The following is a 54,983-nucleotide window of genomic DNA, read 5'->3' as shown; positions in this document are numbered from 1 at the left end:
CAGCATGAACCTGCAAGGCCAGGAGCGGCGTTTCGATGTCGCTTACAGCGACCTTGCACGCTTTGCCTACGCCGCACCCGCTGACAAGCTCATGCAGGGGCGTGGAGAGTTGCTGTTGGGCACGGGTGACGCCCAATTGCCGGCCGGCCAGGGCTTGCGCGTACGCGGGCGCCTGGAGTCGCTGGACCTGGCGCCCTGGCAGGAACAGGCGGCCCGCCTTGCCGGCGACGACCCAGGTGGCAGCGCACGACAGAACCTGCAAAGTGTCGACCTGAGCATCGGCCAGCTGAAAGCCTTCGGCATGGACCTGAACCAGGCCGTGGTGCGCATGGCCCGTGGCAGTGCGGCCTGGGACCTGCGCCTGGACAGCAAGGAAGTGATTGGCAACGCCCGTGTGCCGGATGCCAAGGGTGCACCCATGGTCGTGCGTATGCAGACCCTGCGTCTGCCCGCTGCCGACCCTGCCCAGGCTCAGGCCGAAGAGGGCCCGGACCCGTTGGCTTCGTTCGACCCGCGCAAGGTACCGGCGCTGGACTTGAGCATCGACAAGCTCTACCGCGGCGACGACCTGTTCGGCAGCGCGGCGATCAAATTGCGACCGACAGCGCGGGGCGTGACCGCCAGCGATATCGACCTCGACTTCAAAGGGCTGCGCATCGACGGTGGTGGCGGCTGGGAGGGCCAGCAGGGCAGCACCAGCAGCTGGTACAAAGGGCGGCTGGACGGCAAGAACCTGGCAGATGTGCTCAAGGCCTGGGGCTTCGCCCCGACTGTGACCAGCCGTGACTTCCGCCTGGATGTGGACGGCCGCTGGCCGGGCTCGCCTGCTGCGGTGGGCCTGAAGCGCTTCTCTGGCAGCATGGACGCGGCGCTGCGCACCGGCCAGTTCGTCGAAGTCGAAGGCAGTGCACAGGCACTGCGCGTGTTCGGCCTGCTCAACTTCAACTCCATTGGCCGGCGCCTGCGCCTGGACTTCTCCGACCTGTTCGAAAAGGGCCTGGCCTATGACCGGGTCAAAGGCCTGCTGGTGGCCAGTGATGGTGTCTATGTAACCCGCGAGCCGATCAGTGTCACTGGCCCGTCGAGTAACTTCGAGCTGGAGGGCACCCTGGACATGGTGCGCGACCGGGTCGATGCCAACCTGCAGGTGAGCCTGCCGGTGACCAACAACCTGCCGCTGGCTGCACTGATTATTGGCGCGCCGGCCGTGGGCGGCGCGCTGTTCCTGGTCGACCGTTTGATCGGTGACCGCGTGTCGCGTTTTGCCAGCGTGCACTACCGTGTCGAAGGGCCGTGGAAAGAGCCTAGAATCACATTTGTGAAACCTTTCGAGAAATCCCGCTAGGAGTGCCCATGAAGGCAGCGGTAATCCAGATGGTCAGCCAGGATGATGTGCTGGCCAACCTGCAGCGTGCCGGTGCCCTGTTGGAGCAGGCTGCATCGGGCGGCGCACGGCTGGCGGTACTGCCGGAAAACTTCGCCGCCATGGGCCGCAAGGACGCTGCAGCCATCGGCCGCGCCGAAGCATTGGGCGAAGGGCCGATCCTGCCATGGTTGAAACGCACCGCCCGCGACCTCAAGTTATGGATTGTCGCCGGTACCTTGCCCTTGCCTCCAGTCGGCCAGCCCGAGGCCAAATCCCATGCCTGCTCGCTGCTGATCGACGAACACGGCGAGGTGGCGGCGCGCTATGACAAGCTGCACCTGTTCGACGTGGACGTTGCCGACAACCGCGGTCGGTACCGTGAGTCGGACGACTACGCCCATGGCGCCCAGGTGGTGGTGGCCGACACGCCGGTTGGGCGGCTGGGGCTGAGCGTGTGCTACGACTTGCGCTTCCCTGAGCTGTACAGCGCACTGCGCGCTGCCGGCGCGGAACTGATCACTGCCCCAGCGGCCTTCACTGCCGTGACAGGTGCGGCACATTGGGAGGTGCTGGTACGCGCCCGCGCAATCGAAACCCAGTGCTACCTGCTGGCTGCGGCGCAGGGCGGCACCCACCCAGGCCCTCGGGAAACCCATGGCCATGCGGCGATCGTCGACCCTTGGGGGCGCATCGTCGCAGAACAGGCGCAAGGCGAAGCGGTACTGCTTGCCGAGCGCGACATTGAAGAACAAGCGTCCATCCGGGCGCGCATGCCGGTGGTATCGCACCGGCGCTTTTTCTCGCAGGGCGCGTTGCGGCCTGCGCACACCTCGGAGTGACTATGAGCCAGATGTTATCCACCGTCAGTGAGCAGCTCCTGGCCCCAGGCGGCTTGACCCTGGACAGCCTGCAGAGCGTGCTGGGTGAGTTGGCCGGCCCCGGCATCGACGCCGCCGACCTGTATTTCCAGGGTCAGATCTCGGAAACCTGGGCGCTGGAAGACGGCATCGTCAAAGAGGGCAGCTTCAACCTGGACCAAGGCGTGGGCGTACGTGCCCAGTCCGGTGAAAAGACCGGCTTCGCCTACAGCAATGCGATCAACCTCGAGGCATTGACCTCGGCGGCGCGCGCCGCCCGTTCGATTTCACGTGCCGGGCAGAACGGCACGGTCCAGGCCTTCCGCAGCCAGGAAGTGACCGCCCTGTATGCCGCAGACAACCCGCTGGATGTACTCAGCCGTGCCGAAAAGGTCGAGCTGCTCAAGCGTGTCGATGTCGCCACCCGCGCCCTTGACCCGCGTATCCAGCAGGTCAGCGTGAGCATGGCCGGGGTCTGGGAACGCATCCTCATCGCTGCGGCCGATGGCAGCCTGGCCGCCGACGTGCGCCCGCTGGTGCGCTTCAACGTCAGCGTCATCGTCGAGCAGAACGGCCGTCGCGAGCGCGGCGGGCAGGGCGGTGGCGGGCGTACCGACTACCGCTTCTTCACCGAGGAGCGGGTGATGGGCTATGCCCGCGAGGCCTTGCGCCAGGCGCTGGTAAACCTGGAGGCGATCCCGGCACCGGCCGGCACCTTGCCGGTGGTACTGGGCTCGGGCTGGTCGGGCGTGTTGCTGCACGAGGCGGTCGGCCATGGCCTGGAAGGCGACTTCAACCGCAAGGGCAGTTCGGCGTTCAGTGGCCGCATTGGCGAGAAGGTGGCATCGAGCCTGTGCACCATCGTTGACGATGGCACGCTCGAAGGCCGCCGTGGCTCGCTGAGCGTGGATGACGAAGGCACCCCGACCGAATGCACCACGCTGATCGAGAACGGTGTGCTCAAGGGCTACATGCAGGACAAGCTCAACGCACGCCTGATGGGCATGGCGGTGACCGGCAACGGCCGCCGTGAATCCTACGCGCACCTGCCGATGCCGCGCATGACCAACACCTACATGCGTGCAGGCGAAAGCGACCCGCAGGAAATCATCGCGTCGGTGAAGAAAGGTATCTATTGCGCCAACCTGGGCGGTGGCCAGGTGGATATCACCAGCGGCAAGTTCGTGTTCTCGACCAGTGAGGCCTACCTGATCGAAGACGGCAAGATTACTGCCCCAGTGAAGGGCGCGACCCTGATCGGCAATGGGCCGGAGGCGATGAGCCGGGTGTCGATGGTCGGTAACGACCTGGCGCTGGACAGCGGGGTAGGGACGTGCGGCAAGGACGGGCAGTCGGTGCCGGTGGGGGTAGGGCAGCCTACTTTGAAGCTGGACGCGATTACCGTGGGCGGTACCGGGGCTTGATTACTTCGGGGACCGATGTGGGAGCGGGCTTGTCCCGCGAACACCGGCGAAGCCGGTGCCAGCGAGCACCGCGTCGTCTGCTTCGCGGGACAAGCCCGCTCCCACAGGTCCCCTCAGCAGGCTTCAGCGCAAACCGCGCTGCATCTCGTCGAGGTCGCGGATGTACTTGAACACCTTGCGCGCAGCAGCAGGCGGCTTGTTCCGCGCTTTTTCGTGCTGGGCATGTCGGATCAGCGAGCGCAGTTGCTGGCGATCGGTATCGGGGTATTCGTTGACGAAACGCTCGAGGTCTTCGTCATTACCGTCGATGAGCCGGTCGCGCCAGCGTTCCAGGCCGTGGAAACGCTCGTTGTACTGGCGAGTCGAGCTGTCCATCTGCTCAAGCAAGGCGTGGATGGCATCCAGGTCCTGCACGCGCATCAGCTTGCCGACAAACGACATGTGGCGTTTGCGGGCACCGTGAGCGGTGTGCTTGCTGGCCTCGGCCAGGGCCTTGCGCAGCTCGTCGGTCAACGGCAGGCGGGCCAAGGTGTCGGCTTTGAGCGTGGTAAGGCGCTCGCCGAGTTCAACCAGCTCATGCAGTTCGCGCTTGATCTGGGTTTTGCTTTTTTCGCCGTCGTAGGCGTCGTTTGAATCAACCATGGTGGCAGTCCGCTAGAAATCGCCGCCATGATAACCAGTCGGGGGCCGCTTGTCCGGCCCGGTCGTAGAATGACCCCTGGCCGAACGCAGAATTTTAGTGGAGAGAACCATGAGTGCAGTCCAGAGCGTAGGCCCGAAAGACCTGCCAGCATTGCAGGAGCAGGTCGAGGCGATCATTGCCGAGGCGCGCCGCCAGGGTGCCAGCGCCTGCGAAGTGGCGGTGTCGCTGGAGCAGGGCCTGTCCACCACGGTACGCCAGCGCGAGGTCGAAACGGTCGAGTTCAACCGCGACCAGGGCTTTGGTATCACCCTTTATGTTGGCCAGCGCAAAGGCTCGGCCAGCACCTCGGCCAGTGGCCCGGACGCCATCCGCGAGACCGTTGCCGCAGCCCTGGCCATTGCCAGGCATACCTCCGAGGACGACTGTTCAGGCCTGGCCGACGCGGCGCTGATGGCCCGCGAAATCCCGGATCTCGACCTCTACCACGACTGGGCTCTCGAGCCCGAAAAGGCCATCGAGATGGCCCTGGCCTGCGAGGCCGCGGCGTTCGATGAAGACCCGCGCATCCTCAACGCCGATGGCACCACACTCAATACCCACCAGGGCTGCCGTGTGTATGGCAACAGCCATGGCTTCATCGGGAGTTACGCCTCGACCCGGCACAGCCTGAGCTGCGTGATGATCGCTGAAGGCGACGGGCAGATGCAGCGCGACTACTGGTACGACGTGAACCGCCAGGGCAACCTGCTGGCCGACCCGCGCAGCATCGGCGTGCGCGCTGCCCAGCGCGCCGCCAGCCGTTTGGGCGCGCGCCCGGTGCCGACCTGCGAGGTGCCGGTGCTGTTCTCCGCCGAGCTGGCCGGTGGCCTGTTCGGCAGCTTCCTCTCGGCCATTTCCGGCGGCAATCTTTACCGCAAGTCTTCGTTCCTTGAAGGGAGCATTGGCCAGCGCCTGTTCCCCACCTGGCTGACCCTTGACGAACGCCCCCATATTCCACGGGCACTGGGCAGCGCGGCATTCGACGGTGATGGCCTGGCGACCTATGCCAAGCCGTTCGTCGACAAGGGCGAGCTGGTGTCGTACCTGCTGGGCACCTATTCCGGGCGCAAGCTGGGCTTGCCCAGCACGGCCAACTCCGGTGGCGTGCACAACCTGTTCGTCACTCACGGTGTCGAAGATCAGGCCGCGTTGATCCGCCGTATGGGGCGCGGGCTGCTGGTAACCGAGTTGATGGGGCATGGGCTGAACATGGTGACGGGGGATTACTCCCGTGGTGCGGCAGGCTTCTGGGTCGAAAATGGCGAGATCCAGCATGCGGTGCAGGAAGTGACCATTGCCGGCAATATGAAGGATATGTTTCAGCAAATCGTGGCGATTGGCAGCGATCTTGAAACCCGTAGCAATATCCATACGGGCTCGGTGCTGATCGAGCGGATGACTGTTGCTGGGAGCTGATCTTTAGCCTGTACCGGCCTATTCGCGGGCTTGCCCGCTCCCACATGTAACTGCGCAAGCTTAGGCCTGTGCGGTCACTGTGGGAGCGGGCGAGCCCGCGAAGAGGCAGGTACAGGCGCTACAAAATTTTCAATCCCACAGAAGACCCGGCCCCTGCGCCGGGTTTTTTTTCATCACCTTTTTCTTGAAGTGATTCTGTTTATCACTTAATAATGAATATCATTATCCAGTAACCCGGCGATGATGTTCATGAAACCCGTCCTCCGCGAACTGCCCTACCTGGAAAACTGGCGCTGGCTCAGCCGGCGCATCCGCTGTGCGCTCGAGCCCGACGAGCCGCGCCTGATCGAGCATTACCTGGCCGAAGGCCGCTATCTGGTGTGCTGCACCGAGACCTCGTCATGGACGGTGGCACTGACCTCTTTCCGCCTGCTGCTGGATACCGCCTGCGACCGCATGCTGCCCTGGCATTGGCGCTGCCTGTGCCTGGACCAGGCCTGGCGCCCGCTGCTGGACCTTCGCAACCTCGACCGCCAGGAACAGAACCAGCGCTGGCAGCCCTATGCCCTGCAGTTGGCCAATTGCCGTCTGCTGCCGTCGATTTCTCCCGATGAACTGATGCAAGGATTTGATGATGAGTGATACCCGTATCGAGCGTGACAGCATGGGTGAACTGCAGGTGCCGGCCCAGGCCCTGTACGGCGCCCAGACCCAACGCGCGGTCGACAACTTCCCGGTCAGTGGCCTGCGCATGCCAGCCCAGTTCATTCGTGCCTTGTTGCTGGCCAAAGCTGCTGCCGCCAAAGCCAACGTCGAGCTGGAGCAACTGTCTGCGGCGCAGGGCCAGGCCATCGTCAAGGCTGTCGAGCAACTGCTGGCGGAGGACTTCATCCAGCACTTCCCGGTGGATGTGTTCCAGACCGGCTCCGGCACCAGTTCGAACATGAACGCCAACGAGGTGATTGCCACCCTGGCCAGCCGCGTGCTGGGTGACGCTGTCAACGCCAACGACCACGTCAACTGTGGCCAGAGCAGCAACGACATCATCCCCACCACCATCCATGTCAGTGCTGCGCTGGCCTTGCACGAGCAGTTGCTGCCGGCCCTGAGCCACCTGGTACAGGTGATCGAGACCAAGTCGGCGCAAGTGCATCAGTATGTGAAAACGGGCCGCACCCACTTGATGGACGCCATGCCGGTGCGCATGAGCCAGGTGCTGGATGGTTGGGCAGCGCAGATCAACGCCGCCAAGGGGCACATCGAAGCGACCCTGCCGAGCCTGCAGGCGCTGGCCCAGGGTGGCACCGCCGTGGGTACCGGCATCAACGCCCATCCGCAGTTCGCTGCCGGTTTTGCCCGGCAGCTCAGCGGCCTGACCCAGGTCGAGTTCACCCCCGGGCACAACCTGTTCGCCCTGATCGGCTCGCAGGACACCGCCGTGGCGCTGTCCGGCCAGCTCAAGACCACCGCGGTGGCACTGATGAAGATCGCCAACGACCTGCGCTGGATGAACTCCGGCCCACTGGCCGGCCTGGGCGAAATCGAGCTGCAAGGCTTGCAGCCGGGTTCTTCGATCATGCCAGGCAAGGTCAACCCGGTGATCCCGGAGGCCACGGCCATGGTTGCCGCCCAGGTGATCGGTAACGACGCGACCATCGCTGTCGCTGGCCAGTCCGGCAACTTCGAGCTGAACGTGATGCTGCCTGTGATCGCCCGCAACCTGCTGGAGAGCATCGAGCTGATGGCCAACGTCAGCCGCCTGCTGGCCGACAAGGCCATCGCCAGCTTCAAGGTCAACGAGGCCAAGCTCAAGGAAGCCCTGGCGCGCAACCCGATCCTGGTCACTGCGCTGAACCCGATCATCGGTTACCTCAAGGCCGCCGAAATCGCCAAGACCGCCTACAAGCAGGGTCGCCCGGTCATCGATGTGGCGCTGGAGCACACCGACCTGTCGCGTGACCAGCTTGAAGCGCTGCTGGACCCGGAAAAACTCACCGCCGGCGGAATCTGACCCTGCGTCACCGCCCAGGAGACAACCCATGCAGCACTGGAAACGCACCACGGAAACCGCCAACCGCCTGTTCGAACAAGGCGAGCTGGTCGACGCCCGGGAACATTACCTGCAAGCCCTGGCGCTGGCCCAGGTGTTGTTCGAGCGCTGGCATGACGTCGACGAAGCGGTGGCCGTGTTCGTCATCGCCCACCACAACCTGGCCGACCTGCACCTGCGCCTGAATCAGCCGCACGAGAGCGCCGACTACCTGTGCGCCGCCCACCAGCGGCTGCTGCAGGCCAGCCAGGAGGCGCGCTTGCCCCAGGCGCTGCGTGACGCAGCCCTGCGCCACAGTGGGCGAACCTACACCGAACTGCTGAGTTTCATCGCCGAGTACGGCCAGTACCCGCGAACCGAGCGCCTGCTCAACCGCCACAATGCCGGGGCCAGCGAACTCGCTGCCCAGCCGGACGTGGCGCCCAGAACCCATGCCTACGGAATTCACTGACATGCCCCATACCTTGCCTGCTTTGCCTTACGCCTACGATGCGCTGGAGCCGCACATCGACGCCCAGACCATGGAGATCCACCACAGCAAGCACCATCAGACCTACGTCAACGGCCTCAATGCGGCCATCGAAGGCACCGAGTGGGCCGAATGGCCGGTGGAAAAACTGGTCGGTGCGGTCAAGCAACTGCCGGAAAACCTGCGCGGTGCGGTAACCAACCATGGTGGTGGCCACGCCAACCACAGCCTGTTCTGGACTGTGATGTCGCCGCAGGGCGGCGGCGAGCCTAAGGGCCAGCTGGCACAGGCCATCTCCTCGCAACTGGGCGGTTTCGACGCCTTCAAGGACGCTTTCACCAAAGCGGCGCTGACCCGCTTCGGCAGCGGCTGGGCCTGGCTCAGCGTGACCCCGCAGAAAACCCTGGTGGTGGAAAGCAGCGGTAACCAGGACAGCCCGCTGATGCACGGCAATACGCCGATCCTCGGCCTGGACGTTTGGGAGCATGCCTACTACCTGAAGTACCAGAACCGTCGTCCGGAATACATCGGTGCTTTCTACAACGTCATTGACTGGGCGGAAGTGGAACGTCGTTACGTTGAAGCCCTGAAGTGAGTCGGACCGGTATGCGCTCTGAGGTGATGTCTGTCAGCAGTGTGCGCCTGTTTCGCCTGGCGCTTGGGACTTTGCTTTTGCTGGCGGGCACCGCGCTGCTGGTAGCGCGCGGCCTGGCCTGGCTGGACCTGGAGCCACGCATGTTGCGCGCCCTGGAGGGCGGCGCATTGTGCGCACTGGGGACGGCGTTGGGGGCGGTACCGGTACTGGTCATTCGCAACATGCCGGTGGCGCTGGCCGACACACTGCTGGGCTTCGGCGCCGGCGTGATGCTGGCAGCCACCGCGTTTTCCCTGATCATTCCGGGGTTGGATGCGGCTCAGTCCATCGGTTTCAGCCCTTGGGGCGCGGGTGGCCTGATCAGCTTTGGCTTGCTGTTCGGGGCGCTGTGCCTGTTTCTGGTTGACCTCAAGGTGTCTGGTGCCTCACCAGAAGCGCTGGTCGGCACCGATAACCAGCCGGTCATTGCTGCACGCATCTGGCTGTTTGTCATCGCCATCATCGCGCACAACATTCCCGAAGGCATGGCCATTGGCGTGTCGGCCGGTGGCGGCATGCCCGACGCCGACAGCCTGGCCATGGGCATTGCGTTGCAGGATGTGCCAGAGGGGCTGGTGATTGCGCTGGTGCTGGCCGGGGCGGGCATGTCGCGCTTCAGAGCCTTCCTGATTGGCGCAGCGTCAGGCCTGGTCGAGCCGGTGGCGGCAGTGATCTGCGCCTGGCTTGTGAACATTGCCGAACTGCTGCTGCCGCTGGGCCTGGCCTGCGCGGCGGGGGCAATGCTGCTGGTGGTGACCCAGGAAATCATCCCCGAATCGCGCAGCAACGGCCATCATCGCCTGGCCAGCCTGGGGCTGTGTATTGGCTTCTGCCTGATGATGGTGATGGATACCGCGATGTCGTGAGCAAGCTTGGGGTGCGCTTGCTCCTTGCAGGCGCCCTTCAGGTGATGATGACTTCAACTCGCCCTTCGCGACGGGAGCGGGGGGCTGGCTTGACCACAATCTGGATATCACGCCCCAGTCGCGCCAGGCAATCGATCATCTTGGTCTCACTGATGCCGCGAAACTTGCCTCGCATCATCTCGGATACCTTGGGTTGAGGTAACCCAAGTACCGCTGCGGCCTGCACCTGAGTGAGATGACGAGCCTGGATGATGCTGCAGATCTTGCTGGCAAGCTGTGCCTTTACCAGCATCTCATTGGCGTCGGCACTGTTGAGGTCGGCATAGACGTTCCCGCTGCCTGCTTCTATCTCAGTCATTTGTTTCTCCTCTTGAGTGTGCCTCCGCCAGCTTCAGGCGAGACCTGATCAAGGCGATGTCGTGACTGGAAGTCTTGATGCCGGAGGTGGACTTCTTCTGAAAGCAATGCAGGACATAAACTGCCGAGCCAAAGCTGACGGTGTAGACAGCTCGGTAGGTGTTCCGGTTGTGGTCCTCCATGATTTCCAGCACACCCGCACCTGAGAATCCCTTGAGGCACTTGGTTTGCTGGTGTTTGCCGCCTTCCTGCGCCAGGTGCAGTGCAAAGCCGAAGATGTCCTGTACATCCTCAGGAAGTGCCTGAAGGTCCTTCTTGCTGCTGCCGACCCAGTACAGTGCCCTGATTCGTTTTAATGCATCCATTGCATGGCCTCAATTTATACCCATATAGGTATAATGACAACCACGGCCAATTGCATCCTGATAATTGGCAGGAGATGTTGCGGGTGGGTTATTCGCCTTCGTCGAAGAAGTTGTTGATCAGCTCGACCAGCGCATCCATGGCGTCGTTGTCCTGCTCGCCTTCGGTGTGCAGGTGCACCTGGGTGCCTTTGCCGGCTGCCAGCATCATCACCGCCATGATGCTCTTGCCATCCACCAGCTTGTCCGGCGCACGGCCAACCCGCACCTGGCAGGGGAAGCGGCCTGCCACGCCGACGAACTTGGCTGCCGCCCGGGCATGCAGGCCCAGCTTGTTGATGATGGTGATTTCGCGGGCGGGCATCGTGGGGCGGATCCTTGGGCTAGAGGTCGCGGTGGCGGACCTGGACGTTTTTCAGTGATTGCTGCAGCAGCTGGCCAAGGCGTTCGGTGATGTAGACCGAGCGGTGGTGGCCGCCGGTGCAGCCGATGGCAATGGTGACGTAGGCGCGGTTGCTGGCGGCGAAGCGGGGCAGCCACTTGAGCAGGTAGCTGGAAATGTCGCTGAACATGTCTTCGACATCCGGCTGGGCGGCCAGATAGTCGATTACCGGTTGGTCGAGGCCGGAGTGCTCGCGCAGCTCGGGCTTCCAGTAAGGGTTGGGCAGGCAGCGCACATCGAACACCAGGTCGGCATCGACCGGCATGCCACGCTTGAAACCGAACGATTCGACCAAGAATGCGGTGCCAGGCTCGGGTTGGTTGAGCAGGCGCAGCTTGATCGAATCACGCAGCTGATACAGGTTCAGGTTGGTGGTGTCGATCTTCAGGTCGGCCAGGTCGGCGATCGGGCCCAGAAGCTCGTTCTCGACGCGGATCGCTTCGGCCAGCGAGCGGTTGGCATTGGTCAGTGGGTGGCGTCGGCGGGTTTCCGAGAAGCGCTTGAGCAGCATGTCTTCGTCGGCATCCAGGAACAGCACATCGCACTGGATGTTCCGCGCGCGGGCTTCTTCGAGCAATTCGGGGAAGCGCGTCAGGTGGCTGGGCAGGTTGCGCGCGTCGATCGACACGGCCACTTTCGGTTGCAGCAGTTCGGTGTTGATCAGCGCTTCTTCCGCCAGCTGCGGCAGCAGCCCGGCGGGCAGGTTGTCAATGCAGTAGAAACCGTTGTCTTCCAGGACATCGAGGGCGGTGCTCTTGCCGGAGCCGGAGCGGCCGCTGACAATGATCAGGCGCATGTTCAGTGCTCGTTCTGTACGTCCAGGACAACCTGGAACAGGGCCTCGTTACTGCTGGCGGCACGCAAGCGATCACGAACCTCCTTGCGATCGAGCATGCTGGCAATCTGGCGCAGCAGTTCCAGATGGGCATCGGTAGCGGCTTCAGGCACCAGCAGGACAAACAGCAGGTCCACGGGCGCGCCATCGATGGCGTCGTAATCGATTGGGGCTTCCAGGTGCAGCAACGCACTGACGGGTGCGGAACAGCCTTCAAGCCGGCAGTGCGGGATGGCGATGCCATTGCCGAAACCGGTCGAGCCGAGTTTTTCCCGGGCGACCAGTTTTTCGAAGACGTCTTGCATCTCCAGTTCTGGCACTTGGTCGGCGATGACGGTGGCGACCTTTTCCAGGGCGCGCTTCTTACTGCCGCCCGGCACGTTCACGAGTGAACGGCCGGGGGTCAGGATGGTTTCAAGTCGGATCATGGATGAGGGGGATCAGCGGGCAGCTGCACCTTGCAGCAGGCTTTGCTGTTTTTCCTTGTGTTTTTTCAGTTGGCGGTCGAGCTTGTCGGCCAAGGCGTCGATTGCTGCATACATGTCTTGGTCTTCGGCATTGGCAACCACTTCGCCGCCAGGAATCTGCAGGGTCGCTTCGACCTTCTGCTGCAGCTTCTCGACTTTCATGATGACCTGCACGTTGGTGATCTTGTCGAAGTGACTGGCTACACGTTTGAGCTTCTGCTCCACATAATCGCGCAGCGGAGGGGTGACTTCTACATGCTGTCCACTGATATTGACTTGCATACAGCTTCTCCTTTGTTGCCCGTGCATAAAGAGGCAGGTCTCGCACCTGCCCCACAAACGCTGTGGCTCATCTCAGGGGCTACATCAGTCGCTTGCGCTCGCTCGACGGTGCGATGCCGAGGGACTCGCGGTACTTGGCGACGGTGCGACGGGCTACCTGGATGCCTTGTGCCTCCAGTAAACCAGCGATCTTGCTGTCACTCAATGGCTTTTTCTGATTTTCCGCCGCAACCAGTTTCTTGATGATCGCGCGAATCGCCGTGGACGAGCATTCTCCGCCTTCGGAGGTGCTGACGTGGCTGGAGAAAAAGTATTTCAATTCGTAGATGCCACGCGGGGTGTGCATGTACTTTTGCGTGGTAACCCGCGAAATGGTCGACTCGTGCATGCCCACCGCTTCGGCAATGTCATGCAGCACCAGCGGCTTCATCGCTTCGTCGCCGTGGTCGAGGAAGCCGCGCTGGTGCTCGACGATCTGCGTGGCAACCTTCATCAGGGTTTCGTTGCGGCTTTGCAGGCTCTTGATGAACCAGCGCGCTTCCTGCAACTGGTTGCGCATGAAGGTGTTGTCGGCGCTGGTGTCGGCGCGGCGCACGAAACCGGCGTATTGCGGGTTCACCCGCAGGCGCGGTATGGCTTCCTGGTTCAGCTCCACCAGCCAGCGGTCGGTGTCTTTGCGCACGATGACGTCGGGCACCACGTACTCGGGCTCGCTGGACTCGATCTGTGAACCAGGGCGCGGGTTGAGGCTTTGTACCAGTTCGATGACCTGGCGAAGCTCGTCTTCCTTGATTTTCATGCGCCGCATCAGCTGGCTGTAGTCGCGGCTGCCGAGCAGGTCGATGAAATCGGTGACCAGGCGCTTGGCTTCGGTCATCCACGGGGTGTTCGCAGGTAGCTGGCGCAGTTGCAGCAGCAGGCATTCGCCCAGATTACGGGCGCCGACACCCGCCGGTTCGAACTGCTGGATGCGGTGCAGCACCGCTTCGACTTCGTCCAGCTCGATATCCAGCTCCGGGTCGAAACCGGCGCAGATTTCTTCGAGGGTGTCTTCCAGGTAGCCCTGGCCGTTGATGCTGTCGATGAGGGTAACGGCGATCAGGCGGTCGGTGTCGGACATCGGCGCCAGGTTCAGTTGCCACAGCAGGTGGCTTTGCAGGCTTTCGCCGGCCGATGTGCGGGTGGTGAAGTCCCACTCGTCGTCATCGTTGCTCGGCAGGCTGCTGGCGCTGGTCTGGTAGATGTCTTCCCAGGCGGTATCGACCGGAAGCTCGTTGGGAATGCGCTCGCTCCATTCACCGTCTTCCAGGTTGTCGGCACTGATGGTGCTTTCCTGGAAGCTGTTGTCCTGGGCTTCGGCTGTCGGCTTGTTCTCGGCGTTGTCCGCCATCGGGTCGCTGTTGTCGAAGTCCTCGCCGTCTTCCTGACGTTCGAGCATCGGGTTCGACTCCAGCGCTTCCTGGATTTCCTGTTGGAGGTCCAGGGTGGAAAGCTGGAGCAGGCGGATGGCCTGTTGCAACTGCGGTGTCATCGTCAGTTGCTGGCCCATTTTTAGGACGAGCGATGGTTTCATGGCAGGGGCTTGTACCTTGTTCGCCGGCGCGCATGCGCCATCCACTACACGAGGGCGCCGGGGCGCCAGATCAAGCAAGTTTTATGCCTTAAATTGTAGCGTTTGCCTAGAGCACCGTAACAACTTTACCCGCGGTTGTGCGGCTATTTTCCGGTGCCCCAGGCGCGTGCCGGGGTCAGAGGCGGAACTCGTGGCCCAGGTACACCTCTTTGACCAGGTCGTTGGCCAGGATGGTTTCGGCGTCGCCTTCGGCGATCAGTCGGCCATCGTTGACGATATAGGCGGTTTCGCAGATATCCAGGGTCTCGCGCACGTTGTGGTCGGTGATCAGCACACCGATGCCCTTGGCCTTGAGGTGGTGGATGATCTGCTTGATGTCGCCGACCGAGATCGGGTCGACACCGGCGAATGGTTCGTCCAGCAGGATGAACTTGGGTGCGGTCGCCAGGGCACGGGCAATCTCGACGCGACGGCGTTCACCACCAGAGAGGCTCATGCCGAGGTTGTCGCGGATGTGGCTGATGTGGAACTCCTGCAGCAGGCTTTCCAGCTCCTTGCGCCGGCCGTCGCGGTCGATGTCCTTGCGGGTCTCGAGGATGGCCATGATGTTGTCGGCCACCGACAGCTTGCGGAAGATCGAGGCTTCCTGCGGCAGATAGCCGATGCCAGCACGGGCGCGGCCGTGCATGGGCTGGTGGCTGACATCGAGGTTATCGATGAGCACGCGCCCCTGCTCGGCCTGGACCAGCCCGACAATCATGTAGAAGCACGTGGTCTTGCCGGCGCCATTGGGGCCGAGCAGGCCGACGATCTGCCCACTGTCGATCGACAGGCTGACATCACGTACGACCTGCCGCCCCTTGTAGCTCTTGGCCAGGTGCTGGGCTTTGAGGGTTGCCATTTACTCGGCCTTCTTCTTGGGCTGGATCACCATGTCGATACGCTGACGCGGTGTCGACACGTTGCCACCACGACCGGCGGTCGCCACCTGGGTCTGGGTGTTGTAGACGATCTTCTCGCCTTCGGTGGTGTTGCCTTCGTTCTCGACCTTGGCGCGGTCGGTGAGGATCACCAGGTCTTTCAGCGCCTGATACTGGATGGTCACGCCCCAGCCTTTCATCTTGTCTGGTTTGGCAGCGCTTTGCTGCTGCTCGAAGTAGGCCAGGTTGCCCACCGAGGTCACCACATCGATGTCGCCGGAAGCGGAGCGGGTGATGGTCACGGTGTTGCCTTTGATCATCATCGAACCCTGGGTAATGACCACGTCGCCGGTATAGGTGGCTACGCCTTGCTTGTCATCCAGGTGGGCCTGGTCGGCCTGGATGCGGATCGGCTGATCACGGTCATTCGGCAGTGCGAAGGCGCTCGCGCTTCCCAGTGCTGCGCTCAGGCTGAGCAAAAGGGGGAGGGTTTTAACGAGCCTCATACTGTCCTCTTACGTTAGAGAGCAGGTCCATCCTGCTTTCTTTCAAATACGCTTTCATTCCTTTGCCCGTAGTTGTGCCACCGGCGCCGTCGATTCTAACGGCTTGCTCGGTCTGCGCATATTGCTTCTGCGGGAACACGGTCATGCGTGAGCTGGTAATGATGGTTTCACGCTGCTTTTCATCGGTTCGCGCAATCCTGACCTTGTCGATCAGCTCGACTTCGGTGCCGTCCGGGTTGACCTCGGCGCGGATGCTCTGCACGTGCCACGGGTATTCGGTGCCGCGGTACATGTGCAGGTCCGGGGTCGTCACCAAAGTGATTTCGCTGGCCTTGACGTGCTCGACCTTGTCGGCAGTCATTTCGTACTGCAGCTTGCCATCAGGCAAAAACTGCACGCTGTGGGCGTTGATCGCATAATAGTCGATGGCGCTTTCGTCGACCTGGGCTACCGGCTTGTCGAGGAAGCTTTCCGGGCTGACATTCCAGTAGCCGACCGCCGCCAGCAGGGCGGCGATCACTGCTAGCAGCGCAATATTGCGGGCTTTCTTGCTGAACATGGGCAGCCTTAGAGGTAGTTGGCGTTGGCAGCGTCCAGGGTGCCCTGGGCCTGCATGATCAGTTCGCAGAATTCACGGGCTGCGCCTTCGCCGCCGCGTGCCTGGGTCACGCCGTGGGCGTGCTGGCGAACAAACGGAGCGGCGTTGGCCACCGCCATGCCCAATGCTACCCGGCGAATGACCGGCAGGTCGGGCAGGTCGTCGCCCAGGTAGGCCACTTGATCATAGCTTAGGCCCAGTTCGGCGAGCAGGCCGTCAAGCACGACCAATTTGTCCTCGCGCCCCTGGTACAGGTGCGGGATACCGAGGTTTTGCGCCCGGCGTTCGACCACAGGGGTTTTGCGGCCGCTGATGATCGCAGTGGTCACGCCCGAGGCCATGAGCATCTTGATGCCCTGGCCGTCGAGGGTGCTGAAGGCCTTGAACTCGCTGCCGTCCTCGAGGAAGTACAGGCGCCCGTCGGTGAGCACGCCGTCCACATCGAACACTGCCAGCTTGATTGCTTTGCCGCGTTGCATGAGGTCCTGGTTCATTCCATCGCTCCTTACATTACACCGGCGCGCAGCAGGTCGTGCATGTTCAGGGCGCCGGTCGGGCGGTCCTCGCGGTCCACCACCACCAGTGCGCCGATCTTGTGGTCTTCCATGATCTTCAGGGCTTCGGCAGCGAGCATTTCGGCGCGGGCCGTCTTGCCGTGCACGGTCATCACGTCGTCGATCAGGGTGGTGTGTACGTCGATGTTGCGGTCCAGGCTGCGGCGCAGGTCGCCGTCGGTGAAGATCCCGGCCAGCGTGCCGTCGGCTTCGACGATCACGGTCATGCCCAGACCTTTGCGGGACATTTCAAGCAGCGCCTCCTTGAGCAGGGTGCCGCGGGCTACCTGGGGCAGCTCGTCGCCGCTGTGCATCACGTTCTCGACCTTGAGCAACAGGCGGCGGCCCAGTGCACCACCCGGGTGCGAGAAGGCAAAGTCTTCGGCGGTGAAGCCGCGGGCTTCGAGCAGGGCGATGGCCAGGCAGTCGCCCAACACCAGTGAGGCGGTGGTGGAAGAGGTGGGTGCCAGGTTGAGTGGGCAGGCCTCTTGCTCGACGCGGGCGTCGAGGTTGACCTCGGCGGCCTGGGCCAGGGGCGAATCGGGGTTGCCGGTCAGGCTGACCAGCTTGATGCCCAGGCGTTTGATCAGGGGCAGCAGGGTGACGATTTCGGCGGTGCTGCCGGAGTTCGACAGGGCAAGGATGACATCATCGCGGGTGATCATGCCCATGTCGCCATGGCTGGCTTCGGCCGGGTGCACGAAAAACGCCGGCGTACCGGTGCTGGCCAGGGTGGCGGCGATCTTGTTGCCGATATGCCCGGACTTGCCCATGCCGACCACGACCACCCGGCCTTTGCTGGCCAGAATCAGTTCGCAGGCTTTGACGAAATTGTCGTCGATGCGCGCCAACAGGGCCTGTACGGCCTCGAGTTCCAGGCGCAGGGTGCGTTGGGCGGATTGGATCAGCTCGCTGGATTGGCTCATGTCGAGAAAGCAATGCCTGATGAAAAGGCAGCGATTATACGCGCAATGACGAAAACCCTCACCCCTTCGATTGCTGTAGCGAATGTCATCAAAGCCTGTCACTGGGCTGAACGACTGCTTGCCTGGCCTTGGGGCGGCGGCGTCAGCGGTGCTATAGTTCGCCGCTATTCGGCCTGCCAGGGGCGCTTGTGCCTTCCTGATGGAGGCTGGCGTCCACTAGGACGAGGCTGCACTAGCAAGGAGTCTAGATGAGTGTGGATAGCGCCTACGCGGTCGAGTTGAAGGGGGTTACCTTCAAACGCGGTTCGCGCAGCATTTTCAGCAACGTCGACATTCGCATCCCGCGCGGCAAGGTCACCGGCATCATGGGGCCATCGGGTTGCGGCAAGACCACGTTGCTCCGCCTGATGGGCGCGCAGCTGCGCCCCTCCAGCGGTGAGGTATGGGTTGCCGGGCAGAACCTGCCGACCCTGTCGCGCAGCGACCTGTTCGATGCCCGCAAGCAGATGGGTGTGCTGTTCCAGAGTGGTGCGCTGTTCACCGACCTTGATGTGTTCGAGAACGTCGCGTTCCCGCTGCGCGTGCACACCCAGCTGTCGGAAGAAATGATCCGCGACATCGTGCTGATGAAGCTGCAGGCCGTGGGCCTGCGCGGTGCCATCGACCTCATGCCCGACGAGCTGTCCGGTGGCATGAAACGCCGTGTGGCCCTGGCCCGGGCAATTGCCCTGGACCCGCAGATCCTCATGTACGACGAACCGTTCGTCGGCCAGGACCCCATTGCCATGGGCGTACTGGTGCGCCTGATCCGCCTGCTCAACGATGCCTTGGGCATCACCAGCATCGTCGTCTCCCACGACCTGGCGGAAACCGCCAGCATCGCCGACTACATCTATGTGGTAGGCGACGGCCAGGTGCTGGGGCAGGGCACGCCCGACGAGCTGATGGGCTCCGACAACCCACGTATTCGCCAGTTCATGAAGGGCGACCCGGATGGCCCGGTACCCTTCCACTTCCCTGCGCCTGACTACCGCGCCGACCTGCTGGGAGCGCGTTGATGCGCAGAAAATCCTTACTCGAACGTGTCCGCCTGCTGGGCCGTTCGGCCATCGACGTGCTGGCCGTGCTCGGGCGTTCCTGCCTGTTCCTGTTCCATGCACTGGTCGGCCGTGGCGGCATCGGCGGCGGCTTCCAGTTGCTGACCAAGCAGCTGTACTCGGTAGGCGTGCTGTCGCTGGCAATCGTTGTCGTGTCCGGTGTGTTCATCGGCATGGTGCTGGCGCTGCAGGGCTACAGCATCCTGACCAAGTACGGTTCGGAGCAGGCGGTGGGGCAGATGGTCGCCCTGACCCTGCTGCGCGAGCTTGGCCCGGTGGTGACGGCGTTGCTGTTTGCCGGCCGTGCAGGTTCTGCGCTGACCGCCGAAATCGGCAACATGAAGTCCACCGAGCAGCTGTCGAGCCTGGAAATGATCGGCGTCGACCCGCTCAAGTACATCGTCGCGCCGCGCCTGTGGGCCGGCTTCATCTCGCTGCCGCTGCTGGCGCTGATCTTCAGCGTGGTCGGCATCTGGGGTGGCTCGTGGGTGGCCGTGGACTGGCTGGGCGTCTACGAGGGCTCGTTCTGGGCCAACATGCAGAACAGTGTTTCTTTCACTGACGACGTGCTCAACGGGCTGGTCAAGAGCCTGGTGTTCGCCTTCGTCACAACCTGGATCGCCGTATTCCAGGGGTACGACTGTGAGCCCACCTCAGAAGGGATCAGCCGTGCCACCACCAAGACCGTGGTCTATGCCTCGTTGGCAGTGCTGGGTCTGGACTTTATTCTGACCGCCTTGATGTTTGGAGATTTCTGATGCAAAACCGCACCCTGGAAATCGGTGTCGGCCTGTTCCTCCTGGCCGGGATCCTGGCGCTGCTGCTGCTGGCCCTGCGTGTCAGCGGGCTGTCGGCCAGCCCGAGCAGCGATACCTATAAAGTTTATGCCTACTTCGACAATATCGCCGGTTTGACGGTCAGAGCTAAAGTGACCATGGCCGGTGTGACCATCGGCAAGGTCACCGCCATCGATCTGGACCGCGATTCCTACACCGGTCGGGTGACGTTGCAGCTGGACAAGACGGTAGACAATCTGCCGACCGACTCCACTGCCTCGATCCTGACCGCCGGTTTGCTTGGCGAGAAGTACATCGGCATCAGCGTGGGCGGTGAAGACCAGGTGCTCAAGGATGGCGCGACCATCCACGACACCCAGTCGGCACTGGTGCTGGAAGATCTGATTGGCAAGTTCCTGCTCAACTCCGTTGGCAAGGAACCGAAAGAAGCGCAACCGGCTAATTAAGGAGTTTCCATGATTTCGATCCTGCGACGTGGCCTGCTGGTCCTGCTGGCGGCTTTCCCCCTGCTGGTCGTGGCCGCGCAAACGCCCCACGATGTGATTCAGGGCACCACCACCGAACTGTTGGGCGACCTCAAGGCCAACAAGGAACAGTACAAGTCCAACCCTGGTGCCTTCTACGATGCACTCAACCGCATCCTCGGCCCGGTGGTGGACGCCGACGGCATTTCCCGCAGCATCATGACGGTCAAGTACTCGCGCAAGGCCACGCCTGAGCAGATGCAGCGCTTCCAGGAAAACTTCAAGCGCAGCCTGATGCAGTTCTATGGCAACGCGCTGCTCGAATACAACAACCAGGGCATCATCGTCGACCCGGCCAAGGCCGATGACGGCAAGCGCGCCACTGTCGGCATGAAGGTCACCGGCAACAACGGTGCCGTTTACCCGGTGCAGTACACCCTGGAAAACATTGCCGGCGAGTGGAAGGTGCGTAACGTCATCGTCAACGGCATCAACATCGGCAAGCTGTTCCGTGACCAGTTCGCCGATGCCATGCAGCGCAACGGCAACAACCTGGACAAGACCATCGACGGCTGGGCCGGCGAAGTGGCCAAGGCCAAGCAAACCGCTGACAGCTCGCCTGACAAGGAAGTGAAATGAGTGATGCCGGTGTGAGCATGGCCGAACCAGGCGTGCTGCGCCTGGCTGGCGTGCTGGATTACCGCAGCGGGCCGGGCTTGCGCAAGCAAGGCAAGGCATTGATCGAAGCCTCTCGCGAGCCCCGCCTGGTGCTGGATTGCTCGGCTGTCGAGAAGTCGTCCAGTGTCGGCCTGTCGCTGTTGCTGGCGTTCATTCGCGATGGCCAAGCCGCCGGCAAGGCCTTCGAGGTGCGCGGCATGCCCGACGACATGCGGGAAATCGCCGAGGTCTATGACCTCGATGAAGTGCTGGCGAGCTGATGGCTCGTCACTGATTGAGGCCCCTCGGTCAGCGCACGCCCTTGTTGGGCTTCGCAGGCGAGGGGCTTTTTTGTATGATGGCCGACCCGTGCGCATCGGGCGCCGATTGAGGTTGAGCATGCAGGCCCTAGAAGTTAAAAGCTTCCTTGAAGAAAAATTGCCGGGATCCCTGGTTGAAGTTGAAGGCGAAGGCTGCAACTTCCAGTTGAACGTGATCAGCGACGAGTTGGCTGGCCTGAGCCCGGTCAAGCGCCAGCAGGCGATCTATGCTCACCTTAATCCCTGGATCGCCAATGGCAGCATCCATGCGGTAACCATGAAATTTTTCAGCAGCGCAGCCTGGGCTGAGCGCACCTGAGCCAACTTGGCGGCGAGACTCCAATGGACAAACTGATTATTACTGGCGGCGCTCGCCTTGACGGCGAGATCCGCATTTCGGGCGCGAAGAACGCAGCCCTGCCGATTCTGGCGGCGACCCTGCTGGCCGATGGCCCGGTCACCGTGGGCAACCTGCCGCACCTGCACGACATCACCACCATGATCGAGCTGTTCGGCCGCATGGGCATCGAGCCTGTGATCGACGAAAAGCTGTCGGTGGAGATCGACCCACGCACCATCAAGACCCTGGTCGCGCCTTACGAGCTGGTCAAGACCATGCGCGCCTCGATCCTGGTACTGGGCCCGATGGTTGCCCGTTTCGGCGAAGCCGAAGTGGCCCTGCCTGGCGGTTGCGCCATTGGTTCGCGCCCGGTCGACCTGCACATCCGCGGCCTCGAAGCCATGGGTGCGAAGATCGAAGTGGAAGCTGGCTACATCAAGGCCAAGGCGCCTGAAGGTGGCCTGCGCGGCGCGCACTTCTTCTTCGACACCGTCAGCGTCACCGGTACCGAAAACATCATGATGGCCGCTGCCCTGGCCAAGGGCCGCAGCGTGTTGCAGAACGCCGCGCGCGAGCCTGAAGTGGTCGACCTGGCCAACTTCATCAATGCCATGGGCGGCAATGTCCAGGGCGCCGGTACCGACACCATCACCATCGATGGCGTCGAGCGCCTGCACTCGGCCACCTACCGCGTGATGCCGGACCGCATCGAGACCGGTACCTACCTGGTCGCTGCTGCCGTCACCGGTGGCCGCGTCAAGGTCAAGGACACCGACCCGACCATCCTTGAAGCCGTACTGGAAAAACTCAAGGAATCCGGTGCCGACATCAACGTCGGTGAAGACTGGATCGAGCTGGACATGCACGGCAAGCGGCCGAAAGCCGTCAACCTGCGTACCGCCCCGTACCCGGCGTTCCCGACCGACATGCAGGCGCAGTTCATTTCGCTGAACGCGATTGCCGAAGGCACTGGCGCAGTGATCGAGACCATCTTCGAAAACCGCTTCATGCACGTTTACGAAATGCACCGCATGGGCGCGCAGATCCAGGTCGAAGGCAACACTGCCATCGTCACTGGCGTCAAGTCGCTCAAGGGCGCACCGGTCATGGCCACCGACCTGCGTGCTTCCGCCAGCCTGGTGCTGTCGGCGCTGGTTGCCGAAGGCGATACCCTGATCGACCGCATCTACCACATCGACCGTGGTTACGAGTGCATCGAAGAAAAACTGCAGATGCTGGGCGCGAAAATCCGCCGCGTACCGGGTTAGTAGCCCGCTGGTGCAAGGATGCACCTTTCGAATTGAATGCGGCCAGGTCGATGACCTGGCCGGCAGTAGCCGCTTAAGGACCGACGTTCCAATGTTGACCATCGCGCTTTCCAAAGGCCGTATTCTCGACGATACCCTGCCGCTGCTGGCCGAGGCCGGCATCGTGCCGACCGAGAACCCGGACAAGAGCCGCAAACTGATCATCCCCACCACGCAGGACGATGTGCGCCTGCTGATCGTGCGTGCCACTGACGTGCCGACCTATGTCGAGCATGGTGCCGCCGACCTGGGTGTAGCCGGCAAGGACGTGCTGATGGAGTACGGCGGCCAGGGCCTGTACGAGCCTCTGGACCTGCAGATTGCCCAGTGCAAGCTGATGACCGCTGGCGTAGTCGGCGCACCAGAGCCCAAGGGCCGCCTGCGCGTGGCCACCAAGTTCGTCAACGTAGCCAAGCGCTACTACGCCGAACAGGGCCGCCAGGTCGACATCATCAAGCTGTACGGTTCGATGGAACTGGCACCGCTGATCAACCTCGCCGACAAGATCATCGACGTGGTCGACACCGGCAACACCCTGCGTGCCAACGGCCTGGAGCCCCAGGACCTGATCGCCACGATCAGCTCGCGCCTGGTGGTCAACAAGGCCTCCATGAAAATGCAGCACGCCCGTATCCAGAGCCTGATCGACACGCTTCGTCAAGCGGTCGAATCGCGACACCGCGGTTGACTCCTGCGCGCGACCTTCGCTGTCGCGCCCGTCTATCCGCGTCATAGCCACTTTTCTCAGGTGCCCGCGCGGATGGACTGGTAGCCTAGGGCGCCTGAGCATTCGCTAATAATCGAGGCCCTCGCCATGACCGTGTCCACTGCAATTGCCCGTCTCAACGCTGCTGATCCGGATTTCGCCCGACATCTGGATCATCTGCTGAGCTGGGAAAGTGTGTCCGATGACGCGGTCAACCAGCGCGTGCTCGACATCATCAAGGGCGTGCGCGAGCGCGGCGATGCGGCACTGGTGGAATTCACCCAGCGTTTCGACGGCGTTGTCGCCAACAGCATCGATGACCTGATCCTCGGTCGCGAGCGCCTTGAGCTGGCCCTGACCCGCATTACCCCAGTCCAGCGCGAAGCCCTGGAAAAGGCCGCCAACCGTGTGCGCATGTACCACGAGCGGCAGAAGCAGGACTCCTGGCAGTACACCGAGGCCGACGGCACCGTGCTCGGCCAGAAAGTCACCCCGCTGGACCGTGCCGGCCTGTATGTGCCGGGCGGCAAGGCGTCGTACCCGTCGTCGGTGCTGATGAACGCCATTCCGGCCAAGGTTGCCGGCGTGGCCGAAGTGGTCATGGTAGTGCCGACCCCGCGTGGCGAAGTCAACGAACTGGTGCTGGCTGCCGCCTGCATCGCCGGCGTTGACCGCGTGTTCACCGTCGGTGGTGCCCAGGCTGTCGCTGCGCTGGCCTACGGCACCGAGAGCGTGCCGCAGGTGGACAAGATCGTCGGCCCGGGCAACATCTACGTGGCCACTGCCAAGCGCCACGTGTTCGGCCAGGTAGGCATCGACATGATCGCCGGCCCGTCCGAAATCCTCGTGGTATGCGACGGCCAGACCGACCCGGACTGGATCGCCATGGACCTGTTCTCCCAGGCCGAGCACGACGAAGACGCCCAGGCCATTCTGGTCAGCCCGGATGCCGCGTTCCTCGACCGTGTTGCCGCCAGCATCGACAAGCTGATGCCGACCATGGAGCGTGCCGAAATCATCGAGAAATCGATCAATGGCCGTGGCGCGCTGATCCAGGTGCGTGACATGCAACAGGCCATGGAAGTGGCCAACCGCATCGCCCCGGAGCACCTGGAGCTGTCGGTGGCCGACCCGCAAGCCTGGCTGCCGCACATTCGCCACGCTGGCGCGATCTTCATGGGCCGCCACACCAGCGAAGCGCTGGGCGATTACTGCGCCGGCCCCAACCACGTGTTGCCTACCTCCGGCACCGCGCGTTTCTCGTCGCCGCTCGGGGTGTATGACTTCCAGAAGCGTTCGTCGATCATCTTCTGCTCCGAGCAGGGCGCGTCCGAGCTGGGCCACACCGCTTCTGTGCTGGCCCGTGGCGAGTCGCTGACCGCCCACGCCCGTAGCGCTGAATACCGTATCCTGACCCAAGAGAAGGGGAACTGAGCATGAGTCGATTCTGGAGCCCCTTCGTCAAGGACCTGGTGCCTTACGTGCCGGGCGAGCAGCCCAAGCTGGCCCGTCTGGTCAAGCTCAACACCAACGAAAACCCCTATGGCCCGTCGCCCAAGGCGCTGGAAGCCATGCGTGGCGAGCTGAACGACAACCTGCGCCTGTACCCGGACCCGAACGGCGACCGGCTGAAGCAGGCGGTTGCCGAGTACTACGGCATAACCCCGGGGCAAGTGTTTGTCGGCAACGGCTCGGACGAGGTGCTGGCGCACATCTTCCACGGCCTGTTCCAGCACGATGCTCCGTTGCTGTTCCCGGACATCAGCTACAGCTTCTACCCGGTCTATTGCGGGCTGTACGGGATTGCCTTCGAGCAGGTGGCGCTGGATGAGCAGTTCCAGATCCGCATCGAGGACTACAACAAGCCCAACGCCGGCATCATCTTCCCCAACCCCAACGCGCCGACGGGCTGCCTGATGCCGCTGCAGGCGGTGGAGCAGTTGCTGCAGGCCAACCGTGACTCGGTGGTGGTGGTCGACGAGGCCTACATCGATTTCGGTGGCGAGACGGCCATCAGCCTGGTGGACCGCTACGACAACCTGCTGGTGACCCAGACCCTGTCGAAGTCGCGCTCCCTGGCCGGCCTGCGGGTTGGCCTGGCGGTAGGGCACCCGGACCTGATCGAGGCGCTGGAGCGGATCAAGAACAGCTTCAACTCCTACCCGCTGGACCGTGCGGCGATCGTGGGCGCGGCGGTGGCGTTCGAAGACCGCGAGTACTTCGAGCAAACCTGCCGCAAGGTGATCGACAGCCGCGAAGTGCTGGTCGGGCAGCTTGAGGCCAAGGGCTTCGAGGTACTGCCTTCGGCCGCCAACTTCATCTTCGCGCGCCACCCGCAGCAGGATGCCGCCGAACTGGCTGCACGTCTGCGCGAGCAAGGGGTGATCGTGCGTCACTTCAAGCAGCCGCGCATTGCCCAGTTCCTGCGCATTACCATCGGCACGCCAGAGATGAACCAGGCGCTGCTCGATGCGTTGAACTGATTGCATCGCCACTCAGGCTGACGCATCACCCTGTAGGAGCAGCCTTGTGCTGCGAAGAGGCCGGTAAGGCAAGAGACTTTCTTTGGCTGCAATGGCCTCTTCGCAGCACAAGGCTGCTCCTACAGGGCCTTTGTTAACCTTGAAATCGACGCAGGGCTGCTCCTGCACGGTTTAATAGCTGCTCTCTTCAATGACAAACGCCTTGGCCGCTGGCCGGTTGCGCACCGCCGTCGGGGTGTCATCAAGCACCAGCACGTAATCGTTCTGCTTCTCCATCCCCTGCGGATCAGTCCATTGCCCGTCCCTGGCCGGTACCTGTGCCACCACATGCCCGTTCTTCAGAATCGTCAGGTAGCCATTGGCATTGCTGTTCCAGCGTAACCGCCCCTTGTTTTCATCGGCCCGCGCCTTGCGCGCACCGGTTTTACCCAGCAAAGGCGTGCCATCCAGTAGCCATTCCGGCTGCAGCGTCAGGCCCATGTGGCGTAGCACGGTGGGTGCTACCGAAGTCTGCGCGGGAAGGCCGTACAGGTTGTCAGGCCCAGGCATTTCCGCAGGAATGCTCAGCTCGGTCAGCTCCTGATTCAACGGTTTGTTGCTGGCAATGAAGATGCTCTTTTCCTGCTCCGAAGCGCTGCCATGGCCTTTCCCCCAATAGTCCCGGCCGTGGTCTGTGCTGATGATTACCAGCCAGTCTTCCTGCGGGAACATGCGACGCCGCTGATCTACCTTGTCCAATAACCGCCCGATCTCGCTGTCGGCCTTGCGCAATGCCTGCTCATAGCGGTCGCCGTAACCGTTGTCATGGCCGATCTGGTCAGGTTCGTCCAGTTGAATGAAGGTAAAGTCAGCGGGAGTGTTGCCTAGCACCTGCAACGTTCGCTCGATCACCTGCTCATCCGACAAACCACTTTCGCGGACGTCGGCGCCATGGGCGTCCTCCAGCAGAAATGCCGTGTTGATGGAAGGCCAGTTGACGATGCTGGAGAGGTAGGCATTGGGCAAGGCCTGGCGTAGCCGCTTGAACAGGCTCGGAAACGCCGGGTTTATTCGTAGCGAGTCGGCGTCCGAGTCAACGCCATGCTTGTTGCTCCACACGCCCGTCAGCAAGGTGGCCCAGCCGGGGCCGCTCAAGGTAGGTTGCTCGCTGGATTTACCATTGATCCCCCCGGCGTAGGCCTTGCCGTAGTACAGCCTTTGTTTCAGATTGGTGGCGTCGCCCAAACTTAAGTATTGCGCCAGCTGCACGCCGTCGAGGCCAATGAACAAGGCTTTGGGGCGGCTCGGGTGTTTCGCGGGGTCACAACCCGGGAGCAGGGCCAGAAACAGCACAAACAGCAGGCTCGCTAGTCGCATGTAGGTACATCCTTGAAAGTACGCCACGAGCGTTGCAACAAAGGGGTGTGTTCACAACTGGCAGAATTACCAGGTGGTTTGCAGGGTTGCCGGGCATCCAGTAAGCTGGGCAAATTCATCGGATGATTGGTTGAGTAAGATGAGCACCGAGTTGACCAAGCGTTCCCTGGTCGAAATGGCCGTGGAGCGCATGCGCGAGCGCATCGTGTTGGGCGACTGGCAAGTCGGCCAGCGTTTGCCCACCGAGCCGGAACTGGCCCTTCAGCTGGGCATCAGCCGCAACACCGTGCGCGAGGCCATGCGCGTGCTGGCGTTCAGTGGCCTGGTGGAAATCCGCCAGGGCGACGGCAGCTACCTGCGCACGGCCCAGGACCCATTGCAGGCGGTGCAGGCAATGTCCCGCTGCACTCCCGAGCAGGCCCGTGAAACCCGCCATATCCTCGAAGCCGAAGCCATTGGCCTGGCGGCGTTGCGCCGTACCGATGCCGACCTGCAAGCGCTGCGTGATGCCCTGGCCGGCAGTGCCGGGCACTTTCACGGGAATGTCGATGCCTATGTGGCGTGTGACCTGGTGTTTCACCAGCGGCTGGTCGATGCCGCCCACAACCCGGCTTTGAGCGAGCTGTATCGGTACTTTTCCGGGGTGGTGGCTGCCGCGCTGCAGCACAACATGGCGACCGTGCCCCGTTGCCAGGCCACGTTCGATCTGCATGGGCAGATCCTCGACGCCATCGAACAACGTGATGCGGAGCGGGCCAAGCGCCTGAGCCGTACCCTCATCGAATCCTGACTCCGAGAAGGCCATGGCTGAATCCATCACCCGTAACACCCCGCGCAACGAGCGGGACCTCGATGAGCTGCTGATCGACGCTGAAGCGGACGACGAGCAGGTGCAGCAACAGCCTGTGGTGTTGCGGCGGCCCTGGCTGTTGCTGCTTGGCCTGGTGCTGGTGGCATTGAACCTGCGCCCTGCGTTGTCGAGCATGGCGCCGGTGCTGGGGCAGGTGTCCGAGGGCCTGGGGCTGAGTGCCTCCCAGGCCGGGTTGCTGACCACCTTGCCGGTGCTCTGCCTTGGCCTTTTTGCCCCCTTGGCGCCTGTGCTGGCGCGGCGTTTTGGCAGCGAGCGGGTAATCCTCGGCATCCTCGTCACCCTGGCGCTGGGCATCGTGGTGCGAAGCACCTTTGGGGCCACCGGGGTGTTCCTTGGCAGCCTGATGGCGGGGGCCAGCATCGGCATCATCGGCGTATTGTTGCCAGGTATCGTCAAGCGCGACTTTCCCCAGCACGCTGGCACGTTGACCGGTGTGTACACCATGGCGTTGTGCCTGGGCGCGGCCATGGCGGCAGGGGCTACTGTTCCTTTGGCTCGTCATTTCGATGGGAGCTGGGCAGTGGGGTTGGGCTTCTGGATGCTGCCGGCATTGCTGGCGATGCTGGTGTGGCTGCCGCAGGCTCGCCAAGGGCATGGCCTGCACAAGGTGGCCTATCGCGTGCGTGGCCTGTGGCGTGACCCGCTGGCCTGGCAGGTGACCCTTTACATGGGCCTGCAGTCATCGCTGGCTTACATCGTGTTCGGCTGGTTGCCATCGATCCTCATCGGTCGCGGCCTGAGCCCGACCGAGGCGGGCCTGGTGTTGTCGGGGTCGGTGATCGTTCAGCTGGTCAGCTCGCTGAGTGCGCCCTGGCTGGCCACCCGCGGCAAGGACCAGCGGCTGGCGATCGTGCTGGTCATGCTGATTACCCTGGCGGGCCTTTTCGGTTGCCTGTATGCACCGGTGTCCGGGCTGTGGGGATGGGCCGTGGTGCTGGGCCTGGGGCAGGGCGGAACCTTTGCCCTGGCGCTGACCTTGATCGTGCTGCGCTCGAAAGATGCCCATGTGGCGGCGAACCTGTCGAGCATGGCCCAGGGCGTAGGTTACACCCTGGCGTCGATGGGGCCGTTTGCGGTGGGCCTGGTGCATGACCTGACCGGTGGCTGGGCGGCAGTGGGGTGGATCTTTGCCGTGCTGGGGGTAGGTGCAATCGTGTTCGGGCTGGGTGCCGGGCGGGCTTTGCATGTGCAGGTGACCAGCGAAAAAGTCTAAAGCTGCTGTCGGCAACACTGGCCCTATCGCCGGCAAGCCAGCTCCCACAAGGAAACCACAACCTTCGGAGCCGTGAGCTTCTTGTGGGAGCTGGCTTGCCGGCGATAGGGCCGGCACTGGCGTAAGCCACCGGGGCAGATTATCGTGCTGCTTTCCACCCCAGGACGGACCTGCCCCATGAGTGACGCCAACCGCGACCTGATCACCCGCTTCTACCAGGCCTTCCAGCGCCTGGACGCCGAGGCCATGGTGGCCTGCTACAGCGACGATATCGTTTTCAGCGACCCGGCTTTCGGCACCCTGCGCGGCAAGGATGCGGGCGACATGTGGCGGATGCTCACTGCCCGCGCCAAAAACTTCACCCTGACGTTCGACAGCGTTCGCGCCGACGAGCGCAGTGGCGGTGCGTACTGGGTGGCGACCTACCTGTTCAGCCAGACCGGCCGTATTGTGGTCAACGACATCCAGGCCCGTTTTGTGATTCGCGATGGGCTGATCTGCCAGCATGACGATACCTTCGACCTGTGGCGCTGGTCGCGGCAGGCGCTGGGTGTGCCAGGTATGTTGCTGGGCTGGTCGCCACTGGTGCAGAACAAGGTGCGCCTGCAGGCATTCAAGGGACTACGCGCATTCCAGCAGGCCCAGGGTGAGTGATGTCGTCGAAACGGTTGTTGGCAAACCCTGGTATGTCTACCTGGTAAGGGCCGCCAATGGCTCGCTGTACTGCGGCATCAGTGATGACCCGCAGCGCCGGTTTACCGCGCATCAGAAAGGGCAGGGCGCGCGTTACTTCAAGACCAGCCCGGCCCAGGCGCTGGTGTATGTGGAGCAATGGCCGGACAAAGGCGAGGCGTTGCGCCAGGAGCGCCTGGTCAAGCGGCTGCGCAAGTCGGCAAAGGAGGCGCTGGTGGCCTCCTTCAGCGGCCTTGGGGGTATCAGTCCTTGCGCCGCTTCAGCTGATCCACCAGGGTTGTAGGCAGGCCCTTGATGATCAGGGTGCCCGCCTCTTCGTCATACTCCACCTTGTCGCCCAGCAAGTGCGCCTCGAAGCTGATCGAGAGCCCCTCGGCACGCCCGGTGAAGCGGCGGAACTGGTTGAGGGTGCGTTTGTCTGCGGGGATTTCCGGCGACAGGCCGTAATCCTTGTTGCGGATATGGTCGTAGAACGCCTTGGGCCGGTCCTCGTCGATCAGGCTGGACAGTTCTTCCAGGGTCACCGGCTCGCCCATTTTGGTCTGGCTAGTCGCGTACTCGACCAGGGTCTGGGTTTTTTCGCGGGCGGACTCTTCGGGCAAGTCCTCGCTCTCGACGAAGTCGCTGAAAGCCTTGAGCAGGGTGCGGGTTTCTCCCGGGCCGTCAACGCCTTCCTGGCAGCCGATGAAGTCGCGGAAATAGTCCGAAACCTTTTTGCCGTTCTTGCCCTTGATGAACGAAATGTACTGCTTGGAGCCCTTGTTGTTCTTCCACTCCGACAGGTTGATGCGCGCTGCCAGGTGCAGCTGGCCAAGGTCGAGGTGGCGCGAGGGAGTCACATCAAGCTCGGCGTTCACCGCCACGCCTTCGCTGTGGTGCAGCAGGGCAATTGCCAGGTACTCGGTCATGCCTTGCTGGTAGTGGGCAAACAGGGTGTGGCCACCGGTGGACAGGTTGGACTCTTCCATCAGCTTTTGCAGGTGCTCCACCGCCACGCGGCTGAAGGCGGTAAAGTCCTTTTCCTCGTCCAGGTACTGCTTCAGCCAGCCACTCAGCGGGTAGGCCCCGGACTCACTGTGAAAAAAACCCCAGGCCTTGCCCTGCTTGGCGTTGTAACTGTCGTTGAGGTCTGCCAGCAGGTTTTCGATGGCGTCGGAAGCGGCCAGCTCAGCGTCGCGGGCATGCAGTACAGCAGGGCTGCCATCGGGCTTTTTGTCGATCAGGTGAACGATGCAATGACGGATTGGCATGGGATTCTCGGCGAGCTGCAAAAGGCGTCAAGTTTACCCTAGACACAAGGTGATGCAGTGGCCGTATGTTGGCAGATATGTCGGTTGTTCGTTTTTTGTTCAGTTTTGCGCGTTTTAGGCTAAAACCCCCGAAAAACCTGCATTAAATCGAAGTGCGCAGCGGATATTTATCCATTCCTGTGGTAGTTTTGCGCGGTCTTGCGCCCCTCGTGTGGCGCATTGCTGGCAGCGTGCTGTCGTCGTGTCGAACCAAACGCCGATTTACGTATCTACATACGCGATTGGCGCGGCCCTCCACTGTAAGGGGCTGGCCCGATAACGTCGTAGTTCGCTGCATAACCATCGAATTTGATAGGGAAGGAACATCACCATGGCATTGACCAAAGACCAACTGATTGCCGACATCGCCGAATCGATCGCCGCGCCAAAAGCCACCGCTAAAAACGCTCTGGAGCAACTGGGCCAGATCGTTGCCGACCAACTGGAAAACGGCGCTGAAATCACTCTGCCAGGCATCGGCAAGCTGAAAGTCTCCGAGCGTCCTGCCCGTACCGGCCGCAACCCTTCGACTGGCGCTGCCATCGAAATCGCTGCCAAGAAAGTCGTCAAGTTCGTTCCAGCCAAAGTGCTGACCGACGCCATCAACAAGTAATTGTTGAAGCTTTGACGAAACCGCGCCCGGCTTGCCCGGGCGCGGTTTTTTCATGCCTGTGATTTACGCTGGGCGTGCCAGGCCTGGCGCGCGGCGTCGTCCTGGAAGCTCCAGGCGACCATGCGGCTCTGTTTCTGCCCCTGGCCCATCTCGATGATGCGCACGGCCTTGGCGCCGGCCTTTTTCAACGCGGCCTCGATCCCCGGCAGGTTGCTGGCCTTGGACACCAGGCTGGTGAACCACAGCACCTGTTTGGCGTACTGCACGCTTTCGCCAACCAGTTGGGTGACAAAGCGGATTTCGCCGCCTTCGCACCACAATTCATTGTTCTGGCCCCCGAAGTTCAGCACCGGCAGCTTGCGCTTGGGGTCCTGCTTGCCGAGGTTTTTCCACTTGCGCTGGCTGCCACGGGTGGCTTCCTCACGCGAGGCGTGGAAGGGCGGGTTGCACAGGGTCAGGTCGAAGCGCTCGTCTTCCTGCAGCAGGCCGCTGAGGATGTGCGCGCGGTTGGCCTGCTGGCGCAGGGTGATGGCCTTGCCCAGGCCATTGGCCTGGACGATGGCCTTGGCCGAGGCCAGAGCCACGGGGTCGATGTCCGAGCCGAGGAAGCGCCAGCGGTAGTCGCTGTAGCCCAGCAGCGGGTAGATGCAGTTGGCGCCAACGCCGATATCCAGCGCACGCACCTGGGCGCCTTTGGGCACCTCACCGGCATTGTCGTCGGCCAGCAGGTCGGCGGCCGCGTGGATGTAGTCGGCGCGACCGGGAATGGGCGGGCACAGGTAATCGGCGGGGATGTCCCAGTGCTGGATGCCGTACTGGGCCTTGAGCAGGGCACGGTTGAACACCCGCACGGCTTCGGGGTTGGCGAAGTCGATGCTGGGTTTGCCGTGGGGGTTGGTGATGGTGAAGCGCGCCAGGTCAGGGTGGGCCTTGATCAGGCTGGGGAAGTCGTAACGGCCCTGGTGGCGGTTGCGCGGGTGCAGGGTGGGTTTTTCGGTCATGGTTGAGTCCTGAAAAGCATCGCCGGCAAGCCAGCTCCCACAGGTACAGCGCTTTCCTGTGGGAGCTGGCTTGCCGGCGATGGGCTGCGAAGCAGCCCGCTATGGCTTCACTTTTGGTTACAGCGCTGCAATCCGCGCATGCTGCTCGGTGAAGTTGGCCAGGGCCTGTTCGGACTCGGCCAGCTTGGCGCGTTCCTTCTCGATCACCGCAGGCGGTGCCTTGTCGACGAAGGCGGCGTTGGACAGCTTGCCACCCACGCGCGCGACTTCGCCTTGCAGGCGCTGGATTTCCTTGTTCAGGCGCGCCAGCTCGGCATCCTTGTCGATCAGACCGGCCATTGGCACCAGCACTTGCAGGTCACCGACCAGGGCAGTGGCCGACAGCGGCGCTTCGTCGGCATCGCCAAGCACGGTGAACGACTCGACCTTGGCCAGCTTCTTCAGCAGCGCTTCGTTTTCGTGCAGGCGACGCTGGTCGTCGGCGTTGGCGTTTTTCAGGAACAGCGGCAGCGGCTTGCCTGGGCCGATGTTCATTTCGGCGCGGATATTGCGCAGGCCGACCATCAATTCCTTCAGCCACTCGATGTCGCCTTCGGCAGCCACGTCGATGCGGGCTTCATTGGCCACCGGCCACGCCTGCAGCATGATGGTCTTGCCTTCGATACCGGCCAGCGGCGCGATGCGCTGCCAGATTTCTTCGGTAATGAACGGCATGAACGGGTGCGCCAGGCGCAGCGCCACTTCCAGCACGCGCACCAGGGTGCGGCGGGTGCCGCGGGCGCGCTCGACCGGGGCGTTTTCGTCCCACAGTACCGGCTTGGACAGCTCCAGGTACCAGTCGCAGTACTGGTTCCAGATGAACTCGTACAGCGCCTGGCTGGCCAGGTCGAAGCGGAACTGCTCCAGCTGGCGGGTCACTTCGGCTTCGGTGCGCTGCAGCTGCGAGATGATCCAGCGGTCAGCCAGCGACAGCTCGTAGGCTTCGCCGTTCTGGCCACAGTCTTCGCCCTTGTCCAGCACGTAGCGGGCGGCGTTCCAGATCTTGTTGCAGAAGTTGCGGTAGCCTTCGACGCGGCCCATGTCGAACTTGATGTCGCGGCCTGTGGAGGCCAGCGAGCAGAAGGTGAAGCGCAGGGCGTCGGTGCCGTAGCTGGCAATACCTTCGGGGAACTCGGCCTTGGTCTGCTTGGCGATCTTCTCGGCAAGCTTGGGCTGCATCATGCCGCTGGTGCGTTTTTCCAGCAGGGCGTCGAGGGTAATGCCGTCGACGATGTCCAGCGGGTCGAGGACGTTGCCCTTGGACTTGGACATCTTCTGGCCCTGGCCGTCACGTACCAGGCCGTGCACGTACACGGTCTTGAACGGGACTTGCGGGGTGCCGTCTTCGTTCTTGATCAGGTGCATGGTCAGCATGATCATGCGCGCAACCCAGAAGAAGATGATGTCGAAGCCGGTTACCAGCACATCGGTGGAGTGGAACTTCTTGAGGAACTCGGTCTGTTCCGGCCAGCCCAGGGTGGAGAAGGTCCACAGGCCCGAGCTGAACCAGGTGTCGAGTACGTCGTCGTCCTGGCGCAGGGCCACGTCGGCGCCCAGGTTGTGCTTGGCACGCACTTCTGCCTCGTCGCGGCCAACGTAGACCTGGCCGGCCTCGTCGTACCACGCCGGGATGCGGTGGCCCCACCACAGCTGGCGGCTGATGCACCAGTCCTGGATGTCACGCATCCAGGAGAAGTACATGTTCTCGTACTGCTTGGGCACGAACTGGATGCGGCCATCTTCCACGGCAGCGATGGCAGGTTCTGCCAGCGGCTTGGTGGAGACGTACCACTGGTCGGTCAGCCACGGCTCGATGACGGTGCCCGAACGGTCGCCTTTCGGCACCTTCAGGGCGTGGTCGTCGATGCTCACCAGCAGGCCCTGGGCGTCCAGGTCGGCAACGATCTGCTTGCGCGCGACGAAGCGGTCGAGGTTGGCGTACTGGGCCGGCAGGCGGGTGTCGACCTGCTCGTTGATGCTGCCGTCGAGGTTGAAGGCTTGGGCGCTGGCCAGCACGAAGGCGTTCTTGTCGAAGATGTTCAGCAGCGGCAGGTTGTGGCGCTTGCCGACTTCGTAGTCGTTGAAGTCGTGAGCCGGGGTGATCTTCACGCAGCCGGTACCGAACTCAGGGTCGCAGTAGTCATCGGCGATGATCGGAATACGACGGCCAACCAGCGGCAGTTCGACGAACTTGCCGATCAGCGCCTGGTAGCGTTCGTCGGTCGGGTTGACCGCAACGGCCGCGTCACCCAGCAGGGTTTCCGGACGGGTGGTGGCAACCACCAGGTAGTCCAGGCCCTCGGCGGTCTTGGCGCCGTCGGCCAGCGGGTAGCGCAGGTTCCACAGGTGGCCTTTCTCGTCGTGGTTTTCCACTTCGAGGTCGGAGATGGCCGTGTGCAGCTTGGTGTCCCAGTTGACCAGGCGCTTGCCGCGGTAGATCAGGCCGTCTTCATGCAGGCGCACGAAGGCTTCCTTGACCGCTTCGGACAGGCCGTCATCCATGGTGAAACGCTCGCGGCTCCAGTCTACCGACGAGCCCAGGCGGCGGATCTGGCGGCTGATGTTGCCACCGGACTGGTCCTTCCATTCCCAGACTTTTTCCAGGAACTTCTCGCGGCCCAGGTCGTGCCGGTTCTGGCCCTTGGCTTCAAGCTGGCGCTCGACCAGCATCTGGGTGGCGATACCGGCGTGGTCGGTACCTGGCTGCCACAGGGTGTCGCGGCCTTGCATGCGGCGGAAACGGATCAGGGCGTCCATGATCGCGTTGTTGAACCCGTGGCCCATGTGCAGGCTGCCGGTCACGTTCGGCGGCGGGATCATGATGGTGTAGGACTCGCCTGCACCTTGTGGGGCGAAATAGTTCTCGGACTCCCAGGTGTTGTACCAGGAAGTTTCGATGGCGTGCGGCTGGTAGGTCTTATCCATGCGCGGCGGGACCCTGTGCATTTATTCGGGAAAGCCGGGAAGTATAACCAAGCTGGGGTGTTGAGGCGACAGCCGCTGGGGCTGCTTTGCAGCCCATTCGCGGCACAAGGCCGCTCCTACAGGGATCGCGGTGCCTGTAGGAGCGGCCTTGTGCCGCGAATGAGCCGCAAAGCGGCTCCGGAATATCACTCGGTGCGCTTGATTAGCCGCTCGATCCGCGCATCCAGGCGGCGCTTGATCTCGTTCTCGATATGCGGGGTGAAGTCGTTGATCACGTCCTGCATGATCATCTGCGCCGCTGCACGCAGCTCGCTTTCAAGGTGCAGCAGGGTGTCCTGGCGGCGTGTCTGCGAGTCTTCCTCGGGCTCGACAGCGATCGGCTTGCCGTCGGGTACAGGGTTACCGGCAGGTTCTTCCAGCAGCAACGGGATCTGCTCCACCGTCTCGGTCAGCAGCGGCGGTTGCAGGTCGGCGTCGCCAAGCAGCTGGCGGATCGACTCGAGGTCATCGAGCAGATGGGCGGAGTCGGGCAAAGGGGAGGGCTTGTCCATCGTCATCAAAGTCGCTGTAAGCGGTGGTCTTGCAGAGCATAGCCCTGTTCGCGGTAGAAACGGAATCGCTCACGGGCTGATTGGCGGATGCCAGGCTCTTCCACCACGATTTCGGCCACCCGCTCGAACTGGCCGACGAAGCCCGGCACGCCGGCCCCCAGGTTGATCAGCAGGTCGCGGTGATCGCCCGCGTTGTCAGCCAGGCCAAGGGCCACGCCGGCATCGGCATGCAGCTCGGCCAGGTCGTGGGGCACGAAGGCCTCGCCCTTGAAGCGCCACAGACGCAGGTCCAGCTCGCTGCGCTGTTCTTCGTCCTGGCAATGCAGATAGACCCGGTGGCCGAGGCGCCAGGCCTTTTCGCACAGTTTGCAGGCGAAATCGAGCCGCGCCGACAGCGAGTCGGTGGGCAAGATATAAAAGTCGACTTTGCTCATGGTGGTAATCGCCGGCCGGCGGTGCGCAGGGCACCACCGGCCTCACGGCGTCAGGCGCCAGCGCGGTCCAGCAGGTACTGGGTCAGCAGGGGCACCGGGCGGCCGGTGGCGCCCTTGTCCTTGCCACCACTGACCCAGGCGGTACCGGCGATGTCCATGTGCGCCCAGTTGTAGGCCTTGGCGAAGCGCGACAGGAAGCAGCCTGCGGTGATGGTGCCGGCCTTCGGCCCGCCGATGTTGCCCATGTCGGCGAACGGGCTGTCCAGCTGCTCCTGGTATTCATCGAACAGCGGCAGTTGCCAGGCACGGTCGTCGGCGCGCTTGCCGGCGTCGAGCAACTGGCCGACCAGGTCGTCGTTGTTGCCCATCAGGCCAGTGGTGTGGCTGCCCAGGGCGACGATGCAGGCGCCGGTCAGGGTGGCGATGTCGATCACCGCCTGCGGCTTGAAGCGCTCGGCGTAGGTCAGGGTGTCGCACAGCACCAGGCGGCCTTCGGCGTCGGTGTTGAGGATTTCCACGGTCTGGCCGCTCATGGTGGTGACGATGTCACCCGGGCGGGTGGCGCCGCCGCTTGGCATGTTCTCGGCGCAGGCCAGCAGGCACACCAGGTTGACCGGCAGTTGCAGTTCGAGCACCGCACGCAGGGTGCCGAACACGCTGGCAGCACCGCACATGTCGTACTTCATTTCGTCCATGCCGGCGCCTGGCTTGAGGCTGATGCCGCCGGTATCGAAGGTGATGCCCTTGCCCACCAGCACGAACGGCTTGTCAGCCTTCTTGCCGCCCTGGTAGTTGAGCACGATCAGGCGCGGTGGCTGGTCGCTGCCCTGGCCCACGGCGTAGAACGCGCCCATGCCCAGGTCCTTGATCTTCTTCTCGTCCAGCACCTCGACCTTCAGCCCCTTGTGCGCCTTGCCCATTTCCTTGGCCTGTTCGGCGAGGAAGCTTGGGTGGCACAGGTTAGGCGGCAGGTTGCCCAGGTCGCGGGTGAAGGCCATGCCGGTGGCAATGGCGCTGGCGTGCTTGACGGCGCGCTCGACCTCGGCCTGGCCGGCCTTGTCGGCCAGCAGGGTGACTTTTTTCAGGGCGCGTGGCTCGACCTTCTGGCTCTTGAAGCGGTCGAACACGTACTCGCCGTCGAGCAGGGTTTCGGCCAGCAGGCGGTATTTGCCGTAGTGTGCATCGCGGTTGTTGACCGCGACATCGTCCAGGGCCAGCACTGCATCGGCGCCGTTCAGACCCTTGAGCACGCCGGCCACGCTGGCGACCAGTTTGCGCCAGGTGCGGTCGCCCAGGGCTTCGTCCTTGCCGCTGCCTACCAGCAGCACGCGCTCGGCTTTCAGGCCCTGCAGGTTCTGCAGCAGCAGGGTCTGGCCTGGCTTGCCAGCCAGGTCGCCGCGCTTGAGCACAGCGCTGATGGCACCTTCGCTGGCCAGGTCGACAGCCTTGGCAACAGCGCCGAGCTTGCGGTTTTCACCTACCGGAATGACCAGGGTGGCGGTTTTTACGGATGCAGCAGCTACGCTTTTTACAACCAGTTCCATGTCAGGGTCCCCGAATGATCGATACGAATGGCGCTGTGTGTTCCAGCGCTCTGGACGGGGCTGGCGGCACAGTCGCGCGCCAGCGGAAAAGCTGCCAGTTTGAGCCTGCGGCAAGCGTGCTGACAACCCCGTTATGCGCCTTCATGCGCGGCCAAGTGACAGGCGCGGTCAATCACAGGATAATGCGCGCACTTTACATGGAGGTTCGCCGTTGGCGAACCGGCATTGGTCTTGGCTGTACTAAGTCATTGTTTGGCGCCATTGCATGGCAGTCCGCCCTGACAACCCAGGAGTGTCTGGTTTGATCGTCTTTCGTTATCTGTCCCGCGAGGTCCTGGTGACCTTGAGCGCCGTCAGCGCTGTGCTGCTGGTGATCATCATGAGCGGGCGCTTCATCAAGTATCTGGCCCAGGCGGCCCAGGGCGTGCTCGACCCGGGCGTGCTGTTCATGATCATGGGCTTCCGGCTGCCGGGTTTCCTGCAACTGATCCTGCCTCTGGGGCTGTTCCTCGGCATTCTCCTGGCGTACGGGCGGCTGTACCTGGAAAGCGAGATGACCGTGCTGTCCGCAACCGGCATGAGCCAGCAGCGCCTGTTGGGGCTGACCATGGCGCCGGCGGCGCTGGTCGCCCTGCTGGTGGCCTGGCTGAGCCTCAGCCTGGCACCGCTGGGCGTGGCCCAGGTGCAGCAGATCATTGCCCAGCAGGACACGCTGACCGAGTTCGACACCTTGGTGCCGGGCCGCTTCCAGACCTTGCGTGACGGCTCGCGGGTCACCTACACCGAGCAGCTGTCGGACGACCGCGTCAACCTGGCCGGGGTGTTCATCTCCGAGAAGCGCTTCAACCAGGACAAGACCAAGGACCGCGCCCCGTCGGTACTGGTCGCTGAAAAAGGTCACCAGGAGATCCAGGCCGACGGCAACCGCTACCTGGTGCTGGAAAACGGCTATCGCTATGACGGTAACCCGGGCCAGGCCGACTACCGCGCGATCAAGTACGACACTTATGGTGTGCTGCTACCCAAACCGGAAGTCGCCGAGGAAGTCACCGAGCGCGAAGCCATCCCCACGTCCGAGCTGATCGGCAAGGACGGCCTGCGAGAGCGTGCCGAGCTGCAATGGCGGCTGTCGCTGCCGATCCTGGTATTCGTCGTTACCCTGCTGGCGGTACCGCTGTCCCGGGTCAACCCCCGCCAGGGCCGCTTCCTCAAGCTGCTGCCGGCAATTCTCTTGTACATGGCCTACCTGACAATGCTGATTTCCGTACGCGGCGCCCTCGAGAAGGGCAAATTGCCGATTGGCCTGGGCATGTGGTGGGTCCACGGCCTGTTCCTGCTGATCGGCCTCGGCCTGTTGTACTGGGAACCGATGCGCCTCAAGCGCGCCGCCCGTCGTGCGGAGGTGGCCCATGGGTAAGCTGGACCGCTACATCGGCCAGAGCGTACTGCTGGCCATCCTGGCCGTGCTGGGCATCATCCTCGGCCTGGCCTCGCTGTTCGCCTTCATCGACGAGATGAGCGACCTGAGTGACACCTACACGGTGATGGAGGCTGGCAACTTCGTCATGCTCACCGCACCTCGGCGGCTGTACGACATGCTGCCGATGGCCGCCTTGATCGGCTGCCTGATCGGCCTGGGCAGCCTGGCCAGCAGCAGCGAACTGACCATCATGCGTGCGGCCGGGGTGTCCATCGGCCGCATCGTCTGGGCGGTGATGAAGCCAATGCTGGTGCTGATGCTGGTCGGCCTGCTGATCGGCGAATACGTGGCGCCGGTGACCGAGAACAAGGCCCAGGCCGACCGTTCCCTGGCCCAGGGCGGTGGTGAGGCGCAAAGCTCCAAGCGCGGCATGTGGCACCGTCAGGGTGAAGAGTACGTGCACATCAACGCCGTGCAGCCCAACGGCCTGCTGCTGGGTGTGACCCGTTACCGCTTCGACAGCGAGCGCAAGATCGTCACTTCGAGCTTTGCCCGCCGCGCGCAGTACCAGAATGACCACTGGTTGCTCGCCGACGTGCGCACCACCTACTTCCGTGGCGACCACACCGAAGTCATCAGCGCACCGCAGGAGCGCTGGGACGTTTCGCTCACGCCGGAACTGCTCAATACGGTGATCCTGGCGCCGGAGTCGCTGTCCATTACCGGGTTGTGGGATTACATCCACTACCTGTCCGACCAGGGCCTGAACAACGCCCGTTACTGGTTGGCGTTCTGGACCAAGGTGCTGCAGCCGATGGTTACCGCGGCGCTGGTGCTGATGGCGATTTCCTTCATCTTCGGCCCGCTGCGCTCGGTAACCCTTGGCCAGCGCGTGTTCACCGGTGTACTGGTGGGCTTCGTGTTCCGCATCGCCCAGGACCTGCTGGGGCCTTCGAGCCAGGTGTTCGGCTTCCCGCCGCTGCTGGCGGTGGTGATCCCGGCTGGCATCTGTGCGCTGGCGGGTGTGTGGTTGTTGCGCCGGGCAGGGTAGTGGCCTGAGCTGCACCAAAAAGCCGACCCTGGGGTCGGCTTTTTGTTGGCTCAATTCTGACTTCAGGCTTGTACACGACCTGTAGGAGCAGCCTTGTGCTGCGAAAGGGCCGGTATGGCTGAAGATTTTCCTTGGCTGTGATGGCCTCTTCGCAGCACAAGGCTGCTCCTACAGATACAGTGGCTGTCTTGAAGCTTGTGCTCACCTTGGAGTTATTTCTTCTGCTTCGGCACCCGCACCAGCTGGGTTTCCGAATAGATGTCATGCCAGCCACGCTTGCGCTTGTCGATCAGCACCCAGAAAAAACCCAGCCCCAGGCACAGCCAGGAGGCAATCGACACTACGAAGCGCAACAATGCCTGCCACAGGCTGATGGCCGAACCGTCGGCGTTCTGCACACGCACGCCCCACACCTGCATGCCCAGTGTCTGCCCGCCATGGGTCCAGAACTTGGCAAAGAAGCCGAACAAGGCGAACAGCAGCACCGTCGACAATAGCGGGTCGCCATCCAGTGCGCCGGCTTCGGTCAGTTCGCGCATGCGCGCTTCGCCGATGATCGCCATCTGGATCAGTTTGTAAGCACCGGCGGTGACGATCAGCAGCGCAGTACAAAGCAGGAAGTCGTAGAACATCGCGGCCAGTCGTCGGCCGAGGCCAGCGGCGGGGAAGTCACCCTGTGGCAGAAGGTGTGGCTTGGGCATCGCTTGGCAGCTCCAGAGGGGAAAAGGCTCATTCTATGGAATTGCAAGCAAAAAAAAGCCCCTGCGCGTCAACGCAGGGGCTCTTTTTTTAGAAGTATCAGCCTTCTGCCTGGACTTCGTCAGCCTGCATGCCTTTTTGGCCTTGTACAGCGACGAAGGTCACTTTCTGGCCTTCTTTCAGGCTCTTGAAGCCGTTGCCTTGAATGGCGCGGAAGTGCACGAACAGATCCGGACCGCTCTCTGGGGTGATGAAGCCGTAACCTTTTTCGTCATTGAACCACTTGACGGTACCGTTCTGACGCTGGGACATTGTCTTAATTCCTATGAAACTTAAATTTTTATGACAGTTACTTTCGCACTTGTTTGTAAGCGAAAGATTACTGGGCTGGGTTGCAGGAAAGTAAGAGACGTCGAACGGGTTGTAGCAGATTGCGGCTACTGGCCCAGGTCACGAACTGTTGCGACCCATGCAAACACAGTGCAGTGACTCTACGACAACTGCCGAGAAAAAAACAAGCCCTTGGTCGTATGGAAAATCGGCCGCTTGCCGATAACCGACCAATTTGTCGGAAACGGCATGGCGCCTGGCCTGGCGCCATGTTCAAAAGTTATTGGGCAGGTTCGAAAACGAATATGTCGCACCTGCCCAGAACCTTCACAAAGCCGTTTCAACCACGGTAGTAACGTTGCGCCACGAAAGGCATTTTGCTGACTTTCAAGGCAACCTTCTTGCCGCGCACCACGGCAAACAGTGCGGTGTCGAGTGCAGCATGTTCACTATCGATATAACCCATTGCGACAGGTGCGCCGAGTGTCGGGCCAAAGCCACCGCTGCACACTTTACCTACCGGCTTATCGTTTGCATCGACAATATCCGCGCCTTCACGTACTGGCGTGCGCTCCTGCGGCAACAGGCCGACACGTTTGCGCGCCACACCGTCGCGCTGGTGGGCAAAGATCGCTTCGGCGCCCGGGAAGCCGGCCGCACGAGCACCGTCGGCACGGCGCACCTTGGAAATCGCCCACAGCAGGCTGGCCTCGATCGGGGTGGTCTCGGTATTCATGTCATGGCCATACAGGCACAGGCCGGCTTCCAGGCGCAGCGAGTCGCGCGCGCCCAGGCCGATAGGCTGGACTTCGGGCTGGGCCAGCAGGTGGCGGGCCAGGGCGTCGGCAGCGTCCGCCGGCACCGAAATTTCGTAGCCGTCTTCGCCGGTGTAGCCCGAGCGGCTGACGAAGCAGTCTTCACCCAGCAGTTTTACCGGGCGGAACTGCATGAAGGTCATGCCGGCCACTTCCGGGGCCAGGCGCTCCAGCACCTTGACCGCTGCCGGCCCTTGCAGGGCGAGCAGGGCACGCTGCTCGAACAATGGCTGCACCTCGCAACGGCTGCCGATGTGCGTTTGCAGGTGGGCCAGGTCCTGGTCCTTGCAGGCGGCGTTGACCACCAGGAACAGGGTGTCGTCGCCCAGGTTGGCCACCATCAGGTCGTCAAGGATGCCGCCTTGTTCATTGGTGAACATGGCATAGCGCTGCATGCCCACCGGCAGGTCGATGATATCCACCGGCACCAGGCTTTCCAGGGCCTTGGCGGCCTCGGCACCGCGCAGGATGATCTGGCCCATGTGCGAGACATCGAACAGGCCGGCCTGCTCGCGGGTGTGCAGGTGTTCCTTGAGCACGCCCAGCGGGTACTGCACCGGCATGTCGTAGCCGGCAAACGGCACCATGCGCGCACCCAGTTCCAGGTGCAGGGCGTGCAGTGGGGTCTTGAGCAGTGTTTCGGACATCGGTGACTCCTTGGTTTTATTGTTGGGTCAACATTCGATGATGTTGACGGCAAGACCGCCGCGGGCGGTCTCCTTGTATTTGCTTTTCATGTCGGCGCCGGTCTGGCGCATGGTGCGGATGACCTTGTCGAGCGACACGAAGTGCTGGCCGTCGCCGCGCAAGGCCATGCGCACCGCGTTGATGGCCTTCACCGAGCCCATGGCGTTGCGCTCGATGCAGGGCACCTGGACCAGCCCGCCGATCGGGTCGCAGGTCAGGCCCAGGTTGTGTTCCATGCCGATTTCGGCAGCGTTCTCCACCTGTTGCACGCTGCCCCCCATCACTTCGCACAGCGCCCCGGCGGCCATCGAACAGGCCACGCCGACCTCGCCCTGGCAGCCCACTTCGGCACCGGAAATGGAGGCGTTTTCCTTGTACAGGATGCCGATTGCCGCGGCGGTGAGCAGAAAACGCACCACCCCGTCGTCGCTGGCGCCCGGCACAAAGCGCATGTAGTAGTGCAGCACCGCCGGGACGATGCCCGCCGCGCCGTTGGTGGGCGCGGTAACCACACGCCCGCCATTGGCGTTTTCCTCGTTCACCGCCAGGGCGTAGAGGTTGACCCAGTCCAGCACCGACAACGCATCGCGCAGGCTGGCCTCCGGGTGGCGGCTCAGCTGGCGGTACAGGGCTGGCGCCCGCCGCTTGACCTTGAGCCCGCCCGGCAGGATGCCTTCATGCTGGCAGCCGGCTTCGACACAGTCCTGCATCACCTGCCAGATACGCAGCAGCCCGGCGCGGGTCTGCGCCTCCGGTCGCCAGGCGGCCTCGTTGGCCAGCATCACCTGGCTTACCGACAGGTTCTGCATGGTGCAGTGGCCAAGCAGTTCCTTGGCGGTCTTGAACGGGTAGGGCAGCACGGTGCTGTCCTCGACGATGCGGTCGTGGCCGGCGGCGTCCTCATCAACCACGAAACCACCGCCCACCGAGTAGTACTCGCGGCTGCGGATTTGCAATCCGGCGTCGTCGAAGGCGCGGAAGATCATGCCGTTGGGGTGGTAGGCCAGCGGCTTGCGGATCATCGCCAGGTGCTGCTTTTCGATGAACGCAATGCGCTGTTCGCCCAGCAGGTTGATGTGGCCGCTGTCGCGGATGGCCTGCAGGCGAGCGGGGATGGTTTCGGTGTCGACGGTGTCGGGGTGTTCACCTTCAAAACCCAGCAGCACGGCCTTGTCACTGCCGTGGCCTTTGCCGGTGGCGCCCAGCGAGCCATACAGCTCGGCCTTGACGCTAACCGTGCTGGCCAGCAGGCCGTCGCGGCGCAGGCCTTCGGCGAACCGCGCGGCGGCGCGCATCGGGCCGACCGTGTGGGAGCTGGAGGGGCCGATGCCGATCTTGAACAGGTCGAAGACGCTCAGTGACATTGCTCTTTCCCTCCCGAGGGTAAAGGCGAGTGCTGCGCACTCGATCGCCGGCAAGCCAGCTCCCACAGGTACTGCACAAGCCTTGGGAGCAGTGGGGACCTTGTGGGAGCTGGCTTGCCGGCGATGAAGCCAGAGAGTCGAATCAGGCGTCCTGATAGCTCTCGATCGACGGGCAGGCGCACACCAGGTTGCGGTCGCCGAACACGTTGTCGACCCGGCCGACCGGCGGCCAGTACTTGCTTTCCACCAGGCTTGGCAGCGGGTACACCGCCTGCTCGCGGCTGTAGCCGTGGGCCCATTCGCCAACCAGCTCGGCTGCAGTGTGCGGGGCGTTCTTCAGCGGGTTGTCGTCCTTGTCCAGGCTACCGCTTTCGACCGCACGGATTTCTTCGCGGATCTGGATCATCGCGTCGCAGAAGCGGTCGAGTTCTTCCTTGGCCTCGCTTTCGGTCGGTTCGATCATCAGCGTGCCGGCCACCGGGAAGGACATGGTCGGGGCGTGGAAACCGAAGTCGATCAGGCGCTTGGCCACGTCGTCGACGCTGATGCCGCTGGTGTCCTTCAGCGGGCGCAGGTCGAGGATGCACTCGTGGGCCACCAGGCCATTGCCACCGGTATACAGAACAGGATAGTGCTCTTCCAGGCGGCGGGCGATGTAGTTGGCGTTGAGGATCGCCATCTGCGAAGCACGCTTGAGCCCGGCACCGCCCATCATGCGGATGTACATCCAGGTGATCGGCAGGATGCTGGCGCTGCCGAACGGTGCGGCGCACACCGCACCTTCGGTGTTTTCCAGCTGTGCGTGGCCTGGCAGGAACGGCGCCAGGTGCGACTTGACGCCAATCGGGCCAACGCCCGGGCCACCACCACCGTGCGGGATGCAGAAGGTCTTGTGCAGGTTCAGGTGGGACACGTCGCCGCCGAACTTGCCTGGGGCACACAGGCCGACCATGGCGTTCATGTTGGCGCCGTCGATGTACACCTGGCCACCGTTGTCGTGGATGATCGCGCAGATTTCGCCGATCGCTTCCTCGAACACACCGTGGGTCGACGGGTAGGTGATCATGATCGCGGCCAGGCGCTCGCGATGCTCGATGGCCTTGGCGCGCAGGTCCTCGACATCGACGTTGCCGCGGGCGTCACAGGCGGTGACGACTACACGCATGCCGGCCATGTGTGCGGTGGCCGGGTTGGTGCCGTGGGCCGACGACGGGATCAGGCAGATGTCACGGTGGCTTTCGCCGCGGCTGCGGTGGTAGGCGCGGATGGCCAGCAGGCCTGCGTACTCGCCCTGGGAGCCGGCGTTGGGCTGCAGCGACACGGCGTCATAGCCGGTGGCGGCGCACAGCATGGCTTCCAGCTCGGTGGTCATCTGCAGGTAGCCCTGGCTCTGCGCGGCCGGGGCGAACGGGTGCAGGTTGCCGAACTCGGCCCAGGTGACCGGGATCATTTCGCTGGCGGCGTTCAGCTTCATGGTGCACGAGCCCAGCGGGATCATGCTGCGGTCCAGCGCCAGGTCCTTGTCGGCCAGGCGGCGCAAGTAGCGCATCAACTCGGTTTCGCTGTGGTAACGGTTGAACACCGGGTGTTCGAGGATGGCCGACTGGCGCAGCAGGGCGGCAGGCAGCAGCGAACCGGTGCTGGCGGCCAGGGCGGCGAAGTCAGGCTGGGCCTTGTCGTCACCGAACAGCTGCCACAGGGATTCCACGTCAGCCTGGCTGCTGGTTTCGTCCAGCGACAGGCCCACGTGGGCGGCGTCGACCTGGCGCAGGTTGATGCCCTGGGCGCGTGCCTTGTCATGCAGGGTTGCGGTGGCAGTACCAGTCGCCAGGGTCAGGGTGTCGAAGGCGCTGGCGCCCACTACCTGTACGCCCAGCGCCTTCAGGCCGGCGGCCAGGATCGCGGTCAGCGCATGGGTACGCTCGGCAATGCGCTTGAGGCCGGCCGGGCCGTGGTAAACGGCGAACATGCTGGCGATGTTGGCCAGCAGCACCTGGGCGGTGCAGATGTTGCTGGTGGCCTTTTCGCGGCGGATATGCTGCTCGCGGGTCTGCATGGCCAGGCGCAGGGCGGTTTTGCCGAAGCGGTCGATCGATACGCCGACCAGGCGGCCCGGCATGTCGCGCTTGAACGCGTCACGGGTGGCGAAGTAGGCCGCGTGCGGGCCACCGAAGCCCAGGGGTACGCCAAAACGCTGGGCGCTGCCGATGGCCACGTCGGCGTCGAATTCGCCCGGAGGGGTCAACAGGGTCAGGGCCAGCAAGTCGGCGGCGACGGCGACCAGGGCATTGGCGGCGTGGAAGCGCTGTACCACTTCACGGTAGTCGAACACTTCACCGTTGCTGGCCGGGTACTGCAGCAGGGCGCCGAAGAAGGCGCTGACATCGCCCAGTTCGCGTTCGTCGCCGACCACTACCTCGATACCCAGAGGCTCGGCACGGGTGCGCAGCACGTCGAGGGTTTGCGGGTGGCAATGCACGGAGGCGAAGAAGGCGTGGCTGGCCTTGTTCTTCGACAGGCGCTTGCAGAAGGTCATGGCCTCGGCCGCAGCGGTGGCTTCGTCGAGCAAGGAGGCGTTGGCGATCGGCAGGCCGGTCAGGTCGCTGATCAGGGTCTGGAAGTTCAGCAGCGCTTCCAGGCGACCTTGGGAGATTTCTGGCTGGTACGGGGTGTAGGCGGTGTACCAGGCCGGGTTTTCCAGCAGGTTGCGCAGGATCGGCGCCGGGGTGTGGGTGTTGTAGTAGCCCTGGCCGATGTAGCTTTTGAACAGCTGGTTCTTGCCGGCGATGGCCTTGAGCGCGGCGAGCGCGTCGGCTTCGCTCTGGCCGTCGTCCGAGCCCAGCACGCTGGTACCCTTGATGCTGTCGGGGATGACCGCGGCGGTCATGGCGTCCAGCGAGTCGAAGCCCAGGGCGGTGAGCATGGCCTGCTCGTCAGCGGCGCGCGGGCCGATGTGACGGGCGATGAATTCATTGGCGGTGCTGAGGTTGATGGTCATGGTGGGGGTCCTCAGGCGTCGTCGTTGGCTTTGATCAGGCGGTCGTAGGCGTCCTGGTCGAGCAGGGCGGTCACTTCGCTCATGTCGGCGGGGTTGAAGCGGAAGAACCAGCCTTCGCCCATCGGGTCTTCGTTGACCAGTTCCGGGCTGCTTTCGAGCTGGCCGTTGACCTCGACCACTTCGCCGGTCAGCGGCATGTACACGCCGCTGGCGGCCTTTACCGACTCGACGGTGGACGCTTCGCTGCCTTTCTCATACTGCTGCAACTCGGGCAGTTGCACGAAAACCACATCGCCAAGGGCGTTCTGGGCGTAGGCGGTGATGCCCACGGTGACGCTGCCATCGGCTTCGACGCGCAGCCATTCGTGATCTTCAGTGAAACGCAACTCGCTCATGGGGAATCCTCGGGAAGCAGGGCGTTGGGCGCGGTGGCTCCGCGCTCTTGGGTTGGGGATTCTTAAAGCAAAAACGCGGCCATAAAAAATAAACCCATAGAAAACAATGACTTAAATTGATTTCTTGATCAGTTCGGCCATTCTCATGGAATGAAAACGTTACACATCCCCAGGCACACAAAAGGATTAGTAGATCAAACCCTTGCAATGCCGCCCTGGAATAGCGCTGTAGTGATTTCAATACGCTGTAACTAAATCGATACGATCACGATTACCCCTGATTCACCTGATTGCCTCACGTACCAACAGTCGGCGGAGGGTACGCATACTCTTGGGCGGTATTACATATGTTTTAAAACTTCAATGTAATGGTGTGTGAACTTCAATTTGTCCACATCCCTTTTGCGCTGCGGATGGTAGGAAGTTTTGTCTTTTTATGTAGGGCGCTTCTTCTTTTCTCGGCAGTACTATTGCGCCTGCCCTTGCTTGGATAACCTTACCTTCTGCAAGCCTCTGTTTGATCGAGTGCACTGTTTCATGGACTGCAGGCGCGTTGCTGTGCATCCGTGAATTTTAAGTGCGTGCAAAGTATTTCAACGAGTTTCGTCTGCAGTCGCTCACTTGGATCAGCAAAGGCGGAGAGATGGCTGTATGACGAAAACGCGCGGACAAATAGAGTTGCCCGAAAGTTATGTGGATGCGGTGCGTTATGGCCCGCATACACTTCCGCCCGGGTATTCAGGGCCCGTGGGCTTTCCAGGGGGAAATTATAACCCGACCTTATCGGTCGCTACCGAGATCAATAACCTGTCGAGGCAAGCCCCCGAGGCCCTGAAGGCCGCCAATGATATTGCCCAAGGCGAATACCTGGGCGACCTTCACGAAGCGGTCCAAATGATTGAGTCTGATGTCCAGACTGTTAAACAGGAGATGGGAGAGCGCCCTGCTTCATCGGTGGAGGCACTGAAACAAGATATTGCTGCACGACATATATTGATCGAACGTAAGCTCAACGATCTTAACTTTCAGCGTAATGTTGCCAACCGGTATTTCGGTTCTACCCCGTTGGGCAAGAACCCTATGGAATATGCGATCGCCTCGCAGTTGTTGATGGGAAACGGTGAGGTAGAGCGTACTGGCTTGCAAGACGCCCTGATCTATTCGTTCAGAGGCGCTTATCGCGTGCAGTTGCGTGAAGCCGAAATTCAGATGCTCCAAGGGCAGATTACGGCGTTGCATCAGGCGGTCGCAAATGCCGAAGCACAGGCGCATGCGGATGCCGAAGCACAGCGCATAGCCCATGCCGAGGCGCTGGTGCGGGCACATGTCGAGGCACAGGCCCAGGCCGACGCAGAGGCTCAGGCGCAAGCCCATGAAGAGGCGCTGAGAAGAGCTCATGAGGTGGCTCTGAAAATAGCTCATGAACAAGCCCTGGCGCGTATGCAAGCCAATGCTGAAGCACGGAAAAGCGCACGCGAAGCAGCAGCTGCGCGGGCGGTATTGCAAGAGAAGGCCATTCGTGAGGCCAACACTTACAAGGTTCCGCTTTCTGAGCTCACGGCCCAATCGGCAGTCGTCATGGCCACGGGCGCTGCGCCAGTGCTCGAAGCCGGTTTGGCGCTGGGCGCGGCGATACGCGCTGCTGTTGCCTCGCTGGGTACCGCATCGCTTGAAGCCGTGTTGGGGCCTGCCTTGGTGGGGACCTTTGCATTGCTGTATTCGCCCAAGCTGGGCAATGGGGAATTGCAGGACAACTACCTCCTGAGCGTGCCGCTTGCTGACATCAGCGTTGAGCTCGATGTTGCAGCGCAGGCGGTCGCCCTCGAGCGTGGTGTGGTCGACCTGCCATTGCGGATGGGTGACAAGCGCGATGAGATCGGGCCGACCGAGCTGTTCGTCGCCCATACCGATGGTGCTTTGGCTCCATCGGCAGTCCCGGTACTGGCGGCGAGGTTCGATGCGCAAAGCGGCCACTATGTCGTCACCACCGATGATGTTCCGTCCAGAACATTGCTATGGACGCCCGCAGTCGAGCCGTCGGACAACTCGACAACCTTGCCCGTCACACCGCCCCCAACGACCACGCTGGTTGGGCCAAAGCTGGAGCCGCTCCAGGGCCGGCTTGACGTACACCCGGATCTGCCGGATGTCGGGTTCGATGACTACATCATCATTTTCCCGGCCGACTCGGGGTTACCGCCGCTTTATGTGATGTTCAAAAACCGCCGCTACATAGCGGGGGAAGTGGTAGGTAAAGGCGAACTGATCAAAGGTGAATTCTTATACGAGGGAAACCGAGAAGGTGCGCCGGTTCCCATGCAGATTGCCAGCAAGATGCGTGGGCGGACGGTCAGTAGCTGGAACGCCTATCGCCGGCAGTTATGGCGGTTGATTGGTAGAAGCTCTCTATTTGAAGGTCAGTTTGATGAAGCTAGTCACGCTCAGATGTTGCGAGGCTTAGCGCCATTTGCTCCTGAGGCTGAATGGGTTGGCGGACGAACTAAATATGAAATTCATCATATTAAGTTTATTAGTGAGGGTGGGGGTGTCTATGATAACGACAATCTCGTAATTGTTTCTCCGAAATTTCACATTGAAATCCACAGGTGAGGAGTGTCCCAGTGAAAACGATATCTGACTATACAGAAAAAGAATTCTTCATGTTTGTGTACGGGATTTATCATGCGGATCAACGTCTCTATCCCACTGAGCGATCCCATATTGCAGCGGTATTTGAATTTAAACGATTGTCTGAGCATCCTTTAGGGGCTGACTTGATATTCTATCCTACGAAAAATGGCATTCGGGACTCCCCTGAGAGTGTGGTGGAGGCAGTAAAGAAGTGGCGAGCTGAGCAAGGGTTGCCGGGTTTCAAGGAGGTTTGACGCTGCATAGAGTTTCCCGGCCATTTTCGGTTGGGGAGCTTTTCACCAAAAAATTCGACAGTTCAGATGTGACCCGCATCAAGTACTGATAAAGACGTCGCAAACATGGCAGAGCCATTCACATTGAAGCTCACAAGCGAGGAGTGTCCCAGTGAAAACGATATCTGACTATACAGAAGAAGAGTTCTTCAGGTTTGTGTGTGGCATTTATCATGCGGATCGACGTGTCTATCCCACCGAGCGATCCCATATTGCAGCGGTATTTGAATTTAAACGGTTATCTGAGCATCCTCTAGGGGCCGATTTGATGTTCAAACCTACAAAACTGGGCATTCGGGACTCCCCCGAGCGTGTAGTAGACACAGTAAAAAAGTGGCGAGCTGAGCAAGGGTTGCCGGGCTTCCAGGAGGCTTGACGCCGCATTGCGTTCCCCGGCCGTCCCAGGCCGGGGAATTTTCATTCACAATCGCTCAATTTCTGAGTTGGATAACACTGCCCTTTTCGTGATCAGCCCGCTCCAAACAACGGCAAAGCCAGATACAGCTTGATGACGATGACGTTGATGATGTCGATGAAGAACGCACCCACCATCGGCACCACCAGGAAGGCAATGTGCGAGGCGCCGTAGCGCTGGGTTACCGCCTGCATGTTGGCGATGGCCGTCGGCGTTGCCCCCAGGCCGAAGCCGCAGTGCCCGGCAGCCAGCACGGCTGCATCGTAGTTACGGCCCATCACCCTGAACGTCACGAAGATCGCAAACAGTGCCATGACCAGTGTTTGCGCGGCCAGCAAGATAAAGAAGGGTAACGCCAGTGCTGCCAGGTCCCACAACTTGAGCGACATCAGGGCAATGGCCAGGAACAAAGACAAACTGACATTGCCCAGTACGGATACTTCCCGCTCGAATACACGATAGAAGCCGAATGCGGAAAGACCGTTGCGCAACAACACGCCGACGAACAACACGCACACGAAGGTCGGTAATTCAAATGCAGTGCCTTTCAATAAACCGTTAAGCAAGGTGCCTGCCAGCAAGCTGACGGCAATCAGTGCCAAGGTTTCGATAAATGAAAATGATGTAATCAGGCGCTCTTTATTCGGCTGTTCAAAGCCTTTTGGGAGTTGTGGTGTGTCTTCTTCTACGCCGTGTGTCTTTACCCGCTTGATCAGCAGCCTGGCAACCGGGCCGCCAATCAGGCCGCCCAACACCAGGCCGAAAGTGGCAGAGGCCATCGCCAGCTCGGAAGCCGAAGCAAGGCCAAACTTCTCGGTGAACGTCGCGCCCCAGGCGGCGCCGGTGCCGTGCCCACCCGACAGGGTGATCGAACCGGCCAGCAGGCCCATCAGTGGGTCGAGCCCCAATGCTGTTGCCAGGCCAATGCCCATGCCGTTCTGAACCAGCAGCAAGCCAGTCACCACCAGCAGGAATATGGCGACCACCCGGCCACCCTTCTTCAGGCTGGCGAAGTCTGCACTCAAACCGATGGTGGCGAAGAATGCCAGCATCAACGGTGTTTGCAACGAGGTATCAAACTGGACGTGGACATCGAAGCTGCGCAATGCCAGAAGTGACAAGGCAACGACCAATCCGCCTGCAACCGGTTCCGGAATATTGTAAACGCGCAGGAAACCAATGCGTGCGACCAGCCCGCGCCCCAATAGCAGTACTAAAGAGGCGGCTACAAGTGTCCCGTAAAAATCGAGTTCAAACATCAGGGTACTCTTCGTTCAAGGTGACATGCGAAATTACGATGTCACCATTCTACGGCGAGCACTCCAGTCAATTGCGGCTAAGCGCCTAGGAAAAGTCTGAATGAACTGTCGGATTTGACGACGTCTATCAAGGTTTTCCGGGTATTCCATATTTACGCAGGCGTTGGGCAATAGCGGTGTGCGAAGTTTGCAAGCGCCCGGCCAGTTGCCGTGTCGATGGGTAACTGGCGTACAGGCGCTGCAGCAGTTCACGCTCGAAATCACCCACCGCCTGTTCCAGGCTGGCCACTTCACCGTCCTGCCCGCGGGCCACCGAGGTGCCAGCAATGTCCAGGTCGCCGATATCCACCAGGTTGCCCTCGCAGATGGCCGCAGCGCGGAAAATCACGTTCTGTAGCTGGCGCACATTGCCCGGCCAAGGGTTGGCCAGCAGTGCCGAGTGGGTGGCGGGGGTCAGCCGGCAGGCTGGGCGCTGGATCTGCGTGCAGGCTTGCTGCATGAAGAAGTGCGCCAGCATCAGGATGTCCTGGCCCCTGTCGCGCAGTGGCGGTACCTGCAGGTTGAGCACGTTGAGGCGGTAGAACAGGTCCTCGCGGAAGCTGCCTTCGGCGACCATGCGCTCCAGGTCGCGGTGGGTGGCGCTGATGATGCGCACATCCACCTTCACTTCGCGGTCGCCGCCCACCCGGCGGAAGCTGCCATCGCTGAGAAAACGCAGCAGCTTGGCCTGCAGGTACGGTGACATTTCGCCGATTTCATCAAGGAACACCGTGCCCTGGTTGGCCAGCTCCATCAGCCCGGGCTTGCCACCGCGTTGCGCGCCGGTGAAGGCGCCGGGGGCGTAACCGAACAACTCGCTCTCGGCCAGGCTCTCGGGCAGGGCGGCGCAGTTCAGGGCCAGGAACGGTGCCGCGTGGCGGCTGCTGATGGCGTGGCAGGCGCGGGCTACCAGCTCTTTGCCGGTGCCGGTTTCGCCATGCACCAGCAGCGGTGCATCGAGCGCCGCCACGCGCAGGGCGCGGGCCTTGAGGGTGCGGATGGCGGGCGACTCGCCAAGCAGGGCATCGAAGCCTTCGGCATGGTCGTGGTGCAGGGCCGACAAGCGTTCGCCCATGCGTGTTGGGGGGTACAGCGTCAGCAGGCCACCGGCATTGGTTATCGGCATGGCGTCCAGCAGCAGGCTCTGGCCGTTGAGCTGCATTTCGCGCATGGGCAGGTGGAAGTTGTTGTCCAGCAGGGCTTGCAGCAGCGCGGGGTCGCCAAACAGTTCACCCACCGAGCGCCCGGCGGATTCGCGGCCGCACAGGGCGATCAACGCCGGGTTGGCCAACAGCACCAGGCCTGCGCTGTCCACCGCCAGCACCGGGTCGCTCATCGCCGCCAGCAGGGCATCGAGCTGCAGGTGGCGGCGCTGGCCGGGAAGGATGTCGACCACGTCCACCGATTGCACGCCCTGCACCTCGAACAGCGCGTCATGCAGTTCTTCGAGCACGGCGGGGCTGAGGGTGGGGGCGTCGATGTAGACGTTCGGCGGGACCATCTCCACGGCGTCCAGGTTGAGGTGGCGGGCACCGAGCAGGGCGAGGACTTCCTGGGTGATGCCGACGCGGTCGATGAAGCTGACGTGGATGCGCATGGGGCGATGGGGGTTTTGGCTGGGAAGAGGGCGGTAGTATGCCTCAACATCGCCGGGGCCGCTGTGCGGCCCATTCGCGGCACAAGGCCGCTCCTACAGGTATCGCGTCAAGCTTGAAACGGACGCGATACCTGTAGGAGCGGCCTTGTGCCGCGAATGGGCTGCAAAGCAGCCCCGAAATCTTTAATTCACTCGAGATGTTCAGGCTTGATGGGGTCCCCCGATTTCACATCGAGCTTTTCGCGAATGTCCGCGAACATATAGTCATAGAGCTTGTGCGGCGAACTCAGGGTCTCGAATTTCTTCGGCGGCGCCAGATACGACTGGGCCTTGCGGGTTAGCTGCATCAGGAAGCTGGGCAACACCTGGTCCTTGGCGAGGAAGAACTTTTCTTCCACCGGCTTGCCTTCGATGCTGCCATGCATGTGGAACTGGATGCCTCTGCCTTCCTTGGGATCCGACACTGCCTCGTATTCGATGTTCAGGTCGTAGCTGTGGTCTGCCGGGTTCAGCGCAGTGCGCTCGATGTGTACATGACCGGGGTGGTACTGGGCCATGGCTAGCTCCTTTGGAAGGTCGAAAATGGCGGGCACCAAAGGCCCGCCGACTGCAATCAACGGTAGCTGATCCCAGGCTTCGCGGTGGAAACGCGGGTGCCTGCAGTGCCTTTGACGATGTCTTCGATGTTTTCCAACGAACTGATC

At 62.3% G+C, this 54,983-nt stretch carries 59 protein-coding genes (2 of these 59 running past the window's edge); 29 read left to right on the top strand and 30 right to left on the bottom strand.

Going from position 1 to position 54,983, the window contains the following annotated elements:
• The 3 genes in view from ABOC32_RS27305 to tldD are tightly spaced (at most 8 nt apart) and all read left to right on the top strand, a layout consistent with a single transcriptional unit that may run on beyond the window.
• Positions 1–1,345 carry the final stretch of a YhdP family protein gene (locus ABOC32_RS27305; protein WP_426809565.1) on the top strand. The gene continues 2,477 nt to the left of window position 1, outside the view, so the window shows 1,345 of its 3,822 coding nt (coding positions 2,478–3,822); its start codon lies off the left edge, out of view; its stop codon occupies positions 1,343–1,345.
• 8 nt (positions 1,346–1,353) lie between these two features.
• Complete coding sequence (locus tag ABOC32_RS27300) at positions 1,354–2,205, top strand: carbon-nitrogen hydrolase family protein (RefSeq protein ID WP_426809564.1); 852 nt, start codon at positions 1,354–1,356, stop codon at positions 2,203–2,205.
• 2 nt (positions 2,206–2,207) lie between these two features.
• The gene (gene tldD / locus ABOC32_RS27295; protein ID WP_426809563.1) at positions 2,208–3,647 is read left to right on the top strand and encodes a metalloprotease TldD; all 1,440 of its coding nucleotides are present in this window, start codon (positions 2,208–2,210) and stop codon (positions 3,645–3,647) included.
• A 123-nt stretch (positions 3,648–3,770) separates the two neighbouring features.
• On the opposite strand, the gene yjgA is transcribed toward tldD, so the two are convergent.
• Positions 3,771–4,289, bottom strand: coding sequence for a ribosome biogenesis factor YjgA (gene yjgA, locus ABOC32_RS27290; protein WP_043196912.1), 519 nt, complete (start codon positions 4,287–4,289; stop codon positions 3,771–3,773).
• Between the two features lie 109 nt (positions 4,290–4,398).
• Between yjgA and pmbA the strand changes: the two genes are divergently transcribed.
• The 6 genes from pmbA to ABOC32_RS27260 all read left to right on the top strand — a co-directional run bounded on the left by pmbA (position 4,399) and on the right by ABOC32_RS27260 (position 9,764).
• Positions 4,399–5,745: a metalloprotease PmbA gene (gene pmbA / locus ABOC32_RS27285; protein WP_426809562.1), complete on the top strand. Its 1,347-nt coding sequence runs from the start codon at positions 4,399–4,401 to the stop codon at positions 5,743–5,745.
• A 240-nt stretch (positions 5,746–5,985) separates the two neighbouring features.
• Entirely contained in the window at positions 5,986–6,387 is a 402-nt protein-coding gene (locus ABOC32_RS27280; RefSeq protein WP_086979063.1) for a FagA protein, read from the top strand.
• Complete coding sequence (locus tag ABOC32_RS27275) at positions 6,380–7,756, top strand: class II fumarate hydratase (protein ID WP_426809561.1); 1,377 nt, start codon at positions 6,380–6,382, stop codon at positions 7,754–7,756. Before ABOC32_RS27280 ends, ABOC32_RS27275 begins: the two co-directional genes overlap by 8 nt.
• Before the next feature lie 28 nt (positions 7,757–7,784).
• A complete protein-coding gene (locus tag ABOC32_RS27270) occupies positions 7,785–8,246 on the top strand; it encodes a hypothetical protein (RefSeq protein WP_426809560.1) in 462 nt (153 codons plus the stop codon).
• 1 nt (position 8,247) lies between these two features.
• Positions 8,248–8,859, top strand: coding sequence for a superoxide dismutase (locus tag ABOC32_RS27265; RefSeq protein ID WP_426809559.1), 612 nt, complete (start codon positions 8,248–8,250; stop codon positions 8,857–8,859).
• A gap of 11 nt (positions 8,860–8,870) precedes the next feature.
• Complete coding sequence (locus tag ABOC32_RS27260) at positions 8,871–9,764, top strand: ZIP family metal transporter (RefSeq protein WP_426809558.1); 894 nt, start codon at positions 8,871–8,873, stop codon at positions 9,762–9,764.
• Positions 9,765–9,801: 37 nt separating this feature from the next.
• On the opposite strand, the gene ABOC32_RS27255 is transcribed toward ABOC32_RS27260, so the two are convergent.
• The 12 genes from ABOC32_RS27255 to ABOC32_RS27200 form a co-directional block, all read right to left on the bottom strand.
• On the bottom strand, positions 9,802–10,122 hold the full coding sequence (locus ABOC32_RS27255; RefSeq protein WP_426809557.1) for a helix-turn-helix domain-containing protein: 321 nt from the start codon (positions 10,120–10,122) through the stop codon (positions 9,802–9,804).
• The gene (locus tag ABOC32_RS27250) at positions 10,115–10,486 is read right to left on the bottom strand and encodes a type II toxin-antitoxin system RelE/ParE family toxin (RefSeq protein ID WP_426809556.1); all 372 of its coding nucleotides are present in this window, start codon (positions 10,484–10,486) and stop codon (positions 10,115–10,117) included. The genes ABOC32_RS27255 and ABOC32_RS27250 overlap by 8 nt, the downstream gene beginning before the upstream one ends.
• 88 nt (positions 10,487–10,574) lie before the next feature.
• A complete protein-coding gene (locus tag ABOC32_RS27245; RefSeq protein ID WP_003255140.1) occupies positions 10,575–10,847 on the bottom strand; it encodes an HPr family phosphocarrier protein in 273 nt (90 codons plus the stop codon).
• A gap of 19 nt (positions 10,848–10,866) precedes the next feature.
• Positions 10,867–11,721, bottom strand: a complete 855-nt coding sequence (gene rapZ, locus ABOC32_RS27240) for an RNase adapter RapZ (RefSeq protein ID WP_426809555.1) — start codon at positions 11,719–11,721, stop codon at positions 10,867–10,869.
• Positions 11,722–11,723: 2 nt separating this feature from the next.
• Positions 11,724–12,188, bottom strand: coding sequence for a PTS IIA-like nitrogen regulatory protein PtsN (gene ptsN / locus ABOC32_RS27235; protein WP_016501337.1), 465 nt, complete (start codon positions 12,186–12,188; stop codon positions 11,724–11,726).
• Positions 12,189–12,200: 12 nt separating this feature from the next.
• A complete protein-coding gene (gene hpf, locus ABOC32_RS27230; RefSeq protein ID WP_016501336.1) occupies positions 12,201–12,509 on the bottom strand; it encodes a ribosome hibernation-promoting factor, HPF/YfiA family in 309 nt (102 codons plus the stop codon).
• A gap of 79 nt (positions 12,510–12,588) precedes the next feature.
• A complete protein-coding gene (locus tag ABOC32_RS27225; RefSeq protein ID WP_041167860.1) occupies positions 12,589–14,082 on the bottom strand; it encodes an RNA polymerase factor sigma-54 in 1,494 nt (497 codons plus the stop codon).
• Positions 14,083–14,257: 175 nt separating this feature from the next.
• On the bottom strand, positions 14,258–14,983 hold the full coding sequence (gene lptB / locus ABOC32_RS27220; RefSeq protein ID WP_016501334.1) for an LPS export ABC transporter ATP-binding protein: 726 nt from the start codon (positions 14,981–14,983) through the stop codon (positions 14,258–14,260).
• Positions 14,984–15,508 carry a lipopolysaccharide transport periplasmic protein LptA gene (gene lptA, locus ABOC32_RS27215; RefSeq protein WP_086979049.1) on the bottom strand — a complete coding sequence of 175 codons (525 nt, stop codon included), beginning with the start codon at positions 15,506–15,508 and terminating at the stop codon, positions 14,984–14,986.
• Entirely contained in the window at positions 15,495–16,067 is a 573-nt protein-coding gene (gene lptC, locus ABOC32_RS27210; RefSeq protein WP_426809554.1) for an LPS export ABC transporter periplasmic protein LptC, read from the bottom strand. Before lptC ends, lptA begins: the two co-directional genes overlap by 14 nt.
• Positions 16,068–16,075: 8 nt before the next feature.
• On the bottom strand, positions 16,076–16,600 hold the full coding sequence (locus ABOC32_RS27205) for a KdsC family phosphatase (RefSeq protein WP_426809553.1): 525 nt from the start codon (positions 16,598–16,600) through the stop codon (positions 16,076–16,078).
• An 11-nt stretch (positions 16,601–16,611) separates the two neighbouring features.
• Positions 16,612–17,586 carry a KpsF/GutQ family sugar-phosphate isomerase gene (locus tag ABOC32_RS27200; protein WP_426809552.1) on the bottom strand — a complete coding sequence of 325 codons (975 nt, stop codon included), beginning with the start codon at positions 17,584–17,586 and terminating at the stop codon, positions 16,612–16,614.
• Between the two features lie 248 nt (positions 17,587–17,834).
• Here ABOC32_RS27200 and ABOC32_RS27195 point away from each other — a divergent pair, with 248 nt between their 5' ends.
• The 10 genes from ABOC32_RS27195 to hisC all read left to right on the top strand — a co-directional run bounded on the left by ABOC32_RS27195 (position 17,835) and on the right by hisC (position 25,757).
• On the top strand, positions 17,835–18,644 hold the full coding sequence (locus ABOC32_RS27195; protein WP_016501329.1) for an ATP-binding cassette domain-containing protein: 810 nt from the start codon (positions 17,835–17,837) through the stop codon (positions 18,642–18,644).
• A complete protein-coding gene (gene mlaE, locus ABOC32_RS27190) occupies positions 18,644–19,441 on the top strand; it encodes a lipid asymmetry maintenance ABC transporter permease subunit MlaE (RefSeq protein ID WP_012270663.1) in 798 nt (265 codons plus the stop codon). Before ABOC32_RS27195 ends, mlaE begins: the two co-directional genes overlap by 1 nt.
• Positions 19,441–19,926: an outer membrane lipid asymmetry maintenance protein MlaD gene (mlaD, locus tag ABOC32_RS27185; protein ID WP_016501327.1), complete on the top strand. Its 486-nt coding sequence runs from the start codon at positions 19,441–19,443 to the stop codon at positions 19,924–19,926. Before mlaE ends, mlaD begins: the two co-directional genes overlap by 1 nt.
• 9 nt (positions 19,927–19,935) lie before the next feature.
• Complete coding sequence (locus ABOC32_RS27180; RefSeq protein ID WP_426809551.1) at positions 19,936–20,583, top strand: MlaC/ttg2D family ABC transporter substrate-binding protein; 648 nt, start codon at positions 19,936–19,938, stop codon at positions 20,581–20,583.
• Complete coding sequence (locus ABOC32_RS27175; RefSeq protein WP_016501325.1) at positions 20,580–20,882, top strand: STAS domain-containing protein; 303 nt, start codon at positions 20,580–20,582, stop codon at positions 20,880–20,882. Before ABOC32_RS27180 ends, ABOC32_RS27175 begins: the two co-directional genes overlap by 4 nt.
• Before the next feature lie 118 nt (positions 20,883–21,000).
• On the top strand, positions 21,001–21,240 hold the full coding sequence (locus tag ABOC32_RS27170; protein ID WP_016501324.1) for a BolA family protein: 240 nt from the start codon (positions 21,001–21,003) through the stop codon (positions 21,238–21,240).
• Positions 21,241–21,263: 23 nt separating this feature from the next.
• Complete coding sequence (murA, locus tag ABOC32_RS27165) at positions 21,264–22,529, top strand: UDP-N-acetylglucosamine 1-carboxyvinyltransferase (RefSeq protein WP_043196890.1); 1,266 nt, start codon at positions 21,264–21,266, stop codon at positions 22,527–22,529.
• Positions 22,530–22,620: 91 nt separating this feature from the next.
• A complete protein-coding gene (gene hisG, locus ABOC32_RS27160; RefSeq protein WP_426809550.1) occupies positions 22,621–23,256 on the top strand; it encodes an ATP phosphoribosyltransferase in 636 nt (211 codons plus the stop codon).
• Between the two features lie 126 nt (positions 23,257–23,382).
• Entirely contained in the window at positions 23,383–24,708 is a 1,326-nt protein-coding gene (hisD, locus tag ABOC32_RS27155; protein ID WP_426809549.1) for a histidinol dehydrogenase, read from the top strand.
• A gap of 2 nt (positions 24,709–24,710) precedes the next feature.
• Positions 24,711–25,757 (top strand): histidinol-phosphate transaminase, encoded by a 1,047-nt coding sequence (gene hisC / locus ABOC32_RS27150; RefSeq protein WP_426809548.1) that lies wholly within the window; start codon positions 24,711–24,713, stop codon positions 25,755–25,757.
• Positions 25,758–25,928: 171 nt separating this feature from the next.
• Here the strand turns inward: hisC and ABOC32_RS27145 are convergent, their stop codons facing one another.
• Positions 25,929–27,113, bottom strand: a complete 1,185-nt coding sequence (locus ABOC32_RS27145) for an alkaline phosphatase family protein (RefSeq protein WP_426809547.1) — start codon at positions 27,111–27,113, stop codon at positions 25,929–25,931.
• Between the two features lie 139 nt (positions 27,114–27,252).
• Here ABOC32_RS27145 and ABOC32_RS27140 point away from each other — a divergent pair, with 139 nt between their 5' ends.
• The 4 genes from ABOC32_RS27140 (at position 27,253) to ABOC32_RS27125 (ending at position 30,173) form a co-directional block, all read left to right on the top strand.
• Positions 27,253–27,903, top strand: a complete 651-nt coding sequence (locus ABOC32_RS27140; protein ID WP_426809546.1) for a FadR/GntR family transcriptional regulator — start codon at positions 27,253–27,255, stop codon at positions 27,901–27,903.
• Between the two features lie 13 nt (positions 27,904–27,916).
• Complete coding sequence (locus tag ABOC32_RS27135) at positions 27,917–29,197, top strand: CynX/NimT family MFS transporter (RefSeq protein WP_426809545.1); 1,281 nt, start codon at positions 27,917–27,919, stop codon at positions 29,195–29,197.
• Between the two features lie 177 nt (positions 29,198–29,374).
• Positions 29,375–29,851, top strand: a complete 477-nt coding sequence (locus tag ABOC32_RS27130) for a nuclear transport factor 2 family protein (protein WP_426809544.1) — start codon at positions 29,375–29,377, stop codon at positions 29,849–29,851.
• Entirely contained in the window at positions 29,844–30,173 is a 330-nt protein-coding gene (locus ABOC32_RS27125; RefSeq protein WP_234227419.1) for a GIY-YIG nuclease family protein, read from the top strand. The genes ABOC32_RS27130 and ABOC32_RS27125 overlap by 8 nt, the downstream gene beginning before the upstream one ends.
• Here the strand turns inward: ABOC32_RS27125 and yejK are convergent.
• Entirely contained in the window at positions 30,133–31,140 is a 1,008-nt protein-coding gene (yejK, locus tag ABOC32_RS27120; RefSeq protein ID WP_426809543.1) for a nucleoid-associated protein YejK, read from the bottom strand. The genes ABOC32_RS27125 and yejK overlap by 41 nt on opposite strands.
• A gap of 370 nt (positions 31,141–31,510) precedes the next feature.
• On the opposite strand from yejK, the gene ABOC32_RS27115 reads away from it, so the two are divergent.
• Complete coding sequence (locus tag ABOC32_RS27115) at positions 31,511–31,792, top strand: HU family DNA-binding protein (RefSeq protein WP_003255106.1); 282 nt, start codon at positions 31,511–31,513, stop codon at positions 31,790–31,792.
• 50 nt (positions 31,793–31,842) lie between these two features.
• On the opposite strand, the gene rlmF is transcribed toward ABOC32_RS27115, so the two are convergent.
• The 5 genes from rlmF to ABOC32_RS27090 all read right to left on the bottom strand — a co-directional run bounded on the left by rlmF (position 31,843) and on the right by ABOC32_RS27090 (position 38,286).
• Positions 31,843–32,793, bottom strand: coding sequence for a 23S rRNA (adenine(1618)-N(6))-methyltransferase RlmF (gene rlmF / locus ABOC32_RS27110; protein WP_426809542.1), 951 nt, complete (start codon positions 32,791–32,793; stop codon positions 31,843–31,845).
• Between the two features lie 117 nt (positions 32,794–32,910).
• Positions 32,911–35,757: a valine--tRNA ligase gene (locus ABOC32_RS27105; RefSeq protein WP_426809541.1), complete on the bottom strand. Its 2,847-nt coding sequence runs from the start codon at positions 35,755–35,757 to the stop codon at positions 32,911–32,913.
• A 185-nt stretch (positions 35,758–35,942) separates the two neighbouring features.
• Positions 35,943–36,308: a DNA polymerase III subunit chi gene (locus tag ABOC32_RS27100; protein WP_426809540.1), complete on the bottom strand. Its 366-nt coding sequence runs from the start codon at positions 36,306–36,308 to the stop codon at positions 35,943–35,945.
• A gap of 5 nt (positions 36,309–36,313) precedes the next feature.
• Positions 36,314–36,742, bottom strand: coding sequence for a DNA polymerase III subunit chi (locus ABOC32_RS27095; RefSeq protein ID WP_016501310.1), 429 nt, complete (start codon positions 36,740–36,742; stop codon positions 36,314–36,316).
• Between the two features lie 50 nt (positions 36,743–36,792).
• Positions 36,793–38,286 (bottom strand): leucyl aminopeptidase, encoded by a 1,494-nt coding sequence (locus tag ABOC32_RS27090; protein ID WP_426809539.1) that lies wholly within the window; start codon positions 38,284–38,286, stop codon positions 36,793–36,795.
• A 301-nt stretch (positions 38,287–38,587) separates the two neighbouring features.
• Here ABOC32_RS27090 and lptF point away from each other — a divergent pair, with 301 nt between their 5' ends.
• Positions 38,588–39,703: an LPS export ABC transporter permease LptF gene (gene lptF, locus ABOC32_RS27085; protein ID WP_426809538.1), complete on the top strand. Its 1,116-nt coding sequence runs from the start codon at positions 38,588–38,590 to the stop codon at positions 39,701–39,703.
• Complete coding sequence (gene lptG / locus ABOC32_RS27080) at positions 39,696–40,757, top strand: LPS export ABC transporter permease LptG (RefSeq protein ID WP_426809537.1); 1,062 nt, start codon at positions 39,696–39,698, stop codon at positions 40,755–40,757. The genes lptF and lptG overlap by 8 nt, the downstream gene beginning before the upstream one ends.
• Before the next feature lie 212 nt (positions 40,758–40,969).
• On the opposite strand, the gene ABOC32_RS27075 is transcribed toward lptG, so the two are convergent.
• The 6 genes from ABOC32_RS27075 to gcvH form a co-directional block, all read right to left on the bottom strand.
• The gene (locus tag ABOC32_RS27075; protein WP_043196867.1) at positions 40,970–41,458 is read right to left on the bottom strand and encodes an RDD family protein; all 489 of its coding nucleotides are present in this window, start codon (positions 41,456–41,458) and stop codon (positions 40,970–40,972) included.
• 97 nt (positions 41,459–41,555) lie between these two features.
• On the bottom strand, positions 41,556–41,768 hold the full coding sequence (locus tag ABOC32_RS27070; protein WP_181129515.1) for a cold-shock protein: 213 nt from the start codon (positions 41,766–41,768) through the stop codon (positions 41,556–41,558).
• 358 nt (positions 41,769–42,126) lie between these two features.
• Entirely contained in the window at positions 42,127–43,248 is a 1,122-nt protein-coding gene (gcvT, locus tag ABOC32_RS27065; RefSeq protein WP_426809536.1) for a glycine cleavage system aminomethyltransferase GcvT, read from the bottom strand.
• A gap of 27 nt (positions 43,249–43,275) precedes the next feature.
• The gene (locus tag ABOC32_RS27060; protein WP_426809535.1) at positions 43,276–44,652 is read right to left on the bottom strand and encodes an L-serine ammonia-lyase; all 1,377 of its coding nucleotides are present in this window, start codon (positions 44,650–44,652) and stop codon (positions 43,276–43,278) included.
• Between the two features lie 142 nt (positions 44,653–44,794).
• The gene (gene gcvP / locus ABOC32_RS27055; RefSeq protein WP_426809534.1) at positions 44,795–47,650 is read right to left on the bottom strand and encodes an aminomethyl-transferring glycine dehydrogenase; all 2,856 of its coding nucleotides are present in this window, start codon (positions 47,648–47,650) and stop codon (positions 44,795–44,797) included.
• Positions 47,651–47,661: 11 nt separating this feature from the next.
• A complete protein-coding gene (gcvH, locus tag ABOC32_RS27050; RefSeq protein WP_016501301.1) occupies positions 47,662–48,045 on the bottom strand; it encodes a glycine cleavage system protein GcvH in 384 nt (127 codons plus the stop codon).
• A 651-nt stretch (positions 48,046–48,696) separates the two neighbouring features.
• Here gcvH and ABOC32_RS27045 point away from each other — a divergent pair.
• The 3 genes from ABOC32_RS27045 (at position 48,697) to ABOC32_RS27035 (ending at position 51,345) form a co-directional block, all read left to right on the top strand.
• On the top strand, positions 48,697–50,655 hold the full coding sequence (locus ABOC32_RS27045; protein WP_426809533.1) for an S-type pyocin domain-containing protein: 1,959 nt from the start codon (positions 48,697–48,699) through the stop codon (positions 50,653–50,655).
• 11 nt (positions 50,656–50,666) lie between these two features.
• Entirely contained in the window at positions 50,667–50,930 is a 264-nt protein-coding gene (locus ABOC32_RS27040; RefSeq protein WP_426809532.1) for a bacteriocin immunity protein, read from the top strand.
• A 151-nt stretch (positions 50,931–51,081) separates the two neighbouring features.
• On the top strand, positions 51,082–51,345 hold the full coding sequence (locus ABOC32_RS27035; protein WP_426809531.1) for a bacteriocin immunity protein: 264 nt from the start codon (positions 51,082–51,084) through the stop codon (positions 51,343–51,345).
• A 92-nt stretch (positions 51,346–51,437) separates the two neighbouring features.
• On the opposite strand, the gene gltS is transcribed toward ABOC32_RS27035, so the two are convergent.
• From gltS to arcC, 4 genes are all read right to left on the bottom strand, one after another.
• Positions 51,438–52,643, bottom strand: a complete 1,206-nt coding sequence (gene gltS / locus ABOC32_RS27030; RefSeq protein WP_426809530.1) for a sodium/glutamate symporter — start codon at positions 52,641–52,643, stop codon at positions 51,438–51,440.
• Between the two features lie 127 nt (positions 52,644–52,770).
• The gene (locus ABOC32_RS27025) at positions 52,771–54,279 is read right to left on the bottom strand and encodes a sigma-54-dependent transcriptional regulator (protein ID WP_426809529.1); all 1,509 of its coding nucleotides are present in this window, start codon (positions 54,277–54,279) and stop codon (positions 52,771–52,773) included.
• 188 nt (positions 54,280–54,467) lie between these two features.
• Positions 54,468–54,836, bottom strand: a complete 369-nt coding sequence (locus ABOC32_RS27020) for a DUF5064 family protein (RefSeq protein WP_234227405.1) — start codon at positions 54,834–54,836, stop codon at positions 54,468–54,470.
• A gap of 56 nt (positions 54,837–54,892) precedes the next feature.
• Positions 54,893–54,983, bottom strand: partial view of a carbamate kinase gene (arcC, locus tag ABOC32_RS27015; protein WP_043196856.1) — the end only. 839 nt of this gene lie beyond the right edge of the window; 91 of the gene's 930 nt are visible here — the last part of the coding sequence; the start codon falls outside the window, past its right edge; it ends in the stop codon at positions 54,893–54,895.

Origin of the sequence: Pseudomonas sp. WOUb67 (assembly GCF_050058005.1) — a bacterium.
GTDB lineage: Bacteria > Pseudomonadota > Gammaproteobacteria > Pseudomonadales > Pseudomonadaceae > Aquipseudomonas > Aquipseudomonas putida_R.
This window is presented reverse-complemented; position numbering and strand designations above follow the sequence as displayed.

Bases quoted from the DNA above. Each gene is read 5' to 3' on its own strand.
- ABOC32_RS27300 (WP_426809564.1), top strand. From the start codon at position 1,354: ATGAAGGCAGCGGTAATCCAGATGGTCAGCCAGGATGATGTGCTGGCC.
- tldD (WP_426809563.1), top strand. From the start codon at position 2,208: ATGAGCCAGATGTTATCCACCGTCAGTGAGCAGCTCCTGGCCCCAGGC.
- yjgA (WP_043196912.1), bottom strand. From the start codon at position 4,289: ATGGTTGATTCAAACGACGCCTACGACGGCGAAAAAAGCAAAACCCAG.
- pmbA (WP_426809562.1), top strand. From the start codon at position 4,399: ATGAGTGCAGTCCAGAGCGTAGGCCCGAAAGACCTGCCAGCATTGCAG.
- ABOC32_RS27280 (WP_086979063.1), top strand. From the start codon at position 5,986: ATGATGTTCATGAAACCCGTCCTCCGCGAACTGCCCTACCTGGAAAAC.
- ABOC32_RS27275 (WP_426809561.1), top strand. From the start codon at position 6,380: ATGAGTGATACCCGTATCGAGCGTGACAGCATGGGTGAACTGCAGGTG.
- ABOC32_RS27270 (WP_426809560.1), top strand. From the start codon at position 7,785: ATGCAGCACTGGAAACGCACCACGGAAACCGCCAACCGCCTGTTCGAA.
- ABOC32_RS27265 (WP_426809559.1), top strand. From the start codon at position 8,248: ATGCCCCATACCTTGCCTGCTTTGCCTTACGCCTACGATGCGCTGGAG.
- ABOC32_RS27260 (WP_426809558.1), top strand. From the start codon at position 8,871: ATGCGCTCTGAGGTGATGTCTGTCAGCAGTGTGCGCCTGTTTCGCCTG.
- ABOC32_RS27255 (WP_426809557.1), bottom strand. From the start codon at position 10,122: ATGACTGAGATAGAAGCAGGCAGCGGGAACGTCTATGCCGACCTCAAC.
- ABOC32_RS27250 (WP_426809556.1), bottom strand. From the start codon at position 10,486: ATGGATGCATTAAAACGAATCAGGGCACTGTACTGGGTCGGCAGCAGC.
- ABOC32_RS27245 (WP_003255140.1), bottom strand. From the start codon at position 10,847: ATGCCCGCCCGCGAAATCACCATCATCAACAAGCTGGGCCTGCATGCC.
- rapZ (WP_426809555.1), bottom strand. From the start codon at position 11,721: ATGCGCCTGATCATTGTCAGCGGCCGCTCCGGCTCCGGCAAGAGCACC.
- ptsN (WP_016501337.1), bottom strand. From the start codon at position 12,188: ATGATCCGACTTGAAACCATCCTGACCCCCGGCCGTTCACTCGTGAAC.
- hpf (WP_016501336.1), bottom strand. From the start codon at position 12,509: ATGCAAGTCAATATCAGTGGACAGCATGTAGAAGTCACCCCTCCGCTG.
- ABOC32_RS27225 (WP_041167860.1), bottom strand. From the start codon at position 14,082: ATGAAACCATCGCTCGTCCTAAAAATGGGCCAGCAACTGACGATGACA.
- lptB (WP_016501334.1), bottom strand. From the start codon at position 14,983: ATGGCAACCCTCAAAGCCCAGCACCTGGCCAAGAGCTACAAGGGGCGG.
- lptA (WP_086979049.1), bottom strand. From the start codon at position 15,508: ATGAGGCTCGTTAAAACCCTCCCCCTTTTGCTCAGCCTGAGCGCAGCA.
- lptC (WP_426809554.1), bottom strand. From the start codon at position 16,067: ATGTTCAGCAAGAAAGCCCGCAATATTGCGCTGCTAGCAGTGATCGCC.
- ABOC32_RS27205 (WP_426809553.1), bottom strand. From the start codon at position 16,600: ATGAACCAGGACCTCATGCAACGCGGCAAAGCAATCAAGCTGGCAGTG.
- ABOC32_RS27200 (WP_426809552.1), bottom strand. From the start codon at position 17,586: ATGAGCCAATCCAGCGAGCTGATCCAATCCGCCCAACGCACCCTGCGC.
- ABOC32_RS27195 (WP_016501329.1), top strand. From the start codon at position 17,835: ATGAGTGTGGATAGCGCCTACGCGGTCGAGTTGAAGGGGGTTACCTTC.
- mlaE (WP_012270663.1), top strand. From the start codon at position 18,644: ATGCGCAGAAAATCCTTACTCGAACGTGTCCGCCTGCTGGGCCGTTCG.
- mlaD (WP_016501327.1), top strand. From the start codon at position 19,441: ATGCAAAACCGCACCCTGGAAATCGGTGTCGGCCTGTTCCTCCTGGCC.
- ABOC32_RS27180 (WP_426809551.1), top strand. From the start codon at position 19,936: ATGATTTCGATCCTGCGACGTGGCCTGCTGGTCCTGCTGGCGGCTTTC.
- ABOC32_RS27175 (WP_016501325.1), top strand. From the start codon at position 20,580: ATGAGTGATGCCGGTGTGAGCATGGCCGAACCAGGCGTGCTGCGCCTG.
- ABOC32_RS27170 (WP_016501324.1), top strand. From the start codon at position 21,001: ATGCAGGCCCTAGAAGTTAAAAGCTTCCTTGAAGAAAAATTGCCGGGA.
- murA (WP_043196890.1), top strand. From the start codon at position 21,264: ATGGACAAACTGATTATTACTGGCGGCGCTCGCCTTGACGGCGAGATC.
- hisG (WP_426809550.1), top strand. From the start codon at position 22,621: ATGTTGACCATCGCGCTTTCCAAAGGCCGTATTCTCGACGATACCCTG.
- hisD (WP_426809549.1), top strand. From the start codon at position 23,383: ATGACCGTGTCCACTGCAATTGCCCGTCTCAACGCTGCTGATCCGGAT.
- hisC (WP_426809548.1), top strand. From the start codon at position 24,711: ATGAGTCGATTCTGGAGCCCCTTCGTCAAGGACCTGGTGCCTTACGTG.
- ABOC32_RS27145 (WP_426809547.1), bottom strand. From the start codon at position 27,113: ATGCGACTAGCGAGCCTGCTGTTTGTGCTGTTTCTGGCCCTGCTCCCG.
- ABOC32_RS27140 (WP_426809546.1), top strand. From the start codon at position 27,253: ATGAGCACCGAGTTGACCAAGCGTTCCCTGGTCGAAATGGCCGTGGAG.
- ABOC32_RS27135 (WP_426809545.1), top strand. From the start codon at position 27,917: ATGGCTGAATCCATCACCCGTAACACCCCGCGCAACGAGCGGGACCTC.
- ABOC32_RS27130 (WP_426809544.1), top strand. From the start codon at position 29,375: ATGAGTGACGCCAACCGCGACCTGATCACCCGCTTCTACCAGGCCTTC.
- yejK (WP_426809543.1), bottom strand. From the start codon at position 31,140: ATGCCAATCCGTCATTGCATCGTTCACCTGATCGACAAAAAGCCCGAT.
- ABOC32_RS27115 (WP_003255106.1), top strand. From the start codon at position 31,511: ATGGCATTGACCAAAGACCAACTGATTGCCGACATCGCCGAATCGATC.
- rlmF (WP_426809542.1), bottom strand. From the start codon at position 32,793: ATGACCGAAAAACCCACCCTGCACCCGCGCAACCGCCACCAGGGCCGT.
- ABOC32_RS27105 (WP_426809541.1), bottom strand. From the start codon at position 35,757: ATGGATAAGACCTACCAGCCGCACGCCATCGAAACTTCCTGGTACAAC.
- ABOC32_RS27100 (WP_426809540.1), bottom strand. From the start codon at position 36,308: ATGGACAAGCCCTCCCCTTTGCCCGACTCCGCCCATCTGCTCGATGAC.
- ABOC32_RS27095 (WP_016501310.1), bottom strand. From the start codon at position 36,742: ATGAGCAAAGTCGACTTTTATATCTTGCCCACCGACTCGCTGTCGGCG.
- ABOC32_RS27090 (WP_426809539.1), bottom strand. From the start codon at position 38,286: ATGGAACTGGTTGTAAAAAGCGTAGCTGCTGCATCCGTAAAAACCGCC.
- lptG (WP_426809537.1), top strand. From the start codon at position 39,696: ATGGGTAAGCTGGACCGCTACATCGGCCAGAGCGTACTGCTGGCCATC.
- ABOC32_RS27075 (WP_043196867.1), bottom strand. From the start codon at position 41,458: ATGCCCAAGCCACACCTTCTGCCACAGGGTGACTTCCCCGCCGCTGGC.
- ABOC32_RS27070 (WP_181129515.1), bottom strand. From the start codon at position 41,768: ATGTCCCAGCGTCAGAACGGTACCGTCAAGTGGTTCAATGACGAAAAA.
- gcvT (WP_426809536.1), bottom strand. From the start codon at position 43,248: ATGTCCGAAACACTGCTCAAGACCCCACTGCACGCCCTGCACCTGGAA.
- ABOC32_RS27060 (WP_426809535.1), bottom strand. From the start codon at position 44,652: ATGTCACTGAGCGTCTTCGACCTGTTCAAGATCGGCATCGGCCCCTCC.
- gcvP (WP_426809534.1), bottom strand. From the start codon at position 47,650: ATGACCATCAACCTCAGCACCGCCAATGAATTCATCGCCCGTCACATC.
- gcvH (WP_016501301.1), bottom strand. From the start codon at position 48,045: ATGAGCGAGTTGCGTTTCACTGAAGATCACGAATGGCTGCGCGTCGAA.
- ABOC32_RS27045 (WP_426809533.1), top strand. From the start codon at position 48,697: ATGACGAAAACGCGCGGACAAATAGAGTTGCCCGAAAGTTATGTGGAT.
- gltS (WP_426809530.1), bottom strand. From the start codon at position 52,643: ATGTTTGAACTCGATTTTTACGGGACACTTGTAGCCGCCTCTTTAGTA.
- ABOC32_RS27025 (WP_426809529.1), bottom strand. From the start codon at position 54,279: ATGCGCATCCACGTCAGCTTCATCGACCGCGTCGGCATCACCCAGGAA.
- ABOC32_RS27020 (WP_234227405.1), bottom strand. From the start codon at position 54,836: ATGGCCCAGTACCACCCCGGTCATGTACACATCGAGCGCACTGCGCTG.